The following is a 57,671-nucleotide window of genomic DNA, read 5'->3' on the forward strand; positions in this document are numbered from 1 at the left end:
AAGAGAACGAGGAAAGCGTGAAAACATTTCTGATTATAGGTGTTGATACCAGGGGAGAGGAAAAATCTCGATCAGATGCGATTATACTGGCAAAATACTTTCCTGAGCAGGAGAAACTGAAGCTGGCTTCCATCATGCGTGATAGTTATGTAAAAATCCCTGGGTATAAACCAGGATATAACAAAATAAATGCCGCTTATTATTATGGTGGAAGGGAACTGCTCAAGAAAACGATACAGGAAAACTTTGATGTCAAGGTCGATCATGTGGCAGTAATTGACTTTCAGGGATTTGTGAAGATGGTCGACTTGCTTGCCCCTGAAGGAGTAGCGGTGGATGTGGATCAAGAAATTATTGATGATATGAGCATTCAAGCAAGCACTGGCAAAAATGTTTTACATGGTGAGGAAATATTGAAATATGTCCGTTTTAGACATGATGATGAAAGTGATTTTGGAAGGGTTGAACGTCAACAAGAAGTAATGGTTCAATTAAAAACAGCGTTTATAAATCAAATCTCAACCTTCGAAGGGATGGCAGCCCTTCCTAGTATAATAGAACAAGGGCTCTCGTATTTGGATACAGATATTGGGCTGAAAATGATAATGGAAATGGGTCCAAAAGCCGTCTTCCATACACCGGAAATCGTCGAAACCTTAAGGATTCCAGTGGAAGGAAGCTTTAAGGATGAAATATATCCTCAGGCCGGAGCCGTTTTGGAAATGGACTACACTAAAAATAAGAAAGCACTTCAGGAGTTCTTTTCAAAATAATAAGAATGTCCAATATCTTTTGTTATCGAAAACATCGGGATTTAATTAGTAAATAGATTCGAATCACTTAGATTATTTCATAATAGACCTCTAAAGAATAATCATAATTGATCATCATTAAAAAACGAGACGGATACGAAATCCTTCTCGTTTTTTATCACCAATAAAACTTGGATTATTTAACGAAATCCGGAATGTTTTTGATGAAATCCGGTGTTATGATGCCGTTTTCTGTAATGATGCCTGTAATTAGATGATTCGGTGTAACATCAAAGGCTGGATTGAAAGTCTTCACGTTTTCCGGGGCGATCCTTACACTTTGAATGAAAGTGATTTCCGCTTCATGCCGTTCTTCGATCGGGATGGATGTGCCGGATTGGATTGAAAGGTCGAAGGTGCTTGATGGAGCCGCCACATAAAAAGGGATACCAAAGTGCTTGGCTAAAATGGCCAATCCCAATGTCCCGATTTTATTGGCTGTATCTCCATTAGCCGCAATTCTGTCGGCCCCGACTATAATTCCATTTATTCGTTTCTGGTGAATCGTATGGGCGGCCATATTATCAGAAATTAAGGTGACGTCAACCCCCGCTTGCATCAATTCCCAAGCCGTCAAACGCGCCCCTTGCAGGACAGGCCTGGTTTCACAAGCGTACACTTTTAGCGGAAAGTCCCTTTCTTTAGCCAGGTGGAAGGGAGCCAGGGCTGTTCCATAACGGGCTGTGGCAATCCCTCCAGCGTTGCAATGCGTTAGGATGGAATCTCCTTTAGCGAATAAGGATAAACCATGTTCCCCGATTTTCCTGCACATTTCTTCATCTTCAGCAAAGATGGCTTGGGCCTCCGATACAAGTGCTTCCTTGGCAGTTGAAATGCTTTGCGCTGCTTTCAACGTATTCTCCATCCTCCTTAACGCCCAAAAAAGGTTGACTGCAGTTGGCCGTGAAGAAGCGAGTTTTTCAATATGCCTCGTTACATTTTTCTTGAATTCCTCTAATTCAGCGGTTGTTTCCTGTTTGGCACCAAGTGCAACACCAAATGCTGCCGTCAGTCCAATTGCTGGGGCACCACGAACTTTTAATGTCAATATGCTGTCATATACATCATCAACAGAATGAAGTTCAATAAATTCAGTTATGGAAGGAAGGGCTTGTTGATTTAATAATGTAATATGGGTATCATCCCATTGTACCGAATATGGTAAGGGTGCTAGTGTAGTCATGTGCAGGTCTCCTTTTAAAGGGTTGAATAAGATGGCAGTGTACGTTGCTTCAACGCTTCAATGACAGCTGGAACATCCAATTCTTCCCGTTTTTTAATTAAAAATGCACCAATTTCCAATGTTGCCGTTTTGGCAGCGATCCTTGTATCTTTATTTTCAATGACGTTTAAATCGGCAACATGGGAAAGGCCAATGGTTCGCCGAATCAGTTCACAGCCGGCAAAACCGAATGCATCTTTTTTGAATTTTGTCAGTAAATAAGGCAGATAGCCTTTCACATGGCGGAATGGGCTTTTATTTTGGCCTTCCCATAATTCGGTATAAGTTTCTTCAAAGGCATTCCAAAATTCATGAAGGTGTGAGAAAATCTCTTCCTTTCCAGCGCCATTTCGTGTAATTGCCTGAAAGAGAAGGTTGGCGGTGTATTGACCAAGGTCAAAACCAACGGGCCCATAAAAAGCGAATTCCGGATCAATAACCTTTGTTTCAGTTTCACTTGCAAAAATACTTCCAGTATGTAAATCTCCATGAAGCAAGGCTTCCTGCTCGGTTTCAAAACTTTGTTTCAGCTTAGCGACCTCAAGTATCACTTCTTGATAATTCCAAATATTTTTGGCGGCATCAGTCAATTCCGGCTCGAAATCTCCCGGGAGTTCCTCAAAAAATGGATCCGTGAAAATAAAGACCTCAGTGATTTTGCAGAGTTCCGGATTCGTGAAATGTCGGGCCACTTCCTTTTTCGCGGATGGTTCTAAATGATAATCTGATGTATAAAATGCCGTCTTCGCTACATATTCACCAATATGCTGTGAAAGCAATGGATATTGATCGCCATCGATCAAGCCTTTTCTAACGATTTTCAAGTGCGATAAATCTTCCATGACTGTAATGGCAAGCTGTTCATCCGAATAATAGACTTGCGGTACGAATTCGGGGCAATAGCTTCTGAAATGAATCAGTGCATTCGCTTCAATGGCTGCCCTTTTCAATGTCAGCGGCCAGCTTTCACCAAGTACCTTGGCATAAGGGACCGCTTGTTTGATTATTATTCCTTTGTTTGTGACTGTGTCTGTAATATGAAAAACATAATTTAAATTTCCATCGCCGATTTCTTTACAGTTTAAACTTGCATCCGCATTGACCAACCCAAGTTTTTTTGCAAGGGTTATAGCTGTTTCGTTTGTCAATCTCTTAAAATTTGAATGGTTTTGAGTCATTCTTTTCCCCTCCAGATTCAAAATAAGAATAAAAAAGCCTCTTTCATATAGAAAGAGGCAGAAGTTTTGGCTTCGGACCTCTTATCTTCCAGAAAATGAATTCTGGTGGAATTAGCACCGTGCTCTGTGGATTTTATAATCCGGCGGTGAATCCGCCCCATTTCACAATGGTATTACAGTCGGTTGCTGGGCTTCATAGGGCCTTTATCCCTCAGCCTGCTCTTGATAAGAGTATATGTTTTCTGAAATTTTAATCTTCGGGAAAATAATATCAACTTTTTAAATAGTTTGTCAATGGGAAAATTAATAATAATCCGGCCGACGATATTCGAATACGGGTATTTTGTTCCGTGCTTCCGTAACTTTATTGAAGTCCAAGGTGCCTGTCAAGAGTTCGTTTGCTTCTCCGGCTTCACTTATGATATTCCCCAATGGATCAATAATCAAGGAATGACCCGCAAATATATTATTGACATCCGAACCTGAACGGTTAACGGCTACAACATATGCTTGGTTCTCGATGGCACGGCTAATCAATAAGGCTCTCCAGTGATCGAGTCTGGGCTTTGGCCATTCTGCCATTACGAATAGAACTTCGGCGCCTTGAACGGTATGGGCTCGCTGCCATTCAGGAAAACGGATGTCATAACAAATGAATCCAGCACATATTTTTTCATCAAGAGTAAATAAACCATCTTTTTCACCTGGCTGCAGGAAATGATGTTCATCCATTAACTGAAATAAGTGAAGCTTATCATATTCTTTTATGAGATTTTCATCCTTATTGATGATGATCATGGTGTTATAGATGCCCTTGCTTGCTTTTTGGCAACGGAACCCCCAATTATGTGAAACTGGTGTTTCTTTACCTGATCTTTTAAACATTCAATCGTTTTTTCTGCTTCTTCATCAGCAATCTCATTTAACCTGGTCAAGTCGTATCCTGTTGACCAAAGCTCTGGTAAAATAACGATATCGGGTTTGGACATTGCTGCTATTTCCATCCATTATTCTGCAACCTGAAAATTGATATCTGGTTGCCCGAAGGCAATATCCAATTGAATGCAGGCAATTTTCCACTTCATCGTTTAAAACCCACCTGTAAAAAATGCTTTACAAGACTATGATAAACATATATCATTTGTGACTAGAATTTCAAGAAATTTCAGAGAAGGTGTATAAATGTTGCAATTCGAAAAATCCAGACAACTTCAAAAACTGCCCAAGCAGTTTTTTGCCTCTCTAGTCGCAAAAGTCAATGCGATTACGGCGCAGGGTCATGATGTCATTAATTTAGGCCAGGGAAATCCTGATCAACCGACGCCTGAACATATCGTGAAAAGTTTACAGGTTGCCGCTGAAAAAACGATTAATCATAAATATTCGCCGTTTCGGGGACATCAATATTTAAAAGATGCTGCTGCCGTCTTTTATGAACGTGAATATGGTGTCAAGCTGGATCCGAATAGTGAAGTGGCGATTCTCTTCGGGGGAAAGGCAGGTCTTGTCGAACTGCCGCAATGTTTATTGAATCCAGGTGATACAATCCTTGTTCCAGATCCCGGCTATCCGGATTATCTTTCCGGTGTCGTTTTAGCCCAGGCAAAGACCGAACTGATGCCCTTGACAGAAGAAAATGATTTTCTTCCGAAATACAATGACATACATAAAGAAGTGCTTGATAAAGCCAAAATGATGTTCTTGAACTATCCGAATAATCCCACCGGTGCTTCTGCAACTGAAAGTTTCTTTGATGAAACCGTCTCCTTTGCAAAAGAGCATTCGATTTGCGTGGTCCACGATTTCGCTTATGGGGCAATAGGATTCGACGGAAAAAAACCGATAAGCTTTCTCCAGGCAGAGGGAGCGAAGGATGTAGGGATAGAAATTTACACACTATCGAAAACATACAATATGGCAGGGTGGAGAGTCGGTTTTGCAGTGGGGAATAAAAGTGTCATAGAAGCTCTTGAACTATTGCAAGACCATCTTTATGTTAGTCTCTTTCCAGCGATACAGGAAGCAGCGGCAAGCGCATTGCTGGACTCGCAGAGCTGTGTAGATGAGTTAGTGAAGATGTATGAGGGACGCAGGAATGTTTTCATTGAGGGATTGAGTGCAATCGGATGGGATGTCAAAGCTCCCGAGGCATCATTCTTTGCCTGGCTCAAGGTACCAAAAGGTTTTACGTCCGAGAGTTTTGCAGACTATCTATTAACGCATGCCCACGTAGCTGTTGCCGCAGGGAATGGATTCGGTGAATTTGGCGAAGGTTACGTCAGGGTAGGGCTTCTGACTTCGGAAGAACGGCTTGAAGAGGCTGTGGAACGGATACGTACATTAAAATTATTTTAACGGAGGATTCAATTTATCCACGGTTAAATAGACAAGAAATTATTGACAAAGTATGGATTACGTGTCAGAATACAAAATAAATTCTTAATCTTTCGATACTTGAATGTAACTATATATCAGCGTTTTCTTATTTTGAGCAGGTGGAGGGACTAGCCCTATGAAGCCCAGCAACCGACCGTAATTCCATTGTAAAATGGGGCGGAATTCTTCGCCGGATTTTCTTGAAATCCACAAGGCACGGTGCTAATTCTTGCAGCCAATGGCTGGGAGATAAGAAGATGGCTTTTTAAAGCCTCTTCTTTATGAAGGGGCTTTTGCCATTTTGAGACCATTTCAGGTTAATGACTTCGAGAGTTTACTAACGTGATATAGGAGTGATCAAATGAGCGAGATAGTCGCTACTTATTTAATTCATGACTTTAATGGAAATCATGAGAAAAAAGCAGAAAGCATTGCCTTAGGATTGACTGTGGGAACATGGACGGACCTGCCCCATTTGGTCCAGAAGCAACTGGAAAAACATAAGGGTCGTGTCGTATCGGTGACACCCCTATCTGAAGAAGAGAAGGCAAACAGATATTTTAATCGTAAAGTGTACCGTTCACTAATTAAAATTGCCTATCCGGCAGGGAATTTCTCCAATGATTTACCTGCAATCCTCACGACGGTCTTCGGCAAACTTTCATTGGACGGAGAAATAAAACTTATCGACTTGGATTTTGTCGGTGAGATTCAAAAAGCTTTCCCAGGGCCGCAATTTGGCATTGCAGGCATAAGGGAAAAGATTGACGTATATAACCGGCCCCTGGTGATGAGCATCTTTAAAGGTGTATTAGGAAGGGACCTAACCTTCCATAATGAGCAACTGAAGCGACAAGCATTAGGAGGTGTCGACCTAGTTAAAGATGATGAAATTCTCTTCGACCAGGAACAGACTCCATTTTTCGATAGAATAAAAACTGGAAAACGAATATTGAATGAAGTCTATGAAACCACTGGCCACCGAACTTTATACGCTGTCAATCTATCAGGGAAAACATTTGAATTATTGGATAAGGCGGAGCAAGCTGCTGAAGCAGGGGCGGATGCTTTATTGTTCAACGTTCATACATATGGTTTGGATGTATTGCAGGCCTTGAGTGAGCATGATCGAATCAGGCTACCGATCATGGCGCACCCCGCATTTAGCGGGGCATTGGCATCTTCATCATTTTATGGGATCGGCTATCCATTATTGCTTGGTAAATTAGTAAGGTTATCAGGTGCGGATTTATCCTTATTCCCATCCCCTTATGGAAATGTCGCCCTTGAAAAAAAGGAGACATTGGCGATTGCTGAAGCTCTTACAAAAGATGAACCTTCGTGGAAAAAAGCCTTCCCTGTTCCTTCTGCTGGCATTCATCCGGGCATGGTTCCCGACTTAATCAAGGACTTTGGGCTGGATAGTGTGATTAATGCCGGAGGCGGAATTCACGGACACCCTGACGGTGCAGAGGGCGGGGCCAAGGCTTTCCGTTCTGCTGTGGAAGCTGTTCTGGCAGGTAAGGACTTGTCTGAAGCGGCTGCTGAGGAAGAAACGCTAAAAAAAGCTCTTGATTTATGGGGAGGCTTGTAAGAAAAAATGAAACCGATCATCTTTTGTGATTTCGACGGAACGATCACCAACACAGATAATATCATTTCCATCATGAAAAAATTTGCTCCTCCGGAATGGGAAGAGTTGAAAGACGATGTCCTTCAGCAAAAAATCAGTATATCTTCTGGCGTAGGGGATATGTTTTCCCTGCTTGATAGTGGCTTGAAAGATGACATCATTCAATATGTATGTGAGTCGGCCGGCATTCGTCCAGGGTTTTATGAATTCGTTGAGTATACGAAACAAGCCAACATCCCTTTATATATTGTAAGCGGAGGCATGGATTTTTTCATAGCACCTCTTTTAAATGATATCTTGCCATCAGAGTCCGTGTATTGCAACCATGCATTTTTCAATAAGGAAAAAATTTATATTGAGTGGCCACATGCCTGTGATGACCAATGTAAAAATGATTGTGGTTGCTGTAAGCCATCAATTATGAGGGAAATTGCGAGTGCGGATGATTTTAAACTCGTTATTGGAGATTCAGTAACGGATTTTGAAGCGGCAAAACAGGCCGATTTTGTCATAGCTCGTGACATACTGCTTGAGAAATGCGATAGGGAAGGGATTCCTCATCAAGGATTTGAAACGTTTTATGATGTAATTGACATTTTAAAGCAGCGGGAGTTGGTAAATGCGTGAACACTCATACAGAAGAATGGCTGGAGTTAGCGGATATTAAAGCAGAACTGGCCGAAAGGGATTGGTTTATGGGTACTAGCGGGAATTTGTCCATCCGTAAGCCCGAAAGTCCTTTCTTTTATATTACGGCAAGCGGTAAGGATAAAAGGAAGCAATCGGATTCGGACTTTTTACTGGTTGATTTAAAAGGAAAACCAGTTGAAGAAACGGAGTTAAGACCATCGGCCGAAACATTGCTTCATACCGTTATTTACGGGAAAACCAATGCGAACTGTGTACTCCATGTCCATACAGTTGAAAATAATGTGATATCCGAATTGTACGGAGATGAAGGTCAAGTTACTTTTCGTAATCATGAAATCATTAAAGCGACCGGACGGTGGGATGAAGATTCAGAGCTAAGGATTCCTATCATCTATAATCACGCTGACATTCCGCTGTTATCCGATAAGTTCAAACCACATGTCGAAGAAGACTCTGGCGCTGTGCTGATCCGCAATCATGGTATTACGGTTTGGGGTAAAAGCGGATTCGAAGCTAAAAGAATACTTGAAGCTTGCGAATTTTTATTTCAATATCAACTGTTGCTTAATCAACAAAAGGCATTTGCAGGTTCCATAAGATAACAATCCATAGAGGAGGAATGAATGATGGCGACGATCAGATTCCATGAAACAAACGAGGTTATTGAAAATGGGGAAAAGGTAAAAGGTTTTTTAGAAACACAAGGGGTTATTTATGAGCAATGGGACATTTCGAAATTACCGGCCCATCTTGTGGAAAAATACGATCTGACAGATGCTGACAAGGAGGAAATCCTTTTAACATTCAAATCGGAGATAGCGGAAATTTCCGAAAGAAGAGGCTATAAAGCGCACGATATCATCACATTATCCGATGCAAATCCAAACTTGGATCAAATGCTTGAAAACTTTAAGCAGGAACACCACCATGAGGATGATGAAGTGCGTTTCATAGCAGGCGGAACGAGTATTTTTGCCATTGAAGGCGGCGATAAAAAGTGGTTTGATGTACGGCTTAATCCAGGAGATCTAATTAGTGTACCAGAATCCACACGACATTATTTCACGCTGGCAGAAGATAGAAAAACGGTCGCTGTCCGTATTTTCGTTACAGCGGCAGGATGGGTGCCGATTTACGAAAAGGACGAAGTTCAAGCATGAATCATTGTTGAAAAACCAGCTTACAGGCTGGTTTTTTTATGTGGTTCAGGCAAGTGCTTTAGGAAGATAAGTATGATAAAATTTAACGGAATCGAATTTAACCGGATCATAGGAGCAGATACGAATGAAAACAACCGAAGTGTACATATTGGGCGGCTTTCTCGGCAGCGGGAAAACGACTCTTCTTCGAAATATCTTAAAACAGGAAAGTGAAGCGGGTAGAAAAGTGGCCGTGCTTCTAAATGAACTCGGCAGTGTATCGGTGGACAGCGGCCTGATCGGTGATGAAGTGCCACTGAAGGAGTTGTTTGACGGGTGCATCTGCTGCACAATTCAGGATAAGCTGGAGGTTCAGCTTCATGAATTGCTAACTGAAAACGACCTGGATGCCGTTTATATTGAAACAACGGGAGCAGCGCATCCAGTTGAAGTATTGGATGGCATCATGTCACCGCTTTTCGCCAAAAGGCTGGAGTATAAAGGGATTATAACGGTCGTCGATTTATTAAGGTGGCGCGACCGGGAGGAACTGTCGCCGCAGCTTCGACAGTTGCTTGCTGAGCAAATCCACCATGCGGATTTCATATTATTGAATAAAGCTGATCTAGTTAGTGAGATGGAGGCCGCACAGCTGATTTATTCAATACAGGCGCTGAACACGGATGCTGTATGTTTATTGACGGAGTATGCAGCCATTTCCTTGATATCGTTGCAAAGGATGCAAAGAAAAGGGCGTAATGGCCATCAAAAGCTTGATGTACGCGATCATTTGCATTTAACTGCAGTCGTCCATACATTTGAAGGGGCCGTTGCACAAACTGACTTTGAAGATTGGCTTAGGGCCCTTCCGGAAACGGTCTATCGAATGAAAGGATACATTTCCTTTACACATTCACAATACCCACATTTATTCCAATACTCTTACGGAATGCCGATGTACATGAATGAAATGATGAAAATGCCATTGAATATCGTCATTATCGGGGAAAAGCTGAATAGGGAAATGATGATCGGTCAGTTGAAGGCTTTGGAAGCGAAAGCGGCTCAATAAACGTTTACCGCCCACTAAAGAAGGGAAACATAATAGGAAACTTTCTGATCAAGGGGGCGGTATTAGTGTCATGGAACAATAACGATCATCCGAATTCGATGAAGAATCTAGATAAAGATGTCAGGGAAAAGGCCATTGAAATCGCAAATGCATTATTGGATGAAGGATATGAGGATGGAAAAGCCATTCCAATTGCCATAGACCGGGCTAAAATGTCGGTGGGAAAAGATTGAAAAAATGGTCAGACCCATTTATGGGGTCTGACCATTTTTATTGTTGCAATCCAAAGGCGGCAAATGTCTTTTCGTCTTCAATTAATCCGCAAGCAGCACATTGGACCCGAACTTCAGGACCATTATATGCTAGATGGAATGGTTGAAGGGAATCGTTCGAATATTGTTCAACAATCTCACCGGATTGCGGATCCTTTTTAACTGGTGTTGATACTTGCTGAATGAGATTGAAGCGAGATTTATTTGTCCGGCAATTCGGACAGCGGTATACTTGAGACAATGTACTCACTCCTTTTTTGAATTTTTTAAGCGATATCGTATTATTCAAGTAGTCTTTACAAACTTGATCATTAATATGTATAAATTAGTAATGGATGGAAGGGATTATATGAAAGAAAATGTCAGGCAAGAAGCACTACTGGAGGCTTATTTAAGTATATGGAATAATCGTAAGGTGACGGATGGAGGTGGAAGGGAAGTGTTATCGGAACTTATCCGCCGTGAGCTTTTGGATGAAAATGCACATCCACGTGCCCGGAAACCGGTACTGGAGAAGTTTTACCTCTGTATTAAACGCGTGATGGAATCTTCGCTTTCAGAAGAAAAGAAAAACGCGATCGCCATGGCATATGTGACTGAATTGGAAAGATTATGATTCCGCTTGTGACACGGATGCTTGTTAAGCAAATATTCTTTTCCGCTTCATACTTTTTTCACAAATCATTGTTAAAATTTTAAAAAAATAGATATTTAATGAATAAGGAGCTTAAAATATGAAGTGGGGCATTGGGCTTTTTCTTGCCATCGTACTGCTTACTGGGTGTAATGGCGGTAATGCATTTACTAAAATAAACAGAAGTGAATCTTTTTTGGCGACAGTCAATATCAAGGATACCTCCCTGACTTTTTTAGATGAAAACTATCATACTTTTGCCAAGTGGGATATTTCAGAACCATTTACCGGAGCCCTGCTTCTGGCCGACAAAGATACTATCCTGCTTTATGGAAAAGAGATGGAGAAAGTCCAAGTGTTCTCTTTATCGGCAGGAAAACTGATAAACAGTTGGGAAATTGGGAAAGGGATCGTCAATATGCAGCTGTTACAGGATGGAAAAAGCATCGTGGCAGTCAATCAATCGAATCACTCCATTTCCTTTTTAAATGATGAAGGGGAGGAGCAGGATATAGTCAAGGTTGGTAAAAGCCCCTTGACCGTTCTTCAAGGTGAGCAAGCGAATCGTTTGTATGTAATTAATTTTGGTGATACCAAATGTTCAGTGATAAATCTTGAAACGAAAAAGGTCGATTTCGAATTTCCCATACATAGTTCCAGCACAGGCACATTATTAAGGGAGGAAAAGGATGAAATATGGATCGGGGGACACGGAGATGGGGACCAAGTGGAAGAAGATCTATATATTTATTCGGCAAAAACGGGAGAGTTGAAGAACAAGTTGAAGGCTCCCACCATGCCGATAAAGTTCCTGGAAAATGCTGAAGGCATTTTTGTCCTTAGTCATGGCACCAGCTCCTTATATAAATTGAATGATCAATATGAGGAAGTGAAAAGCAAAGTGGTCGGCGTCAACCCTTTTGAAATGGCGAACTTTAACGAAGATGTGGTCGTAGCGGGATATGATAGTGATGAATTGTATGTAATGGATGCTGAAACGGTCGATGTTAAAAAAACGGTCAAAGTCGGCGAGGGTCCATTCCAATTGATGTTGAGGGAGTAGTTGACATGCATGTTTACACCATATTAGTCGTGGATGATGAAGAGGATATGCGGAATCTAATTGAAATGTATTTGCTGAATTCAGGTTATCGATGCTTTCAAGCTGCGAATGGAAAAGAAGCCATTAGTATGGTTGAAACACAGGAAGTAGATTTAATCCTATTGGATATCATGATGCCAGGTATGGACGGTTTCTCCGTTTGTGAAAAAATCCGTGAAAATTGGGAGATTCCTGTGATATTTGTCAGTGCTAAAGGTGAAGAATGGGATAAGGTGAAAGGGCTGAAGCTCGGCGGGGATGATTATATCGTCAAACCGTTCAATCCTGGAGAATTGGTCGCAAGGGTCGAAGCGGTATTGCGAAGGACAGGAAAACTGTCATTGAATGAAGAGAATCAAAACCATGTCCGATTCGGTAACATTAGCTTAAACTTACAATCCAGAACGGTTTTGGTGGAAGGGAAGCCGATCAATTTAACTTTGAAAGAATTCGAATTGCTTTTATTCCTCATGCGTCATAAAAGTCAGGCACTCAGTCGTGAACAACTGCTTGAAAATGTATGGAGCGGGGAATATGGGGGATCTTTACGTACCGTGGATACCCATATCAAAACGTTACGAATGAAATTAAGCGCGGCCGATTACATTCAAACCGTCTGGGGAATCGGTTATAAGATAGAGGAAAAGAAATGATTAATAAATGGAGATCCCTCTCTTTTAAATTATGGCTCACCATCATCACTGCCATCATCTTGTCCGTGCTTTTCGCTTATTCCCTTTCTCAATATTATTATAAAAATCTATATGTGGAAAAGCTTAAAACAGATTTAGTCAATGAAGCGTCGTTGCTTGGAGCGGATTATTCCGGCGGTGAAATCAGCGAAGAATATAAGCAAAAAGTTGAATGGTTCAACAGTAAGAATGACAGCGAGGTCTTTGTCGTCAACAATCCCAGGGAATTGAGTGCCTGTCTGCCTTTTGAAATAAACTATGACACCCTTATTTCTGAAGAAGAAAGGCAAATGCTTTTAGCCGGAAAAGCCGTTGAAAAAGAGGGGTATGAGAAAAGGTTTGAAAAAAATATCGTTGCGGCCATCATACCCCTGATTGATGAAGATCGCCTAGAAGGTATCATCTATACATATATCCCAGTAGATTCAATTACTGTCTTGCTAAAGGAATTTGCAGCAAAATGGATGGCAGCGATTCTTTTATTCTTGATTGTCGCGATTTTTTTTACTACGAAATGGTTGAAAAAACTGGTCAGTCCGATTAAGGAAATCGAGACAGCTGCCCATCGTGTCTCAGAGGGGAATTATGACATACAGGTTCCGGTAAGGAGTCATGATGAAATAGGCAAATTGGCAATAGCCTTTAATGATATGGCCAATTCAATCCATTTGGAAGAGGAAAGAAAAAAAGAGTTTCTTGAAAATGTGGCACATGAGCTCAGGACCCCGCTTAGTTACGTAAAGGGGTACACACAGGCCATTTTGGATGGTGTCGTGAAAAATGATGAAGAGGAACGGAAATACCTTCAACTCATTTCAAGGGAAGCTCTTAGGCTGCAGCGCCTTGTAGGAGATTTGATGGACTTATCAAAAATGGATAGTGACCCATTCATGCTATATAAAACTCCGATTGCCTATGCGCAATTCATTGAAGAAGTGCTTGTTAAATATGAACCGATAATAAAAGAAAAGCAATTGGACTTGCAGATCGAGCTGGATCCAGATCCGATTATTATTGGAGATGAAGGCAGGATGGAACAGATCCTGCATAACATTCTTGACAATGCCATTCAGTACACGGATCCTGGAGGATCAATCGATATTAGCCTAATTCAGCATAAAGAAAATTGCGAACTGTTGGTTACTGATACGGGTAACGGGATTCCTGAAGCGGATCTGCCATATGTTATGAATCGTTTTTACCGGGTGAACAAAGCACGCAGCCGTTTTGATGGAGGGTCAGGGCTCGGACTGTCGATCGTCAAAAAATTGGTGGAATTGCAAAATGGCAAAATCGAAATAGAAAGCAAGGAAAAAAGGGGAACAAAAGTCAGGGTCGTCCTACCGATAATAAAAGAAGAATGGAATTCATAAAAAGGGGATACGTTCAAAAATGAAAAAAATCATGTTATTTTGCATGGCGTTAATTTTATTGGCTGGATGTGGCAAGGAAGAGGAAATACCGAAAATGTTAAATGTCGATTTAGCTGTCGATCCAATTCAGGGCAAAGTGAACGAGTCTGTGAAGTTTCAGGCAAAAGTGACCTACGGGGACGAAGAAGTGACAGATGCGGATGATGTCAGTTTTGAAATTTGGCTTGCAAATAGCGATGACCATGACAAGATCTCTGTAAAACATAAAGGAAACGGCATTTATGAAATGGAAAAGGCTTTTGAAGAAGAAGGAACCTATTATGTATATGCCCATGTAACGGCAAGGGATATGCACAACATGCCAAAGAAGGAATTCGTCATAGGCAAACCAAGCCCTCCTGAACAAAATGGTGATAAAAAGGAAATGGACGAGATGGATGATGGAGAAATGAAATGATGAATGAACCATCAAAAGCAAAACAATTCGGGTTTAAATCCGGATTGTTTTTTTATTTGGAAAAATGTTCAAGCAACAGGTTTTAATAGATAAGGAAAAAGGATGAAATGTCGAAGTCAATTCGAAAAATTTGTAACATAAAAGTAAAGAAAGTCACAATCATTAGGTTAGAAACGATATGTCAACTTAAAATTATTAGTATTCCATGGAAATAGTTCTATGTAACTACCATTGACAAGGAATATCTGGAAAAACATGAGTATTTATACTGTTGGCAGAAACATAGATAGTTAAAGCATTTTTGCTTGCTTTCTCTGAAACTATGATAATAATATATTCTCATTCGCATCCTGTGAATTTGTTGGAAATTGCTGGTGCATATATTACAAAAAGTGCATGATATGATAATTCCAGAAGCAAAGCACAACAAAAAAAGAACATCACAGGAGGAAATACGAATGAAAAAGAAAATGTTTATGTCAGCAGCAGCAGCTGCAGCTATTATATTCACAGGAGTAGGAGCTAACCAAGCAGAAGCAGCCAACTGTGATACTGTGAAACAAGTAACTTACCAATCTATGAATAAAGAGGATATGCAAAAAGTCCTTAACCAATATCTAACTAAATACAATGTCACTTTACCGGCAGCACAGGCACAACAAAAACCAGTTCAAAAACCAGTTCAAAAACCAGCTCAAAAACCAGCTCAAAAACCAGCTCAAGAAGCTGGAACAGTAAACCAACCAAAACCTGAAGCAAAACCTGAAGTAACACCTGATAAATCAACTGGTGAAAAACAAGAGACAAGCTCTGAATTAAGCGCTTTTGAACAAGAAGTTGTTAAATTAACTAATGCAGAACGTGAAAAACAAGGTTTGGCAGCTCTTAAAATCGACACTGAGTTGAGCAAAGTTGCACGCGCCAAGTCTCAAGACATGAAAGATAATAACTACTTTGACCACAATAGCCCAACTTACGGCTCACCATTCGATATGATGAAAAAATTCGGAATCAGCTATACAACAGCAGGCGAGAACATCGCACAAGGTCAACAAACACCTGAAGAAGTTGTACAAGCTTGGATGGATAGCCCAGGACACCGTGAAAACATCATGAATTCTAGCTTTACTCATATTGGAGTAGGTTATGTGGAATCTGGTAACTACTGGACTCAACAATTCATCGGAAAATAATAGATTAATAGAAGAGTGCATCCCAAAAACATGGGGTGCGCTTTTTTTTTGTGTGAAAATAACTAATTCCATTCAAGGGAATAGTATGAATTGTGACATCGATTGATTGCCGAAATCTAATAGAATGGCAGGAACCGCACTTTTTCATCAGTGTGGTCCCATTGAAGCACGTTAAATATCGGATACATCGATTTCTGAATACTGGGTATTGAAACTTTTCTGAAGACGTATTTCCAATGTTGATTCTTTATATTGGGCTGATGCCCCTTTTTTCTTTACAAGAGCGGGAAGTGTTATGACATGGCGATCTGACTCTTCTGGAATCCCCTCAATGATGGATTGGTTAGAGGTATGGTAAAGTTTCATTTTCTTCAGCCAAGATTCATCTTCTATGGGAATTCTTACAAAGACATATAAATGAGTTTCAAATACATCGGCATGTAAAGGATGTTCAGATTTGGCATTTACTTTTTGTGAGCTGCCATCATTTTGGTTCATCATACCTTGCATATTTTCAGGGATAACCTGTGAAAATACTTTTTCAATGAATGATTGTACATCACTTTGCTGCATATTTTTCATGAAGTCCTTTTGGTTCGGGTTATTTTTAAAAGAAAAAAGTGAATTCCAGGGAAACATTTTGAATTCCTCTCTCCTGCTTATGGGCTGACAGGTTTATTTCTTATATTTTATGCAGGCTAAAGCCTATAGGTTCGTTTTTATAATTACTAAATTATAGAAATCGGGTCAAACTTATGTATAATTAAGTAAAATCCATTTGATAAAGAGGGTATGCCTGTGGATGAAAAAGTAGCTTTTATTACTGGTGGAGCAACTGGAATCGGCAAAAGGATGGCATTTTCACTCGCGGATAATGGAATGTCCATTATCATTACTTATCGAAAAAGTAAAAAGGCAGCTTTAGCATTAGTGGATCAATTACGGGATAAGTATCATGTTAAGGCACTCGCGATTCAAGGTGATTCGTCAAGTGAGAGAGATTGCCGGAATATTTTGCAGTTGGCCTTGGAGGCCTTTGGCCATGTTGATATCTTCATTCATAACGCAGGGCCATATATGCATAATCGCAAGCTCATGACTGAATATGCCAGTGATGAATGGAAGTATATCATGGATGGGAATTTAAATGGTTTTTTCTATATTGCGAAGGAACTTATTCCACAAATGCGCAGTAGAAGCTGGGGAAGGGTTATTACATTAGGGTTTGAGAGGTGTGAAACTGCACCGGGTTGGATTTATCGTTCTGCTTTTTCCGCTGCAAAGAGCGGCTTGACCTCCTTGACTAGAACTTTAGCTGCCGAAGAAGCTACACATGGAATCACCGTTAATATGGTCTGTCCTGGCGATATCGTTGGTGATTGGAAAGAGGAAGAAATTAGGGTCGCAAGAGGAGTAAAGGATGATTCGGTACCAGTCGGCAGACCTGGTACAGGGGAGGATATAGCGAGGGTTATCACATTCTTATGTGATGAAAAATCAGATTTCATTACCGGCAGCATCATACCCGTTACAGGCGGTAAGGATGTACTTGGGAAAATTTATAAAGCTTAGTGGTTAAGGGCATGATCTTCAGAATGAAAAAGGGTGGGGCCGGTGTAATCCAGCCCCACTCTTTTATTACGCCATTTTTTTATATTTTACTTTCTGTATGAACCTTAGGCGGGCCGCCAATCCTATAGCTCCGAGAGCCAAGCCGGAAATTAAGCCTATCCAATACCCAAAGGCCCCCATATCCGTATACTTTGCAAAGAAATAGCCAATGGGAAGTCCGAGAATCCAATAGGAGACCAGTGACATCGCAAACGTGACATTTACATCTTTATATCCACGCAAAATACCCTGTATAGGTGCCTGCAGGGCATCTGATATCTGAAAGAAGATGGCATATATTAAAAAATGTGATGTCAGCATCATTACCTCATGATCTTTAGTGTATACAGAGGCGACAGGTTCACGGAAGAGGAATAGGATGGTCGATAAAACGAGTGACATCGTCAATGCCATCGAAATGCCAATCCAGCTGTACTCTCTGGCATCTTTATAGCGGGCTGCCCCAATTTCAAATCCAATGACGATCGTCAATGCCATGGATATACTTAGCGGCATCATATAAAGCAGTGACGCGAAATTCATGGCAATCTGATGCGAAGCAATTGTCACGGTATCATACTTACTCATCAATAGGGTAACGGCTGAGAAAATGCTTGTTTCAAAAAAGATAGCCAGCCCGATAGGCACCCCAATCAATAATAGGGCCCGCCATTCTTTCAAGGAAACCCGGAAAAATTCACTGAAAACCTTATATGTCGAAAAAGGGTTGATTTTGACCACTACAAGGATGGCAACCAGGGCAATTAACCAATAAGTAATGGCCGTAGCGTATCCTGAACCGACACCGCCAAGTTCGGGGAATCCAAACTTCCCGTATATCAACAGGTAATTAAATAGGACGTTAATCGGGAGTGCACACAGGGTAATGATCATGGAAATCCTCGTCTGCCCCAGTGCATCTATGAAGGCCCTTAACGTATTATAAACGAATAAAGGAATGATTCCGATTGAAAGGGAGATCAAATAATCATGCGCCACCCGGTGGACATTATCTTCAAGATTCATGGCATTCAATATGGGATTCAAAGAAAACGCCCCAATGATTAAAATGACCAAGGCTAAAGCGACAGCTAAATAAATGGCCTGCATCACGGAATATGAAACGGATTTAGACTGCTTGGACCCAACCAGCTGTGAAACCACCGGCGTTAGGGCAATCAATATCCCACTCAGCCCCGTGTACACGGGTGTCCAAAGCGAACTGCCGATCGAGACGCCTGCAACGTCCTGCGTACTGTATTGCCCCGACATCATAACATCGAAAAAAGTCATGGCATAAAGACCGATTTGAGTGATCAGGATAGGTATCAATATATAAAATAACAGGCGGATCTTTTGCGATTTAGTATAAGTCTGATTCATCAAAGTACCTCAATATCAATATTTGGAATTTTCAACACAATGAAAGAATTATATCACATAGCGTGTGAGGTTTTAAGCTTTATTTAAAGCTAAAAAAGACTTGCCTATTAGGGCAAGTCTTTTTGTCAGTCGCGCATGGATTCAAAATCATTCATGGCTTCCATATTTGAGTCTTTTTGAAGAATGAAAGCCTGGGAAGGGATGGCAATTTGTACATCTTCCTGTTCCAGTATCTCCATGATTTTAAAGTTCACATCTTCTTTGATTGATAAATATCCTCCAAAGTCCGTCGCATTCGTGAAGAAATAAAGGTAGAGATTGAAACCGGAATGACTAAACTCATCAAATTTAACCAGAATCGTTTCCGGATGTACTTCTGGATGGTCAATCAGCATTTTTTCTATGTCTTTAATGACATTTTCCAATTTTTCTTTTGGTGTTGTTACATTCACACCCAAATGGAAGGCAATCTGTCTTTTGCCCATCTTGGACCAGTTAATGATCGGTTCATTCGAAAGGGTCGCATTTGGAACCGTAACTAAAGCTTGGGCAAACGTCCGAACTTTGGTGCTTCGGAATGTGATGTCTTCAATTGTCCCCTCCACACTAGGAGTTTTGATCCAATCTCCTATGGTGAAAGGTTTTTCGGTAACGATGACGATTCCCCCAAAGAAATTGCTGACGGTATCTTTAGCGGCAAGAGCGAAAGCCAATCCACCCAAACCAAGCCCTGCAACAAATCCATCGACATTGAATCCCCATTCTTCCGCAATGATGGAGGCACCGAAAGCAATGATGATTAATTTTATGATTTTCGTAAAGAACGGCATGACGATTAGATCGACTTCAAGTCCGAATTTACTTACTAATTTCGGAAATAAAATAGTTAAGATCGAACTGATATTGGAAAATGTCCAAAAGAATAAAAAGACAAAAAATGATCTGTATATTTTCGATCTTAATTCAACCGAAGGTGTGTCAATCGGAAAATAGTGCAGTGAAATGATAACACCAATCAAAACGATAAGCCATCTTACAGGCTGTTCTATAGCGAGCATTAAGTTGGCCGCAAATTCAACTTTACGTTTTTCCGCTATTCTTAGAAAGAATTTGAATATATATGTAGTAAATACTTTCCGAAGCAAAAGGAAGATTAGAAAAATGCCTATGGAAATTCCTAATTTGGTCCAGGCTTCGATTCCATCAAATTGATGGAGAGATTCAGAAACTTCTTGCAATGTATTACTCCTCCAATGTATCTTGTAGTATTGTAGAATACTAAGATTATAATATATTCATGCTGAAAAAGGAAAAATAATCGATGATTACATTCATGTTGGTATTTTACGGTTCACTGAATACTTTTTCAAGTTATTAATGGCAAGGATATATGGTAATATGGATGCAAAGTGACTTTTTAAGTTTGGAAGGTGGAAATATTGACTAAGAAAATAGTATTTACCGGAGGCGGTTCTGCCGGTCATGTATCTGTTAATGCTGCAATCATCCCGGAATTTTTAAAGCATGATTGGGATGTTACTTATATTGGTTCAAAAAAAGGCATTGAAAAAAATATCATCGAAAAGGAATTTCCCGAGGTCCGTTATGAAACGATTTCCGTTGGGAAATTCCGACGTTACCTATCTGTTGAAAATATGAAAGATCCATTCCGGGTCATAAAAGGGATTTTTGATGCACGAAAAATTCTAAAAGAAACCAAGCCGGATTTCATTTTCTCCAAGGGTGGATTCGTTTCCGTTCCAGTCGTTTTGGCAGGTAGGATGCTGAGAATTCCGATTGCGATACATGAATCGGATTATACACCTGGTCTGGCCAATAAAATTGCCATGCCACTTGCATCGAAGATTTTCACTACCTTCCAGGAAACGGAAAAAAACCTTCCGAAAGAGAAGGCCATGTATCTTGGAGCTGTATTGCGCGATGGGATTTTTACGGGAAACCCTTCCTCCGGAAAGGCATTTTGCGGATTCACGAATAACAAACCGGTCCTACTCGTTATGGGCGGCAGCCTTGGAGCTGTAAAAATCAATAACTTGATTACAGATAACCTTGATGCGCTATTAAAGGATTACCAGATCATTCACATTTGTGGTAAGGGTAATGTTAAAACCGAATTGAAACAAAGGGGATATGCTCCCTTTGAATTCGTACATGAAGAATTATTTGATCTATTGGCTGCTGCTGATGTAGTTGTGTCAAGGGCAGGTTCAAATTCCATATTTGAATTCCTTGGTTTGCAAAAGCCTATGTTGCTTATACCGCTAAGTGCCAATGCATCGCGTGGAGATCAAATCTTGAATGCTTCAAGCTTTGAAAAACAGGGGTTTTGTAAAGTCATCCAAGAAGAAGATTTAAATGACCGGATTTTTAATGCTACATTAGTGGACTTGGTGAATCATTCGGATGAATATCAGGAGAAAATGCGTCAAAAACGCCCATTCAAAAAGGCAGCGGAAATGTATGATTTATTACTTGAAGTAATGGCTGCAAAAAAATAAGTATCAATCCCTTCTCTGAAGCATATCTTTTTCGAACAGAGGAGGGGGTAGAATGGCTTATGAATATTCCAAAGGATGGTTCATTCAGCAATTAAAAGCTGCAGGGATTAACTATCATCCAATTGAGAAAAAAAAGCTGGAGCTGTATAAAACCCATATTCTAAGACGTTTATACGAGGGCCTGAAAAAAGATGAATCATAAAAAGAACCGCAACGTCACTGACGTTGCGGTTCTTTTTATAGAAAATTATTTATAAAAGGAAAGAAACAGGAAATAAGGATACCTGCGATAGCCATTGCCGCACCTGCGACTGCCCCGGTAAACTCACTTTCCTGGGCAGCTTGAGCCGTTCCAAGGCCATGAGCGATCGTACCATAGGCAATACCACGTGCGAAGGGCATCGTAATGTTTAATTTATCCATCATTTTTGGAGCGATCATCGTACCCAGCACCCCAGTCAAAATGACGAAGGCTGCTGAAATATTAGAATTTCCACCATAAAGTTCCGTGATTTCTACAGCGATTGGCACTGTAATGGATTTAACTGCCAATCCTTGGAGTATGACTTGCGGTAGTGAAAATGCTTTAGCAATGGCGAAGGCAATGACCAATGTGGCCATAAGACCAAAGATCATGCCGCTAATTGCCGGAATTGCATATTTAACGATTATCTTTCTGTTTTTATAAAGTGGTACCGCCAAAGCAACGGTAGCTGGTCCCAGGAAATAGGTGATGAGGTCTTTTCCCGGTGAATAATCTTCGAAGTCCAAACCGCTGATCAGCAATACAAGAATGATTGTAACCGTACTGAAAAATACGGGCGTCGTAAAAGGTGATGGATGTTTAGCATATATTTTCCTTCCAATGGAATAGGCAAGGATGGTTATCAAGATGCTATAAGTTGTGATGAGCGCTGTCATGCTGCTTAACCTCTCCTCTATGGGATAACTTCTGAACAGTCCAAGCCGAAACGATGAATCCAAATATAAGGCTGACTCCCAATGTTAGTGCCAATGGCAAACCAAATTCTATGAAAAGCCACCCCATGGTCATTAAACTGATTGAAATTGGAATGAAGAAAAAGGCTAGGTGTTTAACCAAGAATCCTGAAGTAAGTTCGATCCACTCGACTTTTAAAACCTTCGTCTGTAGTAAACTGAATAATAGAATCATGCCGATGACGTTGCCCGGAATAGGTAAATGAAGTAAATGTGCTATAAAGTAGCCAAGCTTGCAAATGATGAGAAGTATGATAAGCTGCACGATAAAAGCAATTGTTTTTTTCATGATTAAGTCCTTTCAATGGCGCATTGAATATATTGTTGAATTGGTCAATTGTATTCATTATAAAAAAATATTCCTGAAAAGAATAGGGAATTGCAGCAAACTTTCCAAAACATCCTGTTAAAATGGAAAAAAGAGCTTTCCATTTTTGGAAGCTCCGGGCATTATATGAAAAGAAAAGCAAAGCCATCTTAAAATCAACGGATTCGTTTTTTTGTTTTATTTTATGCTTCAAGTAACTGCTGTTCATCATCATCATGCTGTCTAAGGATATGAAAGGTGTATAAATCTTTAGGGATTTCATACAAATCGAAGATATCTCCTTCATGATTGATCTGATCATAAAGGGACTTTCTTGTTTCGTTGGCATTGACGGCATAAGGAAGCTTTTCTGCGGCTTTTATAGAGCGGATATTTTTTTTGCGAATACGCATGAAGACCGTTTCCAAACCGAGCTCGAAAAAAAGCTCTTTAAAGAAAGCGTCTTTTGCAATGGCATTATACCCTTTTCCATGATAAGACTTGCCAAGCCATGTACCTAAGAAACCTGCACCATTTTCAATATCGTATAAAGAAATGCAACCGATGGGATTTTCCCATTCATCCAAGATTGTTCGTGAAATGAGTTCCCCAGCATCTTCGGCCTCGATCGTTTGCTTAGTAATGAAAACATATTCTTCATATGAATCTACTTTATGGCGCACGAAAGGGAAGACATCTGGATGCGTCATTTGTTCATAAAGAGAAAAACAATCTGTGAAATCTCTCTTTTTTAACATTTCCGTCCCTCCGTTTGAGGGCAGTTTTTATGCGTAGTCGCTGCCCACCCTCGAAATTTTTTAAGTCGTTCATCAAAAAATTTCGGGGTGGGAATCGAACCCACTAGAACCGGAAACCGGTGGCGCACCATTTGCCTTCCCTATTTTTATTGTCAGAAATTATACGGATTTAAAGAACCTTACGAAGGTATAATACTAAAAAAAAAACGGTTTGGGAATAGGTTTTTTGCCTTTTTTTTTCGTCAAATTTCAACTTTTTTATGAAGGGTGAAATTGGAAGGCAAACGGCTGCTTTTATCCATGGAAAACTGATTTCTTCGCCAGCTTTTTTTAGGGAAACTTGTTGCTATCTTTAAAATTTACCTGTGAATTGCATGAATAAAATGATTGCTCCGAGGGCCCATACATAAATGGAGAATATTTTCAGTGAACGCTTTTTTAAGAAATCGATCATCCATACCACGGCTATATAACCAAAGATTGCTGCGGCTAGGGTGCCAACGAAAAGAGCAGTGATTGGAAGCCGTTCAACTTCTCCTGTAAATATTGGTTTCATCTGAAATACAATGCCTCCCGTAATGGCAGGAATTGAAAGCAGAAAGGAAAAATAAGCTGCAGTGGCCCTATCCAGTCTGCAGAAGAGCCCAGCGGCTATCGTTAGGCCCGAACGCGAAAGAGCAGGCATGATGGCAGCAGCTTGGAAGGTACCGATGATCAGGGCATCTTTGATGGAAATTTCATTTAAGGATTTGCCACCTTTTCTTACGCCGTCCGCTACCCATAAAATCAGTCCGGTCGCTAAAAATTCCCAGCCTATGGTTACGCCTGTTTTTGAAAGTCCATCAAACCAATCCCCTAGTAAAATGCCGGCAATCACTGCGGGGATCGTCCCAGCAATCAGAAGCAGGGTCATTTTGGAGAAAGGATTTTTCAAAATGGAAATGATGTCACTCTTATAGACGACCAATAACGCCAGCAAGGTTCCGATATGGAGCATGGTATCAAGAAAAATGCCGGCCTCGTCAAGATGGAATATATGCCGTCCTAAATATAAATGTCCAGTACTTGAAATAGGTAAAAACTCAGTCAAGCCTTGAATGATTCCAAGGATGAAGGCTTGAAATTCGTTCAGCAAAAAAACATCACTCCAATCTAGAAGGAATAGGACAATCCATTATTTAATCTGTATGCACAAGACGGGTGAACATGTTCGTATTTTTCGTCATATGTATCGCCGATGGGGTTTTATGATAAAAGGCAGTCCAATTTTATTTTTTTCGAATATAATGAGAGGGAAAATGAAACTATTTTTCATTTGATTCGTAATTATTCATATGAGAAAGGAGGAGAAGACACTATGCCTACTAAAGATGAAAGAGTGTTTGCTGCCCTTATTTATGTGATCAGCTTTTTTACAGCATTTATCGGTCCTTTGGTGATTTGGTTATTGAAGAAGGACTCGTCACAATATGTGGATTATCACGGAAGGGAATACCTGAATTTTTTCATTTCCTACACCGTATATTCAATAGTTGCAGGGATACTCACTATAGTATTGGTTGGATTCTTGCTATTGCCGGTTATCGGGATAGCTTTAGTCGTATTCACCATCATTGCTGCTGTTAGGGCTTATGAAGGAACGGATTACAGGTTCCCATTAATTTTTAGGATATTATAGATCGATGTAAAAGGATTCCGTTCAATTCGGAGTCCTTTTTTATCTGAATGAACCATATTTTTAAAAGGGAATAGATCATATTGAAGCGAATAAAGTATTATGATATTTACTTCCTTCCATGAACTTTTAGGGAAGTGGATGCCGGGCGGCTTAGGGTACAGCTAATCAACGGTCGCCTTAAGGCGGGCAAACTTTCTTGTAAGGAGTGAGGAGCAGAGCGGAATATGAATATACGCGAATATTATCAAAAAACGAGCAATTCTAATTTTCATGCTTCTTGGATATCTCTTCTTTTGGCCGTTGTATTTTTCATTTGCCATATTTTTGCGATGATACCTGGCAATATTTTATTGATAACGTTTCCTTTTCTTTTCTTTAGCACTGCCCAATTTGTCAGTCATCGTATATATGAAAATAGAATGAAGGAATTGCCTGATGAACTCAAAGGGTCAAATGCCGCGTTATTAAAAAATGAACATGTTTTATTGACTTTTATGCCAGCACCGACATTGCGGCTGCTTCTCTTTGCCCCTGATGGATCTCTAATGGGCGAGATTCGGGATTTGAATATGAAGTGGTTCATGTGGATGATTCCCAATTTCTTGTCGATGCTCCTGGCCAAACGTTATGAACTGGTGGACCATGAGGGACGTTTGCTGGCTAAGTACCATATCAAAAGGGGGCTTTTCAATAAAATGACGATCATGGATGATCAGGGAGGTCTGCTGGGATCGTATCAAGAAAATCGGTCATTCGTGAAGATCAATGGAATGATATATAAGGAAGATGGTACGGAATGGATGCCCATCAAAACGCCGGGAAGTGTGAATTCTTTCGAGATTGCCACAAAAGACGGGGAAAAAATCGTTTCATACCAAGAAGGATGGATGCCTTTGGAGTGGGGGAAGCGATTCAAGACAAATACACCGATCCTTTCTTTTTCATCAAATGTTGATGAAATTCCTAAAATCATCGTCTTTGGGTTCTGTGCAGCCACTCTAAATCATCGTTCAAATTGACTAGGATAACCCTTTAGCAAATCTTTTAAATATTTGATATAATCATAGTGGGATACATAGATTAAATACTTATAAAAAGGTGGTAAATATGAGTTTACTTAATGAGATTCTTGATTATAATGAACAGTTTGTAGAAAAAGGTGAATATGTTAAGTATAGAACGGATAAGTTTCCTGAGAAACGTATGGTCATCATAAGCTGTATGGACACTCGGCTCGTTGAACTATTGCCAAAATCCTTGAATGTCAAAAATGGCGATGTCAAAATCCTGAAAACTGCCGGGGCAATCGTCTCCCACCCATTCGGAAGTGTCATGCGGAGTATCCTTGTTGCTATTTATGAGCTAAAGGCAGATGAAGTATTGGTCATACCTCACCATGACTGCGGGATGGCATCAGTCGATGCCGATTCTGTAGTAGACAAGATGATCGAACGTGATATACCTAAGAGCACCATCGATACACTGGGAGCTGCAGGAATCGATATCCGCAGTTGGCTTCGCGGATTTGATGATGTTTATGAAAGTTGTAAGAACAGTGTGGAAGTGATTAAAGGGCATCCTCTGATTCCTAAAAATATACCTGTGCATGGTCTCATCATTTCACCCGATACAGGGAAGCTGGAATTGGTAGTCGATGGATATGCGGGAGAACAAAAATAATATAAAAACATCAAGGCTGTCGAAATGATTTTCGGCAGTTTTCTTCAAATTTTGAGCTATCTATTTATTTTTATCCTTTTTTTTGATAAAATCACCAAGTGTAGTTTGTCACTAATACAAACGGGTGGGCGAGGGATAAATTTAATAAGGATACAACATGAAGAAATTAAACTTGGAAGCGTTTTTTCATTTTTCTGACTATGGAACGAATGGAAAACGTGAAATCCTTGCTGGAGTCGTCGGCTATTTTACGATAGTCTATATTCTCATCGTGAATTCCCTGATATTATCGGAAGCGGGCATACCGATTAATGGTGCAGTGATTGCCACGATTCTTTTATCTGCCATAAGCTGTATGATGATAGGGCTTTGGGCGAATGTCCCAATCCTTCTGGTTCCAGGAATGGGCGTAAATGCACTTTTTGCTTATACCATGGTTCAAGGAATGGGTCTATCTTGGCAATCGGCGCTTGGTGCTGTATTTATCTCAGGGGTTATTTTTGTAGTCATCGCTTTCACAAAATACTCTAAGATAATCAGTGATTCAATTCCAAGTTCGATAAAAGAAGCCATATCTGTTGGTCTTGGCTTATTCTTGATGCTAATCGGTCTCGAAAAGGGCGGGATAATCACGGGAGGTTCATCCTCTATCGTCGCACTGGGAGATTTAAGCGATCCTGCGGTGTGTGCGACAGTGTTGACCTTTTTACTGGCCATTACGCTATTCATCAAGAATGTCCCCGGTAACTTCATGATTACCATCCTGGCAGGGAGCCTCATTGCCTATTTGTTCGGGACTGTTCAACTATCGGAAATCCATTTTTCAGGCATAGACACAGCTTCCTACGGTAATCTCTTCTTTTCATTATCGTTCATGGAAGCGGACCGGATCGAATTCTGGATAAGTGTATTTGCGATGACGATGGTTCTTGTTTTTGAAAATATTGGTCTTGTACACGGGCATGTAGACAGTATCAACCGCCAGGATGCCTATAAAAAGTCGCTGCAGGCGACAAGTGTTTCCGTTCTGATTTCAGGCATATTCGGTTCGAGTCCTACGGTTGCAACCGTTGAAACGGCAGCTGGAATCGCATCAGGAGGCAGAACTGGTTTTACTTCAGTGGTGACGGGTTTTCTATTCATTCTATCACTGCTATTTATACCGGTGATTAAAGTGATCCCTGATAGCGCCATTGCCCCCATTTTAATTATTATTGGCATTTTGATGCTCGGAAACATAAAAAAGCTGGATTTCAGCGATTTAACCGAGAGCATACCGGCAATCATGATAATCACGATCATTCCATTCACTTACAGTATTGCTGATGGAATGGCATTCGGTTTCATCCTGTACCCGTTCTTGAAGCTTGTAACCGGAAAAGCGAGAGAAGTGTCAGCACCTATGTATGTGAGTGCCGGAATGTTTATCGTCTATTTCATCATCGGTATGATCGGTTAATATTTAGGAAGAGCGGTTGGAATGAGTCATTTCTTATTCCAACCGCTCTTTATTGTGTTTTTTTAGACGGGAAAATTGGATTTATTATGATTTACTCGATGACACATCCGTCCTGAAAATGCTATGATATAGAATATTAAAAAATGATAAATGACTAGCAGCATATTAGAGGATGTGACAGGATGATTATTGAAGGTTTAAAAAGCCATGGTTCAGGTAATGATTTCTTAATCATTGATGAATTGACTACGACCTTGACGTTTACTGAAGAAGAGCGAAAAAATTTCGCGAAGGCCCTATGCAATAGGGAAAAGCTTGGAGCGGACGGAATCTTGTTTGTAATGAAAAGTGAACATGCTGATGCAAGGATGCGTGTCTTTAATGCGGATGGATCGGAAGCCTCGATGTGTGGCAATGGACTTCGCTGTGTTGCACGTTACGCGAACGACGTTCTAGGGCTCAATAAAATGATCGTTGAAACCATGAAGGCAAATTTACTCGTGGAGAAAACGGAAGACATTTATGAGGGCATTCCGACTTTCAAGGTGGAAATTTCCCCTGTAAGTTTTAATGTGACGGATCTTCCTCTCGTTATAGCGAAAGAACAGTTGCAAAACGAACCATTGCCGGAACTTCATGATACCCTATTATTTTCGGCTTTGGCGGTTCCTAATCCACATTTAATCACGCTCGTCGATAGTGATATTTTACAAAGTGATTTGCAGGAAGACCTTTCAACAAAGGTCAATCAACCGAATGAGCTTTTCCCTGATGGCGTCAATGTCAGCTTTGTGAAAGAGTTGGAACCAGGGAGCATTTACGTGCGGACATTTGAACGGGGAGTGGGCTTCACGAATGCTTGTGGAACGGCGATGTCGGCTTCAAGCCTAGTAACATGCTCTGTTGGATTAAACGCGTTGGAAAGTGAAATATCTGTCTACAATAACGGCGGAAAAGTTAAATGCGTCGTGCATCATGATGAAGAAAGCCAAAAGTATTCAATTGATTTAATTGGGAACGCAACCTATGAATTCAAGGTATCGATTGAAATAGACTTAGATCAGCCTGAAAAATTTGTCATGCTTGAAAAGCAGGAATTTGAATCGGAAACAAGCCTGTATGCCAAGCTGCAGGATGAAGTTCAAAGTTATTTGAAAACGACATTATAAAGAAAAGGACCAACCAGGAGTTGGTTACAGACTGTAGACAAACTCGAAGAAAAGCGAGTGTGCCTACAGTTTTTTTATTTAAAAAACGTTCCAGTCATTTTCAGAAATCCGCTCCCTTTCCGCATACTGTATCAGGGTTGGGAATGAGACCATTCCCAACCCCTTTTCCCGACAAAAGGGTTTCTATCTGAATTTTTTAAACAAAGCTGATTGGAATGGAAGGTAGGAGACTCCTGCGGGGAAAGCGGGTCCAAGGGAGACCCTAGAGGCGCACCCTACGTTCCAATCAACGTTCCATTTTACACTCCCTCAAAAAAAGACCAACTAGTTGTTGGTCTTTTTTTGTTTTAGGAATGACAATACTTCCAAAAAGGCCGGGCCATTATCGACAAGCCTGTAATCCATAAATGCACATCCGTTCCTTTTGATTCTGTTTGGTATGGTTTCAATCGTATAGTCCTTTAACTGGAGACTTTCGTCAACTTCCTCCCAAAACAAAGGTGTAGCCACACCCGCGAAAGAATTTCCTCGTGGGGAATAAGGCTGAATGATGGTTTTTCCTTCACTATGCTGCACAAAGTCCAAGTAAAGTCGGTCATGCCGATTTATTTTCATTCTTTCCGTTGTAAAATCATTTGGGTTGGAACTTGTTAAGTAGTCACCGAGAAAATCGGTGAATATGCGTGTCTCCTGATAAGTAAATCTGTCTTCAGGCAGAGGGATGTGAATTTGCAGTCCTTTGTTACCTGAAGTTTTTACAAAAGCTTTTATCCTTAATGAGTCCATCACCTTTTTTATTTCCTGTGCGGCCTTTATAGCCAAGGAGAAAAATTCGATGGAAGGGGGATCTAAGTCCAGGACGATTTCATCGGGTCTTGTTTTTCCAGCTTTCTGAAATGGGGCATGGAATTCCAATGCCAGTTGATTGCCAAACCAAAGTAGCGTTTCAATATCGTTACACAGCATATACTCGATATCATCATCCATGAACGTTTTAATAAAGGTCGGCGCATAATCAGGCTTGTTTTTCTGGAAAAATCTTTCTTTATCCATAGTGCCATGAGGATAGCGGATAGTCGTAAGCAGTTTATCCTTCAAGAAGGGTAAGAAGAAAGCTGAAACCTCCCGTAAATAATGAAGGTATTCAACTTTTACCACCTGTTTTCCACCGGTTATCCAAAGTGGTTTATCCTTAGAGGTTATTTGTACAGTATCTGGAAATGTGTATTGGCCTATGACGAATTTCTCCCAGGTACATTCATCGGGGGCCGTTTGTAAAAGCCATTGCGAAAACTGAGGTTCACGCAATTCATTTTCCTCATAAACGTGTAAGAATTGAACTTCGATGCAAATGGATGGATGTATATAAAAAAATTGTGCGTCTTCGTCTGATGCATTTTGCTTGATCAGTTCATGCAATATCCCTTTATCTTGAGCGCTCAGTCCATTTTTAACACTTCCGATTTTCGTTACGGCACCTTCTTTGAAAACTGCGAGGGAAACGTAACCATTTTCTTTGTGCAATGCTGTAATGAAACAAGAAACGGTCTTCCAATTTTTCACCTTAATCCAAGATGTAGAACGTTTTCCTTCTTGCCAAGTTCCCCGAATTTCCTTGGCGACAGCTCCTTCACCATCGAATAGGGTGACCTTTTTCAAGGCATCATCCAAAACGTCAAAACTTTCTATTAATTGGATTAAAGCCTTATCGTTGGGGTCAGGAGGCGTAGGAAAGCCAAGTTCTTCACCAATACTCAACATGAATCTCCTTCGTTCTTCCATAGGTTTAGCTGCTATGTCCTTTCCGCTGATGCGAAGCAGGTCAAACGCTATAAACCGGCATGGGGAAAAATGAGCTTTTTCTGAAATTAAGGATTGTTTCCCAAGGCGTCCACGCCACTGTATTTGAAAAAAGTCCGCTTTTGCTTGATTGGTAAGCCAGACCAATTCACCGTCCAACTGCAGTGGGAGGTAATCTTCCAGGTCCAGATCTTTGATGTAAGTAATGATTTCTGGGAATAAGGGTGATAACTCCTTCTCATTTCGACTCGAGATGCTTATCGTATCGGAGTCTATCGTTAAAATTGCCCTAAAGCCGTCATATTTGATTTCATAACGCCAATCCTTGGAGTTAGGGGCTTCAGGGTAATAGGTTGGCAGCATCGGTTTCATTCTGTAATTACCTCCGCAAATAATTGATAACATTATTTTGCCAAAAAAACGAAGTGTTAGAGTTGGCAATTGTTTTTTCGGTTTTTTTTTAACAAAGGGGAATAATAAAATTGATTTTCTCTTTAAAAATAAGTTATGAGGTGACGAATATGCATACGATGTGGAAGGGGAGCATATCATTCGGTTTGGTGAACATTCCGATCAAACTTCATGCTGCAACGGAAGATAAGGATATATCTTTAAGGACGTTGCATAAGGAGTGTCATTCACCGATTAAATACGAAAAGATGTGTCCGGTTTGCCAGAAAGAAGTGGGAAAGGACGATATAGTTCGCGCTTTTGAATATACAAAGGGAAAGTTTGTTGTATTGGAAGACAGTGAACTAGAACAGCTAAAAAAACAAAATGAAGAAAAAGCAGTGGAAATCGTGGATTTCGTTAAAATTGAAGAAATAGATCCCATTTATTTCAACCGGAGTTATTATATGTCCCCTAATGACGGTGGGATAAAAGCTTATTCCCTTTTGAGGCAGGCCCTAAAGGAATCGAATAAGGTTGGGTTAGCGAAAATCATTATTCGCTCAAAAGAACAAATGGCGGTAATCCGAGTTGTTGATAATACCTTGGTGATGGAAACGATTCATTACCCGGATGAAGTACGCTCCACAGCGGATGTGCCGAATATCCCTGCCAACGATACCATTGTAAAAAAAGAAATCGATACGGCCGTGTTATTGATAGATCAATTAACGACTACTTTCGATCCGACAAAATATACCGATGACTATCGAACCGCTTTACTTGATTTGATTGAATCGAAGAAAACGGGACAAACGACGATTACAGCCAAAACAAAAGAGCCAGTTTCCAACAATGTAACCGATTTAATGGAGGCTTTACAGGCATCCATTGACCGAACGAAACATGATGAACCGGAAAAGAAAAAGACTACCCGAAAGAAAGCGGCACCGAAAAAAAAGAAACAAGCATAAACAGGAAGCTGAGCGGAAGACGCATGATGTCGCTCGGCTTTCTGCTTGTTTTAGCAAGGGATCTTGCCTTTTAATAAGGTAATGAAAGTGACTTAACAGGGAGAGAATTACATAGGGAAGGGATTACAAATAGGTAAGTGGATCACGATGTAAGGAACTGAATGGAATTAAAAGAAAATGATGGATGGAAATGAAGGCAAAAAAATTCGCTCCCTAAAGAGCGACAATGAGGAATTCAATCGTGAAAATCAACATATAGGCGAACGGTTGTAGTTTTCGACTATATATTGTGTTCATATTCTACCATATTTAATTCTGAAATAGCAACAAAATTACTGAAACTAACCTATGAATTTTTCTGGAAATCAATGATATTTCGCCAACTTGGGGCTTTTGCCCTTCTAATCTGCTATATTCCCATAAAAAACTACAGAACAAAATGGATTTTTAGTATAATTTATACATATATGATGATATAAATTAAATAAGAATGGAAGATGTAAAATGGAAAATGGAAAAATCGAATCGCTTCATGCCGGAAAGCCCAAACAGGAAAATTTTTCGAATATCGATATCTTTTCAGCGATGGATAAACAAGCAGTGGATGACGTGATAGTAACTAAATCAGGCATAATGGGTGATGGGGTAGGTAATGTAAAGTTTCATGGAGGTCCTGATCGGGCTTTGTGTTTTTACCCCTTTGAGCATTACTCATTATGGAATGAAAGATTCGCTAAAAAGCTAGATATCCCTGCATTCGGTGAAAATTTAACTGTAGCGGGGATGAGGGAAGAAACAACGTATATCGGTGATATTTATCAAATAGGCGAAGTGATTGTTCAAATTAATCAGGGGAGGATCCCTTGTTCGACCATTTCCCACTTCAATCAGGAACCTAAGTTTTTGGAATTCGTGCTGAAAACGAGTTACACTGGTTATTTTGCAAAAGTCATTCAAGAAGGAACGATAAAGAAACAAAACGAAATCGTGCTAATAGATCGTTTGCAAGAAAAAATTTCGGTTCATTATGCAACAGAGGTGATCCTACATAACCGAGATGGGCTGGAAGGCTCAAACGCGTTACTTACACTAGACTCGTTAGCGGAAGACTGGAAACAAAGGATAGTGAAGAGAGTTCAAGCTGCAAAAGAGTGAATGAATTTTGCAAAAGTGAAAAAAATGACGATCAGGTATTGAAATTGACAGATTATTAATGTAAATTAAATATAATCAAATTTTGAAATCTTGTGAAAATTATATAATTGGATCTTATCGAGAGAGGTGGAGGGACTGGCCCGAAGAAACCTCAGCAACCAGCTTAGGCAAAGGTGCTAAATCCAGCAAGCAGAGCTTGATAGATGAGGAGAATGTTTCAAAAGACCTTCTTCTTTGAGAAGGTTTTTTTTCTTTTCTCTCATACTCATATAAAACGACAAAAACAGGATTGTTTTTGAGAGAGGGTGTAATTATGAATTTTCGTAAAGAATTGAAAGAAAGAATGCTGGTTGGAGAAGGGGCAATGGGGACTTTACTGTACTCTTATGGCATCGATCAATGTTATGAGGAATTAAACTGCACGAACCCAGATCAAATAGAGTCCATCCACCGTGCCTATTTGGAAGCTGGTGCAGATATCCTTCAATCGAATACATATGGAGCCAATTTCAATAAATTGAAACGGCATGGACTTGAAGACGAAGTAAGCAGAATCAATCGCCAGGGAGTCATCCTTGCTAAAAAAGCGGCAAAAGGAAAGGCATATGTCTTCGGTACCATAGGGGCACAGCGGAGTATCAGGAAATCGGATTTAAGTATGGAAGAGATAAAGCGAGGTTTTCGTGAACAGCTATACAGTCTGTTGATGGAAAACCCGGATGGGATTCTCTTGGAAACATTTTATGACCTGGAAGAGCTGGAAACCGTTTTGCAAATCGTTAAAAATGAAACTGGACTTCCGATCATCGCAAATGTTTCGATGCATGAACTGGGAAATCTTCAAAATGGAATCCATTTAAATGAAGCCTTTCAAAAACTCGAGCAATTGGGTGCCGATGTTGTTGGGGTGAATTGCCGACTCGGTCCACATCATATGATTCGGGCCTTGGAAGAGGTGAGTTTGCCAAAGCAAGCGTCGATTGCCATTTACCCTAATGCCAGCCTTCCGGATTATGTGGATGGAAGGCTTGTCTATAAAGCTGTGCCGGAATATTTCGGCTCAAGTGCCCTAGACCTTCGTGAGCAAGGTGCCGCGATCATAGGAGGGTGCTGTGGAACGACTCCCCTGCATATTCAAGCTGTAAAGAATGCGATTGGAAGTTTGGCTCCAGTAAAAGAGAAATATACGAAAGCCCGTGAAATAGAAATAATTGAAGTGAACGATAGAGAATTGGAACTCCCTCTGTACGAAAAGGCCAAAACAGAAAGGACGATTCTTGTTGAACTTGATCCTCCGAAAAAGTTGGGAATAGAGAGTTTCATGACTGGTGCCGAGGTTTTGAAAAAAGCAGGGGTCGATTCCATTACATTGGCGGATAATTCACTTGCTTCACCAAGGATATCGAATGATGCACTGGCTAATTTGCTGAAGAACCAATTGAATGTAAAGCCGATGGTGCATATAACATGCCGGGATCGAAATTTAATTGGCCTGCAGTCACATTTAATGGGCCTGCAGACGGTTGGGCTGGACGAATTATTGATCATCACCGGAGATCCCTCTAAAATTGGGGACTTCCCGGGAGCCACTTCGGTTTATGATTTATCGTCGTTTGACCTAATAAGCATGGTCAAACAATTTAATGAAGGTCTATCCTATTCCGGTCAGAGTTTGGGCCAGCGGGCTAATTTTAAAATTGCCGCCGCTTTTAATCCCAATGTGAAATATTTGGATAAAGCCGTACAGAGAATGGAAAAGAAGATTGACTGCGGTGCCCAATCCTTTTTGACACAGCCAATTTATTCAGTTGAGCAAATTGAAGAAGTTCATGAAGCTACAAAACATTTAGAAACCCCGGTTTTCGTCGGTATCATGCCATTGACAAGCACACGGAATGCCGAATTCATCCATAATGAGATCCCGGGCATCAAATTGCCGGATAATGTCAGGAGGGCCATGGCTTTAGCGGGGGATGACCCTGTAAAGTCAAGAATTGAAGGGGTGAATATCGCGCGCGAGCTAGTCGACGCGGCAAGGGAAAAATTCAAGGGCATATATTTAATCACTCCGTTCCTTCGCTATGAAATGACGGCGGAACTTACGAAATATATTAGAAAAGTCGATAGTAAACATACATCAGAGGTGGCAGTACATGAATAAAAAAGCGATTCAAGATCAGTTGGATACTAAGATTCTCCTGCTCGATGGAGCGATGGGAACCATGCTTCAAGCGGAGAATTTAACAGCAGAGGACTTTGGCGGGGAACAATTCGAGGGTTGCAACGAGTATTTATCACTGACACAACCAGAAATCATCCAATCCATCCATGAAAAATATTTAGCAGCAGGTGCTGATATCATTGAAACAAATACCTTCGGAGCGACTAGCATCGTTCTTGAGGAATACCAAATAAGCACGATTGCCTACAAGCTTAATAAAATTTCAGCTGAGCTTGCCGTTAAAGCATGTGAAAAATATTCAAATGATGATTGGCCAAGATATGTAGCTGGCTCGATGGGGCCCACCACAAAAACGCTATCCGTAACAGGTGGAACGACTTTTGATATTTTAACCGATTCTTATGAAGAACAGGCACTCGGTCTTTTGGATGGCGGGGTAGACTTGTTATTGGTGGAAACCTGTCAGGATATGCTTAATGTCAAGGCAGCCTTTTCTGGAATAAAAGCAGCCTTCGCTAAATCAGGAAAAGATGTGCCTGTCATCATTTCAGGTACGATCGAACCGATGGGGACGACACTTGCTGGCCAGTCGATAGAAGCTTTCTATTTATCGGTTGAACATATGAAGCCCGTGGCTGTCGGCCTGAATTGTGCAACAGGACCGGAATTCATGATAGACCATATCAGGACACTTGCAGATATAGCCAATAGCGCAATCAGTTGTTACCCGAATGCCGGGCTCCCGGATGAAGAGGGGCATTATCATGAGTCACCGACTTCCCTTGCAGAGAAAATGAAGCAATTTGCCGAAAAGGGATGGGTCAATATCATTGGGGGTTGTTGTGGTACTACGCCAGAGCATATTAAAGAACTTGTCAGGGTCCTTGAAGGCATTCAGCCCCGTACAATTACCGAATCAGCCCATGGGCATGCCGTATCAGGCATAGAGCCACTCATTTATGATGATTCAATGCGTCCTTTATTCGTAGGTGAGAGAACGAATGTTATCGGATCTCGAAAATTCAAGGAGTTGATTCGTGGAAAGCATTACGAGCCAGCTGCCGAAATTGCACGTGCCCAGGTAAAAAAAGGCGCCCATGTCATTGATATCTGTCTTGCTGATCCTGATGGGGATGAGCTTGGTGATATGAAGGAGTTCGTAGAAGAGGTCGTAAAAAAAGTGAAAGTCCCATTGGTCATCGATACTACAGATGAAGCCGTACTTGAACAAGCATTAAAACATTCACAAGGAAAATCCATCATTAATTCCATTAACCTTGAAGATGGTGAAGAGCGCTTTGAAAAAATAGTGCCATTCGTCCATCAATACGGGGCTGCCGTTGTCGTAGGAACCATTGATGAAATTGGGATGGCCGTCGATGCTGAGCGCAAATTGGAAGTGGCTACACGTTCTGTGGATTTGCTCGTAAATAAGTATGGACTAAACAAAAGTGACCTCATTTTTGATCCGCTAGTATTTCCTGTAGGTACGGGTGATGAACAATATATCGGTTCTGCTTTAGAAACGGTGAAGGGAATTAAGGCAATCAAAGAAAAGTTTCCGGAATGCTTAACGATACTTGGCATATCGAATGTTTCATTCGGTCTGCCAGCGCGTGGAAGGGAAATTCTAAATGCCGTTTTCCTCTACCATTGTACAAAAGCCGGTCTCGATTATGCTATCGTGAATACGGAAAAGCTTGAACGTTTCGCTCTGATACCGGAAGACGAAGTGAAATTGGCTGAGGCACTCCTGTTTGAAACATCTACAGAAACTTTAGCGATCTTTACCGAGTTTTATCGTGGGAAAAAAGCGGAGAAGAAGGATAATGGTGTGATCCTGCCATTGGACGAACGATTAGGTAACTATATTATCGAAGGTACGAAAGAAGGATTGATTGATGATTTAAATAAAGCAATTGAACGCGGTGACAGCCCATTGGAAATCATCAATGGACCATTGATGGATGGAATGAGTGAAGTGGGTCGGTTATTTAATGACAACCAACTTATTGTCGCAGAAGTGCTTCAGAGTGCTGAAGCAATGAAGGCGGCAGTATCTCACCTTGAACCACTAATGGAAAACTCTGAAGATAGCGCCAAGAAAGGAAAGATCCTTTTAGCGACTGTCAAGGGAGATGTGCATGATATCGGGAAAAACCTAGTGGATATCATACTGTCCAATAATGGCTATGAAGTCATTGATTTGGGTATCAAGGTCGCACCGCAACAAATCATTGAAGAGGTTCGAAAACATGAGCCAACCATCATTGGACTATCTGGATTACTTGTTAAATCAGCACAGCAAATGGTGTTAACTGCACAGGATTTAAGACAAGCGGGAATAGATACCCCCATTTTAGTGGGAGGGGCTGCTCTATCCCGTAAATTCACCGATTTTAAAATATCACCTGAATATGGAGGTCCGGTTTTATATTCCAAAGACGCGATGGATGGGTTGGCTGTAACGAATATTTTACATGACACTGACAAAAAAGTGGTCTACTTAGAAGAGTTAGTCCAGAAACGGGAAAAATCGAAAGCCAATGCCGCCATTGCTGCCACGATGGAAAAACCTGTTCGGAAGCAGTCCACAGCTGCTCCTTTGAGTGATGTACCTGTTAAAGAACCGCGTGATATCATGCGTCACGTTCTGAAAAACTATCCATTGGATGTCATCCAGCCGTACATTAATAGGCAAATGCTGATTGGACATCATTTGGGGCTAAAAGGTAAAGTTGCCGAATTGCTTAAGGAAGGCAATGAAAAAGCGGTGCAGCTGAATGCCCTCGTTGATGAATTGATCGAATTCTTAAAGACGGAACCGGACTACGGCTTGAATGCGATTTATCAATTTTTCCCTGCTCAAAGTGAAGGGGACAAGCTATTGGTTTACAACCCGGATAATCATAACGAGGTTTTGGAAACTTTTGAATTTCCTCGGCAAGATACGAATCCGCATCTTTGTTTAGCGGACTTCGCGAAACCGGTCTCCTCCGGGAAAATGGATTATGTTGGTTTCTTCCTTGTTACAGCCGGAAAAGGGATCAGGAAATGGGCAGAAAAACTAAAGCTTGAAGGTGATTTCTTGAAAAATCACGCCCTTCAATCGCTTGCTCTAGAAACAGCTGAAGGGTTTGCGGAAAGAATTCATCAATTAATGCGTGATGATTTAGGAATAAGCGATCCGATTGAAATGTCTATGAAAGAGCGGTTTGCCGCTAAGTACACCGGGCAAAGATTTTCATTTGGTTATCCAGCTTGTCCAAATCTGGAAGATCAGGAGAAACTATTCCGCTTGTTACAACCTCAAGATATTGGCGTTGAATTGACTGAAGGATGCATGATGGAACCAGAGGCTTCCGTATCAGCGATCGTTTTTGCACATCCTGAAGCTCGTTACTTTAATGTAGATCGATAACATATGGATAAGGCAGCGGTATTTTTTACCGCTGCCTTATTGCGCATGAAACCCCTTAATTGGTATATCTTAATGGTCAAAAGGAAGGGGATGCAACACCTATGAAGAATCTGCTTAAATTATTTCTTTCCATGACGATTTCTCTCATTATTATTTTGTTCGTGATGGATGTACAGTCCATTCAAGTACATGCAATGGTTCCCGAAGAGATGACACCGCTCCTAAAAAGTAAGGAAAATCAGAAAATCGCTTATTTGACTTTCGATGACGGACCATCTTTGAATACCATGGATATATTGGATATTTTGGACCGCTATCATATTAAAGCCACATTTTTCGTTAAAGGCAACGAAGAGCCATATGCAAAGGAATGTTATCAGGAAATGATTTCCCGCGGTCATGCGATTGCCCTTCATTCTTATACACATGATTATTCCATCGTTTATCGGTCGACCGAGAGTTTCTTTCAAGACTTAAATAGGCTTGAAACCATGCTTCAAAAGGAGTTTGGGATAAAAAGCCGAATTGTACGACTTCCTGGCGGCTCGAATAATCGTCTGCGGCATCAGGCTGCAACTAAACCCATCATTAATGGAATCCTTCAACAACTAAATGAAAAAGGATATATATACTTTGATTGGACCATTGATTCTACTGATGGCATCAGTCCATCAATAAGTGAACAACAAATCATTTCTTCCGTACAAAAAGGGACGAAAGATCAAAAGCATGTTAATATCTTATTGCATGATATCAATAGTATGAAAAATACAGTGAAAGCATTGCCTGATATAATCGAATTCCTTAAAAAAGAAGGGTATACTTTTGATACTATTGATGAGACAACCCCAAAAATGCAATTTAATTGATGAACACAATGTTTATCTATAGTAAATTAAGGTATAGGGATAAGATATTACATTGCGAAAGGATTTATCGTTTCTATGATGCCATCATTGTTTTTATCACATGGAACGCCACTATTAGCTTTGGAAAAGAATAGCTACACTTCTTTTTTGAAGGATTATATTAAAGCTATGGAAAAACCTGCTGCCATCGTTATTTTGTCAGCACATTGGGAAAGTGAAGATCAGATGATTTCCGCAGTAGGTAAGCATGAAGTCATTTATGATTTTGCAGGGTATCCTGAAGATATATTTCAGATAACATATCCTGCTCCGGGATGCCTTGAGCTGTCCGATCGAATTTTAACCCTATTGTCCAAGATAGGTGTATTGGGGGAACTTGATGAAAGGCGCCCCCTAGACCATGGGGCATGGGGGCTTTTGCACATCATGTATCCCGAAGCGGACATCCCGATCGTATCCATGTCCATTAGTCCTGACCTGCCATTGGACAAGCAGTATGAAATCGGGAGAACATTGAGGGAATTAAAGGAAAGTAATGTACTGATAATCGGGAGCGGTGGAATTGTCCATAACTTCACCTATATTCAGAAGGATATGCATGTTGCAGAAGGATGGGCAATCAACTTTGAGAACTGGGTCGAAGAGAAAATCATCAAATGGGATTTGGAATCTTTGTTTAATTATGAAAAAATCGCTCCCTATAGTAGAGATGCTGTGCCTTCCAAAGAGCATTTCATTCCATTGGTCATCGCAATGGGGTCAGGAGATGACAAAAAAAAAGCAGCTCTCCTGCACAGGAGCTTTCAATATGGCAATCTGAGTTTAACAGCTTGGAAGTTTGATTGAGCTGAAAGGGTTTTCAAACTAGTTAAATTTACCTGAAAAATAATCATTATACAAAAATACAAAAATCTTTTTTTAGCAAAAAAAGGACTTAAATGAGCAAAAAAGTCAATTAAAAGCGTATTTTGACGAATTAAACAGAAATATAGTTTAAAAAAGGTTGCATAAAGTGGTTTAACCTTTGGATATTTCGACAAAAACATGTTAATATAACATCTGAAAACGTTTTATCCTTTAAAATTTTATTATTCGATAACCAAAGTTATTTATTATATATCTTATATAAATCATATATTTGGGGAAAATTTAGAAGAAAGAAATTTGGGGATGGATAAAACGAAATGAAAAAAATTATGAGAAAAATTTGGGGGTTTACAAAATGACCATCAATGATTCTAAGGTATACGACCAATGGAAAGCTTTTTCAGGTCCAAACCTTGGGTATGTCATGGAGCAATACGATTTATTTCTAGCCAACCCGGAAGAAGTGGATCCGGAACTGAAAAACTTTTTTGAAGTAGCAGGTCCTCCTTCATTCGATGTATCGGCAGAAACAACGATTGAAAGTGCACCAACTGTACAAACTGGAGAAGTTCTTCCAATGAAGAAAATTATGTCTGCAGTAAAGTTAGCTGAAAATATCCGTGCATACGGACATCTTGCTGCAAATATTTATCCTTTAAAAGAAGAAGCTCTAGACACGGAACAAATTCACTTTGAAAAATATGGATTGACTGCAGATGATTTAAGGAAAATACCGGCTGACTTTATTTGTCCAGAATCACCTGAAGACGTGAAAGACGGATACGAAGCCGTTCAATACCTAAAACAACTCTATACAAAAACGATAGCCTTTGAATTTCACCATGTTAATGACTTGGAAGAAAAGCAATGGCTTACTGATATGGTCGAATCCGGAAACATGTTCCCGGAAGTGGCTAAAGAGAAAAAAGAACTATTACTTAAACGATTGAATGAAGTTGAAGGTTTCGAGAAATTCCTTCACCGCACATATGTAGGTCAAAAGCGTTTCTCAATTGAAGGACTGGATGCTTTGGTTCCGATATTAGATGAAATGATTTCACAAACTGTTCAAAATGGAACGGGGAATGTGAATATTGCAATGGCTCACCGAGGACGTTTGAATGTGCTTGCACATGTATTAGGTAAGCCTTATGAGGTAATTTTCTCTGAATTCCAACATTCACCAAATAAAGATTTGGTTCCTTCCGAAGGTTCAACAGGCATTAACAATGGATGGACTGGCGATGTTAAATACCATTTAGGTCTGGATAAACAGATTACTAAAGCTAACATACAAAAAGCAAGGATTACACTTGCCAATAACCCAAGTCACTTGGAAGTAGTCGGTCCAATCGTGGAAGGGTATTCTCGTGCGGCGCAAGAAGACCGTACAGAAAAAGGATTCCCGGTTCAAGACATTTCCAAATCTCTTGCAATCCTGATTCATGGTGATGCAGCATTCCCAGGTGAAGGCATTGTGCCGGAAACGTTTAACTTAAGCCGTTTACGCGGTTATCAAGTTGGCGGCGCTATCCATATCATCGCCAATAACATGATCGGTTTTACAACGGAAAGTGAAGATTCACGTTCAACCTTATATGCTAGTGATTTAGCAAAAGGCTTTGAAGTGCCGATCGTGCATGTGAATGCAGATGATCCAGAGGCATGTATGGCTGCTGTTAACCTTGCTAACCTATATCGTGAAAAATACAACAAGGATTTCTTGATCGACCTGATCGGTTACAGACGTTTCGGCCATAACGAAATGGATGAGCCATTGGTGACTCAACCTGAAATGTATGCATTAATCCATAAGCACCCAACCGTTAAAGAGCTTTATGGAAAAAAATTGATTCAATCTGGCGAGTTCACTGAAGCTGAAGTTAAAGCAATTGCTGAACAAGTGGATACAAGGCTTGCAGATGCATATGCGAAAATTTCCGGAAATAAACCGGAAGCTTCTAAAGAATGTAATCCCCCTGGGATTATTGAAAAAGGACTTCCAGCCATTGAAACGGCAGTTCCGAAACAAGAACTGGTTTCAATTAACGAAGAACTTGTTAAGTGGCCGGAAGGATTCACTCCTAATAAAAAATTAGGAAAGATTTTATCACGTCGCTTGGATTCCTTTGGTGCAGACGGAAAAATTGATTGGGCTCATGCTGAGACACTTGCATTTGCATCCATATTGAGTGACGGTACTCCAATCCGTTTGACAGGACAAGATTCAGAGCGTGGAACATTCGCACAACGTAATATCATGTTACATGACAGTGTTAACGGAAAAACATATTCACCACTTCACACACTTGATACTGCTAAAGCTTCTTTCGCTGTTCATAACAGCCCGCTTACTGAAACGGCAGTTCTTGCTTATGAATATGGTTATAATGTATTTGCACCTGAGACACTTGTATTATGGGAAGGCCAATTCGGTGACTTCGCTAATACAGCACAAGTTATCTTTGACCAATTCATCGCTGCTGGCCGTGCGAAGTGGGGTCAAAAATCAGGTCTTGTCATGCTGCTTCCACACGGTTATGAAGGACAAGGACCAGAGCACTCAAGTGCACGTCTGGAACGTTTCCTTCAATTGGCGGCTGAAAACAACTGGACAGTTGCTAACTTAAGTTCGGCGGCTCAATACTTCCATATCCTTAGAAGACAAGCTAAGATTTTGGATCAAGAGCAAGTACGTCCGCTTGTCATCATGACACCGAAGAGTATGCTTCGAAATCAAGTGATGGCTTCAACAGCTGAAGAATTCAGTGAAGGCACTTTTGAACCATTTGTAGAAACCAAAGCTTTGGGCAAAAAACCTAAATCGGTTGAACGCATTGTTTTTGCTTCAGGTAAATTGGCGGTTGAACTTCGTGAAAAAGCGGCAACTGAAAAAAATACGGATTGGTTGCAAATCATCAGTGTCGAAGAAATTTATCCATTCCCGTTCACTGGTGTTCAAGAAGCTTTGAAAAAATATACAAATCTAAAAGAAATCTTCTGGGCTCAAGAAGAACCTAAGAACATGGGGGCTTGGACATTCGTTGAACCTCGCCTTAATGCAGCGGCTCCTGGTAATCTTTCAGTAACATATATAGGAAGGAAACGCAGATCAAGCCCGGCTGAGGGAGATCCACTTGTCCATAAAAATGAACAACAACGGATTATGACTCAAGCAATTACACGCAATAATGAGGGGGAGAAATAAAATGGCTGAAGTAAAAGTACCTGAATTAGCAGAATCAATTTCTGAAGGATCTATTGCGCAATGGTTAAAACAACCCGGTGATCACGTTGAAAAAGGAGAATATGTCCTTGAACTTGAAACGGATAAAGTAAACGTGGAAATCATTTCAGATTATACGGGTACACTTTCGGAACATTTAGCAGAAGAAGGCGATACTGTCCAAGTTGGACAGGCTATCGCTATCGTTGATGAAAATGGATCAGCTGCAGCAGCTCCAAAAGCGGAAGCTCCTAAGGCTGAAGAAGCTAAAGCAGAACCAGCTAAAGCAGAACCAGCATCTCCTGCTAAAGAGGCTCCTAAAGCTGAAACGAAAGAAGCATCATCCACTCAACAAGTTATTGCTTCACCAGCTGCAAGAAAATTGGCTCGTGAAAAAGGAATTGACTTGACTCAAGTGCCTGTAGCCGACCCACTAGGTCGTGTACGTGTACAAGACGTAGAAGCGGCAAGCAATGCACCTGTGGTACCTGCGGCAGCTCCAAAACAAGCTCCTGCAGCTAAACAAGCAGCAGCTCCTGTTGAAGTAAATGATGATCGCATTGAAGTGGTTAAGATGACGCGCCGTCGTCAAACCATTGCCAAACGTCTAGTTCAAGTACAATCCGAAGCAGCCATGCTTACTACTTTTAACGAAGTCGATCTTTCAGCAGTCATGGAATTGCGTAGCCGCCATAAAGATTCTTTCGTGAAAACAAATGATGTAAAACTTGGTTTCATGTCATTCTTCACTAAAGCGGTCATTGGCGCATTGAAAAAATATCCGTTATTGAATGCAGAAATAAAAGGCGACCATATCCTGAAAAAGAACTTTTATGATATCGGTGTTGCCGTATCCACTGATGAAGGTTTAGTCGTTCCGGTGGTAAGGGATGCTGACCGCAAAAGCTTTGCTGAAATCGAAAAGAACATTTCGGATTTAGCTGTTAAAGCGCGGAACAACAAACTAGGACTTTCCGATTTATCTGGTGGTACTTTCACCATCACAAACGGAGGGACTTTCGGTTCCCTATTATCTACGCCAATCTTGAATGCCCCTCAAGTTGGTATCTTGGGCATGCATACAATTAAGACGCGTCCAATCGCTGTTGGAGATCAAATCGAAAACAGACCAATGATGTACCTTGCATTATCTTATGATCACCGTATCGTTGACGGAAAAGAAGCGGTTGGTTTCTTAGTAGCTATCAAAGATATGCTGGAAGATCCAGAACAACTTTTACTTCAAGGATAATAATAATAAAAACCCCATGTCAAATGACATGGGGTTTTTTTGTATGTAGAGGTTTAATTGAAAGGCATATTTTCATAGAACAAAAGATTGGGAGAAATGAAAAGTTTTCAACTCATATATGAATGTTTTTGAAGGTATTTTTGAATGAATTTGAATATTTTTAAACGTTTGTGATTGATTATTACTTCATTTTCATATATGATGATGATATTAAAGTGAGGTGGGCGGATTGTTGACAACAGAAAGACATCAGATCATCTTATCGATCCTTAAAGAACAAGGAACGATAAAGCTGCAGGAGCTGGTAGATCAGTTACAAGCCTCGGAGTCGACCATTCGGAGAGATTTAGTGCAACTCGAAGAAATGAAGCTCTTGAAACGCGTGCATGGCGGGGCCTCTTTACTTCAAAGAAAAGGCCTTGAACCAACAACTATGGAAAAGCAAAACAAAGCGAAAGCCGAAAAACACCTTATAGCAAAGCTGGCGTCTTCATTCATAGAGAAAAATGATTGTATATATCTTGATGCAGGCACGACTACTGCCGAAATGATTCCTTTTTTAAAGGATAAAAATATAACGGTCCTGACAAATGGTCTAATGCATATTCCAAAACTTATCGAATTGGAAATCAAAACAGTGTTAGTGGGCGGAACGATAAAATTCTCGACAAATGCGGTTATAGGAAGCAATGCTGTGCAATTTTTGAATGAATACCGTTTTGATAAATGTTTCTTGGGAATGAACGGCATCCACCAAGAACTGGGTTTCACAACACCCGATCCGGAAGAAGCACTACTGAAAAAGATGGCATTACGCCTGTCCAACGAAACCTACGTACTTGCTGATAGTTCAAAATTGAATGAAGCCACTTTCGCAAAGGTTGCAGATGTAAGCGATGCCATAATCCTGACTGACAGCAATGATGAAGAGGCTGTTGCTCAACTCCATAAAAATCCAAAGGTAAAGGTCGTGACCATTTAATGATTTATACAGTGACACTCAACCCATCCATCGATTATCTGGTCGAGGTGGAGAGTTTTCAAATTGGCAAGGTGAATAGAACCAGTTATGATGCGAAATTCCCTGGAGGGAAAGGGATCAATGTTTCCCGAGTGCTTAAAAGGCTTGGAAATAGTACGACAGCTTTAGGATTCATCGGTGGACAAACAGGTGAATTTGTAAAAAGGTTTTTAAGACAGGAAGAGATTTTCACGGACTTTACAGAGATAGCTGGAGATACAAGAATAAACATTAAATTGAAAACAGGGATGGAGACCGAAATAAATAGCCAAGGGCCAGTCATTTCAAAAGGGAATTATCAACAATTATTTAGTCAGATTGAACAGTTGAATAATAATGATATCCTTATTTTGTCAGGAAGCATCCCTTCAAGCGTTCCTTCGGATGTATACGAAGCCATGGCAAGGTCTTGTTCCCATAACGGCATTAAAGTGGTGGTGGATACGAGTGGCAAGGGATTAATGAATGTCCTTCCACACCAGCCATTTTTAATAAAGCCTAATCACCATGAACTGGGTGAGCTTTTTTCTACCGAAATCAGAACGGTTGATGATGCTAGAGAATATGGCGCTAAATTGATTGAAGCAGGAGCACAAAACGTTATTGTTTCAATGGCAGGACAAGGTGCCGTGCTTTGCTCCGGAAGAGAGTCATATTCCGCAAATGTACCAAAAGGAAATGTCATCAACTCAGTTGGTGCCGGTGATTCCATGGTCGCAGGTTTCATCGGGACATATGAAAAGACAGGGGATATTCTATCAGCTTTCCGCTTCAGTCTTGCAGCAGGAAGTGCTACAGCCTTTTCATCCGATCTCGGTACATTGGATAAAATTGAAGAGTTATTACCGGAAATTGCTATCAATCAACTAACAGGAGGCTGACTCTATGAAAATTACAGACTTGTTAAAATTGGATACAATCATAATCAATCTGCAAAGTGCTACAAAGCAAGCGGTCATTGATGAACTATCAGGGAAGTTAGCCGAGGCAGACAGGTTAAACGATTTGGAGGGTTTCAAAGCGGCCATCTTAAAACGTGAAGAGCAAAGCACAACAGGGATTGGTGAAGGGATAGCCATTCCACACGCAAAAACAAATGCAGTAAGGATACCTGCCATCTGTTTCGGGAAATCGGTCAGTGGTGTGGATTATGAATCGCTGGATGGGCAGCCAGCTCATTTGTTCTTTATGATTGCAGCAAGTGAAGGAGCGAATGCAGATCACTTGGAAACCCTTTCCCGGCTTTCTTCATTACTGATGGATGATAAATTCAGGGCCCGATTGATTTCTGCTTCTTCAGGTGAAGAAGTGTTAGAGATAATCAATCAAAAAGAAATGGAAGCCGATGAAGAAGTAAGAGAAGAGGAGCAAACAAGTAACTCTTCCAGTGACAGTGGTAACAGTAAAGGTAAAATCCTTGCCGTTACAGCCTGCCCAACAGGAATAGCCCATACTTATATGGCTGCTGATGCGTTAAAGGCCAAAGCGAAGGAAATGGGTATCGATTTCAAAGTGGAAACAAATGGTTCCACAGGAATCAAAAATGGTTTAACCGCCGCAGAAATTGATGAGGCGGATGCGATTATCGTTGCAGCTGATAAGCAGGTGGAAATGGATCGTTTTAATGGAAAACATGTCATTATTGTCCCTGTTGCCCATGGGATCCGGAAGACAGAGGAGCTGTTAACAAGAGCCTTGAATCAGGATGCCCCTGTTTACAAAGGAACAGGAAATGATAAAAGTGATGAAGGTGATTCAGCAAAAGGAGGATTGGGGATTTACAAGCACTTAATGAATGGCGTAAGTAATATGCTTCCATTTGTCGTCGGGGGCGGTATCTTGATTGCGCTTTCTTTCTTTTTTGGAATCGAGGCAGCCGATCCGGCAAATCCTGATTATAATCCCATTGCCAAAGCATTAAGTGATATTGGCGGGGGAAATGGTGCCTTCTTCTTGCTTGTCCCTGTACTCGCAGGATTCATTGCTTCAAGTATAGCCGACCGTCCAGGTTTTGCCCCTGGTATGGTAGGGGGATTATTGGCAGCACAGGCTAATGCCGGTTTTCTTGGCGGACTGATAGCCGGTTTCCTTGCAGGTTATGTAGTCTTACTTTTAAGAAAGTTGTTTTCCAAGTTACCGCACACACTCGATGGCATTAAACCAGTTTTACTATATCCTGTATTCGGTATGTTAATTACAGGATTGATCATGATATTTCTAGTAAATGAACCAGTAACCGCAATAAACATGGGACTGACCAATTGGCTGCAGGGGTTATCAGGCACGAACGCAATATTCCTTGGGTTGATCCTTGGGGGTATGATGGCTGTGGATATGGGCGGACCTCTAAATAAGGCAGCATTCACCTTCGGGATTGCAGCCATTGAGGCATCAAGTTTCGGACCGCATGCTGCAGTAATGGCTGGTGGAATGGTTCCTCCTTTAGGAATCGCATTTGCAACTACATTCTTTAAAAGTAAATTCAGTGAAATGGAAAGAAAATCAGGGTTCACTAATTACTTCATGGGTGCTTCATTCATTACAGAGGGAGCCATTCCTTTTGCGGCGGCGGATCCATTACGCGTTATCGTCAGCAGTGTTGTAGGGGCAGCGACAGCAGGAGCCCTGTCAATGGCTTTTAGTGTAACTCTGCCAGCACCGCATGGAGGGATTTTTGTCATCCCCCTTGTCAACCATCCTTTTCGCTATTTGCTGGCCATTTTAATAGGGTCCCTCATTACCGCATTAATATTGGGGTTCTGGAAAAAGAAGCAAAAATAATACTCCTATCTAAAGGCGGGTCCGATTACTGGACCCGCTTTTATTATAACCACTCCAAAATTTCTTTCAGGTTAAAATACGGCTCGCACCAGGTAACCTTTCCACTTCTGTAAATGAAATATGATGTTGTTTAAAGTCTATAAGATTTTTAACTTCAAGCGTTGGATGGGCTTTTCTCGCGTAAATGAACTGATCTCCCGTTCCGACATGAGTTTTTCTGATTTGACTTTAAGGCAGCATGCTTTTCCACTTTCCCGACCATTAGAAACTCAGTGAAAAACTTCCTTGAACGGTCTTCGTTATTTTTGGGAGATGCTAAAATGATCGATTTAAAAATTAAGTCCATCTTTCTTTTCCCCTTTGGTTCCTTCCTTTTATATCCAATATTAAAATGGTAGAATCAATTGCCATCGATGGTTTTGTTTATCATTGATTCTTGAATCGTTTATTAAAGCATGAAAGTAATGTTTATGGGTAAAGGATACTAAAATGAACAAAGGAGTGAATATGCATGCTGAAGAAAAACACCTTAAAAACGACAAAAAGGGATGATATGATTGATGTTACGACTGAAGTACAGGCATTCATCATGGAGAATGGGATTCAAGAGGGCATAGCTCTTATTTATTGTCCACACACGACTGCAGGAATCACGATTAATGAAAATGCAGATCCCGATGTAAAAAAAGATATGCTTAGAAGATTGGATGAGCAATACCCATGGAATCATACATTGGATTTACATATGGAAGGAAATACTGCTGCCCATTTAAAATCAAGTACGGTTGGTTCTTCACAACAGGTGATTATCCACAAAGGGAGCTTAATCCTTGGTACCTGGCAGGGAGTGTATTTTTGTGAATTCGATGGTCCTAGAGAAAGGCAATATTTTATTAAATTATGTGTCGATAGGTAAAATGGCAGGTATAGCAACGATAAAGTGGGAGGAAGCGGATTGGAAGATGTTTGGATTGAAGGAAGCAGAGTAATATTGAGGAATGTTAAACAAGCAGACTTAAAACGTTTATGGAGCCTGAAATATGGAGAAGTCAATCCAGAATGGAAAAAGTGGGATGCACCCTATTTTCCCCTTGAACTCATTGATTTCCAAACGTATATCGATAAAGAAACGAAGCACCGAACCTATGATGAAAAGATGGGGGCTTATTCCGAGCTATTAATGGAAAAAAACGATCAAATAATAGGTTCTGTTGTATATTACTGGGAACATGAACCATCACGTTGGCTGGAAATAGGGATTACGATTTTTGATCCCAAGTATTGGAATGGCGGTTATGGAACAGAAGCGATAATGATGTTCATAGGCTATTTATTCGAAAATCTGGAGATTGAACGGGTCGGACTGACGACTTGGTCAGGTAATGAACGTATGATGGCAGTTGGAGAAAAGGTAGGCATGCAAGTTGAAGGTAGGATGAGAAAATGCCGTTATTATGATGGTCATTATTATGATTCAATCAGAATGGGAATACTACGTGAAGAATGGGAATCTTTAAAATTTCGAAGTTAATTGACCCGTGAAAATTTTTCCTTTATTTCCTTGGAAAAAATTTAGCACTGTTTTCTCCTATATGGTCTGTTATCCTTGGAAGATGCTTAACGAGGAGGTTACAGGATGAAATTATCAGTATTAATAACCGTGATAATGACTCTAAGTGTCATCGTACTTGGGATAGCTTTTCCTAAGGGAACGACCAGTATAGCTTCTGATGGAGCAACCAAACATGTCATTAAACAAGGTGAATCGATATGGGATGTTGCGAAGCAGTATGGTGTCCCAATCAAAAAGTTAAAAGAAGTCAATAATAATGTAAATAATGTTGCCGAGCCTGGTAAAACATTGATTATTCCACATGTAATGAATGAAAAAGATAAAGAATTATTAGCAAGACTTGTGCATGCAGAAGCTAAAGGGGAGCCCTACAGAGGGAAGGTCGAGGTTGCAGGAGTAGTTTTGAATCGCCTTGATAGCAATGAATTCCCTGATACGGTCCGGGAAGTGATATATCAAAAAAATCAATTTTCGCCCGTTGGTGATGGCAGTATAAACAAAGCAGCCGGAAAAGATGCCAAAAAAGCTGTCAATGAAGCCTTGGCGATACATGGCTACACAAATGATGCCTTGTATTTTTGGAATCCTAGCATTTCGGACAGCGAATGGATGAAACAATTGGACGTAATCAAAATCATCGGCGGCCACCATTTTGCCATATAAACGACATGAAAAGAACCGGCTCACCAACTAAGGGAGGCCGGTTTTTTATGTATAAACTTTCCCTTAAACGATATCAGCCCACATCTCACGGGGATTCAGTTCATAAATGCTGTTTTCTCGGTACATGATGCTTCCGATAATCAGTTCACGTCTAATCGTTGCATAATCATCATGGAATGACTGGATGAATTCATTCAGTTCTTTTTCTGGATATTTTCGCCCTTTTTCCAAAAGTCCGGCAATATGATGAAGAACGATCAGTTTCTTTTTTCTCTGTGCTGGTATGGTTTTCAATCGGCCATCTGGTGTCAAGAAGTTTGCAAGGATTTTTTTGTGCTCCATAATCATTTTTTGATTTTCCATTTTATTGGATTCCCCCTTATTTGAAACCATTTTAGGTAATGCTGAAGAATAATGCTCCAGGACATCTTCATTCAAAAAATAATATACCGTATTTTTCTCCCTTCGATCCTTCACTAAATTAATGTCCTTCAATTTCGTTAAATGGTGTGAAATGGTCGGTGCTGTCAATTTTAATATTCCTGCAAGTGCCTGTCCGTGTTTTGGACCGTTTGCCAGAATGGATATAATCCTGATCCTGGTCACATCACCAATCGTTTTGTGGAAAGCGACCAATTTTTCTAATTGCATTATTATCCCTCCTAGTTAGACCACTATCTAATTAGATGATAATCTAATTGGTGGATGATAATCAAGTTTATATTCACTTTTCTATATTGCTTTGAATATTTGATGTATAATTTAGGTTAATGCTAAAAGTTTTTTATCTTAAGGAGCTGTAACATGGCTAATACACATGTTTATACAAAAAAAGAAGAAGTGGTCAATGCGATAACCCACGGTGTCGGTGTTTTGTTGAGTATCGCCGCTCTTGTGTTTTTAATAATCTTCTCAGTCCAAAAAGGTTCGCCTTGGCATGTAGTCATTTCAGTCATTTATGGCGTTTCCATGCTTCTTTTATATGTTTCATCCACTTTAGTGCATAGTTTTCCAGAAGGGAAAACGAAGGATATATTTGAAATCTTTGATCATTCAGCCATATATATATTCATTGCAGGAACATACACGCCCATCATGCTTCTGGTGATTCAAGGATCACTAGGCTGGACACTGCTAGGAATTATTTGGGGAGTTGCAATCATTGGCGTCGTCTTCAAAGCTTTCTATGTGAAAAAGTTCCTTTTCCTTTCGACGATTCTCTATATTGCGATGGGGTGGATGATCGTTATCGTATGGGGCCCGCTCTCGGCAACCTTGCCAACAGCTGGTATCCATTTACTGATTGCAGGGGGCTTGCTTTATACGTTTGGAGCTATCTTTTATGTTTGGCGCGCTTTTCCGTTTCATCACGCCGTTTGGCATGTATTCGTGCTTGGGGGTTCTGTCACTCACTTTTTTGCTGTATTGTTTTATATCCTTCCACTATGATCAATTTTAACGATTCTTTAATTTGGTCGATCTTATGATATCTGAATGTTTGTTGAAGTTTTAAATGACCCCTTTTAGTAAATAAATAAGGTATACAAACTACGAAGGAGGAAAGATCAATGAAAAAATCAATCAAATTTTTATCAGTGCCGTTTGCCACTATGCTTGTTTTGGCTGGCTGCGGGGAAGAAAACGATGAAGTGAAAAACCCGCCGGTTCAGGAAAATGAAAATCAAGCGGAAACAAATCCTGAAACAGGAACTGAAAATAATGAAAAACTGCCTTTCACTTATAAGGATTTTCAATTAGAAGTGGATTATAAGGGCAATGATAACGAATTCGAAGCCGAATATGATACCATGGGAGCTCAAACAGAAGCTTCGATCGAGGACAAGCTAAACAAACATGAAGTTTATGGTGATGAAGCAATGAAAGAATTAACACCGATTTTAGAAAAATTGACATTCACCAAAGATTCAACAGAGGAAGAAGTCATTCAAGAAGTGACAAAAGCTTTTGATTTGAAGGATGACTATCAAGAGTTCGATTTAGAGGTCGTTTTCGATGACGGTACGAAAAAAGAATATAAAGTGAATAATAAGTAACTGAATCATGTTACTATATTCTTTATGGCATATTCATGAGTCTCCTCAATAGTTGTCAAATTACTGTTACTATAGTAAAATGATTACGGTTAGCAAAGGGGATAATATACATTTGCTATTCATATTCGGACTTATGGGGATAGGACCGCAATAAATACTTGCAAAAAAGATTCTTTTTTAAGAGTCTTTTTTTTGTGTGTGCAAGTGTTCGGGAAATTGAATTATGAGGAAAAAGTGAATAGACGAAAGAGAGGGTACCACAAGCGGTACCCTCTCTTTCATTTACCCATCATTGGGAAAGTGTTGCATTTTTCTTTGGCAGCATATTAGCCGATGCTAACCTTGAACGGATAGTAATGCCAAGCCAAGATGCAAGGAATGCCTTTAAAACGCCTACGATTATAAATGGAGCAAAACCGCTGGCAAATGCCACTGTCCATGATAATGAGCTCATATATTTTAACCAAACTGTACCGATAATCAAAGTAAGTATCATCCCAATAATATTTGCAATGAAAGCCATTGCAACTGAGAACCGCGTTTTTTCCAATATCAGACCGGTTATATATACTGTCGGGATATAGGATAATAAATAACCGCCAGTCGGACCGAATATCTTAGCAAGTCCTCCAGACATTTCAGCGAATACTGGTACTCCGGCAGCTCCTATGAACAAGTATAATAAAACGGAAGAGGTTCCATAACGTGAACCCAGTATCGTAGCTGCCAATCCAACAGCTAGAGTCTGTCCTGTAATCGGTACCATGGGCAATGGAATTGTAATTTGGGCAAGTATTCCTATAAGTGCTGCAAATAAGGCTGTAACCATCATCATTCTTAACTTCTCATGACTTTCCTTCATCGTGTTTCCTCCTAATGTAAACCTGGTTATCAAACGAGTTAACATATAAAGAATTCTAATATGTTAAGTAAACACTGTCAATAAATATTATGAATTTTATTTTAATATAGGTCTTAATATGACCAGATTTGTAATAAAAGAAAGAAAAATGGATGAAAGTTTCAAAAGTTGGTAAAAAGATGAAACTTTTTGAATGCGTCATTCGTATGAATGGTAAGTAAAGTAAACGGAGGCGATTATACCCATATAATATCAATATTGTAAAATGCTTATCCTAGGTCCTTAAAGTAGTAAGCGGCTTGGAAAAATCGAATTTAAAGGATGAAAGAGATGGAGTTATTTGGGGTTCCATTAGAAACAGTCTATTTATATGGATTAATTATATTCGGAGGGCTAACATTCTTATTTATCTTGTTTAATGATATTTTTTCTGGCCTTGAATTACCGGATATATTTAATCCAACTCTCATTTTTAGTTTCTTGACCGTGTTTTTTGCGAGTGGTTTTTTGCTTGAATCGCTTTCAGGACTTAATGCTGGATTGAGTGCCGGCATTTCCCTGCTCATTTCATTTACCATCGTCACTTTACTGAATGTATTTGTTTTGATTCCCATCTCATCAGCGGAAGAAAGTTTAACATTCCATGAGAATGACCTGAGAGGGAGGGTTGGTAGGGTTCTGACATCAATCCCGGTTGACGGGTTTGGTGAAGTCCTTATTGAAAGCATCAGTGGCAGCATTGCGAAAACTGCGGCGAGTTATAAGAATGAAGGAATTGTTTCGGATACAAAGGTCTTGATCATTGAAGTTAAAAACGGGGTTGTCTATGTTTTGCCCCATCAGGATTAAAAAAGGGTAGGAGGAAGATTATGTTTAATTTGATTTGGGTTGTTGTCGCCATTGTTGCATTTTTACTTATCGCACTTATCGCTGTCTTTGTTACGAAATACCGAACGGCTGGTCCTGATGAAGCATTGATTGTGACCGGAAGCTACTTAGGCAGCAAAAATGTTCACATCGATGAATCAGGAAATAAAATTAAAATCGTCCGCGGCGGAGGTGCTTTCGTACTGCCGGTGTTCCAGCAAGCGGAACCATTGAGCTTGCTGTCAAGCAAACTAGAGGTCTCGACTCCTGAAGTATATACAGAACAGGGTGTTCCTGTCATGGCCGATGGTGTGTCGATAATCAAGATTGGCAGTTCGATCACCGATATCGCCACAGCGGCAGAACAATTCCTTGGTAAATCCAAAGATGACCGTGAGCAGGAAGCACGGGAAGTCTTAGAGGGACATCTTCGTTCCATCCTTGGTTCGATGACAGTCGAGGAAATTTATAAAAATCGTGAAAAGTTTTCCCAGGAAGTACAGAGGGTAGCTTCACAGGATTTAGCTAAGATGGGACTCATAATCGTATCATTCACCATTAAAGATGTCCGGGATAAGAACGGATATCTTGAATCGCTTGGTAAGCCGAGGATTGCGCAAGTGAAAAGGGATGCCGATATAGCAACCGCCGATGCAGAGAAAGAAACGCGAATCAAGCGAGCCGAAGCTTCGAAGGAAGCCCAGCGTGCCGAACTTGAAAGGGCGACTGAAATAGCCGAGGCCGAAAAAATCAACAAGCTAAAGGTTGCGGAGTTCCGGCGTGAGCAGGATATTGCCAAGGCACGAGCCGACCAAGCTTACGATCTTGAAACGGCCAGATCTAAACAGGATGTAACGGAACAGGAAATGCAAATCAGGATCATCGAACGGCAGAAGCAAATTGAGCTGGAGGAAAAAGAAATCCTTCGCCGTGAAAAGCAATACGATTCAGAAGTGAAGAAAAAGGCGGATGCCGACCGTTATGCGGTGGAGCAAGCAGCCTCAGCTAACAAGATGAAACAGATTACAGAAGCGGATGCCGATAAATATAAAATAGAAGCAATGGCGAAAGCGGAAGCGGAACGTGTTCGCATGGACGGTCTTGCTAAAGCGGACGCACAAAGGGCACAAGGTACGACAGAAGCGGAGATTATCCGGTTAAAAGGGGTAGCAGAGGCAGAAGCGAAGCAAAAGATCGCTGAAGCTTTTGAACAGTTCGGTCAAGCAGCTGTAATGGACATGATTTTGAAAATGCTACCGGAGTATGCTAAACAAGTGGCAAGCCCGCTTAGTAATATCGACAAAATTACTGTAGTGGATACCGGTGGAAGCGGTGTGAGTGGAGGGGCTAATAAAGTAACTGGATATGCAACGGATTTAATGGCAACATTGCAGGAGTCATTAAAGGCGTCTTCAGGCATTGATGTCAAAGACTTACTTGAAAATTTCTCGGGAAAGAGAAATTTACCATTTTCAACCATAAGTCAGGAGAATGTCGAAGCGAACATGAATATGGCAGCAGGCAAGGAAGAGTAAAAGGTAATTCATACTGTTCATCACATAAAATAAAAGCTGGTGCAAAAGACAAATAAATATTTAAATAACATAAATAATATTGAAGATTTGACCATTAAGAGCAATAGGGCCAAATCATACAAGAAGAAGCAACAGATATACAATCTGTTGCTTCTTCTTGTTGAAGCGCTTTGACATTTATTCTGTGAACTCTATTGAATATTCATAGTTGTTGCCGTTTGGTATTGTAGCGAAAACAGAAAGCCGACTGCCGTTTACAATGGGGCCTTTCCCATCTTCAAAGTCGATTCTCATACTCATTGAGGATGACGGGTCAATGCTAGCTAAAACTCCCAACTCAGCTAAGTCCTCTGGAGAGTAGGTTTGGAGAACAGAACTATCAGAATCATAAACTTTCACACTATCTATAGCGACTGTTTCTTTGGCATAATTGACGAGTTCGAAAGGATCCGGCGTACTTTATATCTAGAAAGACAAATTTTAAATGTGGTCGGTGGTGACCCCCAAAAATATTACCATTTCCTAGCCTATTCTGATTTTCCTAAAATATTCTAATGTTCAAACTTTCACAAATTGTTCACATCAATAATGAAAACGCTTACGATTTTCATTGTATAATATACATATCTTAACTGATTTCATAGTATTGCACCAAGTATCATACAATTTTAATAAATTATTGAATAGACAGAAAGGAGATAATCAGATGATCTTGAAATCGTTGAAAAAAAAGGGCATAACGACCATCATTTATTATAAAGAAGGAGTATTAAAAACATGTAAGGGTCAATTGCATAAACTTAACCTTAA

At 40.4% G+C, this 57,671-nt stretch carries 55 protein-coding genes, 2 pseudogenes and 3 riboswitches (2 of these 60 running past the window's edge); of the genes and pseudogenes, 41 read left to right on the top strand and 16 right to left on the bottom strand.

Going from position 1 to position 57,671, the window contains the following annotated elements:
* Window positions 1-773 carry the 3' portion of an LCP family protein gene (locus tag QUF94_RS12015; protein WP_289316058.1) on the top strand. The gene continues 115 nt to the left of window position 1, outside the view, so the window shows 773 of its 888 coding nt (coding positions 116-888); its start codon lies off the left edge, out of view; its stop codon occupies window positions 771-773.
* 175 nt (window positions 774-948) lie between these two features.
* Here QUF94_RS12015 and mtnA read toward each other — a convergent pair whose 3' ends face one another.
* The 3 genes and pseudogenes from mtnA to QUF94_RS12030 form a co-directional block, all read right to left on the bottom strand.
* The gene (gene mtnA, locus QUF94_RS12020; RefSeq protein ID WP_289316059.1) at window positions 949-1,995 is read right to left on the bottom strand and encodes an S-methyl-5-thioribose-1-phosphate isomerase; all 1,047 of its coding nucleotides are present in this window, start codon (window positions 1,993-1,995) and stop codon (window positions 949-951) included.
* Window positions 1,996-2,009: 14 nt separating this feature from the next.
* Window positions 2,010-3,212 carry an S-methyl-5-thioribose kinase gene (gene mtnK / locus QUF94_RS12025; RefSeq protein ID WP_289316060.1) on the bottom strand — a complete coding sequence of 401 codons (1,203 nt, stop codon included), beginning with the start codon at window positions 3,210-3,212 and terminating at the stop codon, window positions 2,010-2,012.
* A 78-nt stretch (window positions 3,213-3,290) separates the two neighbouring features.
* A riboswitch (SAM riboswitch) is annotated at window positions 3,291-3,444 on the bottom strand.
* A gap of 71 nt (window positions 3,445-3,515) precedes the next feature.
* A pseudogene (locus QUF94_RS12030) lies at window positions 3,516-4,216 on the bottom strand (carbon-nitrogen family hydrolase).
* A gap of 178 nt (window positions 4,217-4,394) precedes the next feature.
* On the opposite strand from QUF94_RS12030, the gene QUF94_RS12035 reads away from it, so the two are divergent.
* The 7 genes and pseudogenes from QUF94_RS12035 to QUF94_RS12065 form a co-directional block, all read left to right on the top strand.
* Window positions 4,395-5,567, top strand: a complete 1,173-nt coding sequence (locus QUF94_RS12035) for a pyridoxal phosphate-dependent aminotransferase (RefSeq protein ID WP_289316061.1) — start codon at window positions 4,395-4,397, stop codon at window positions 5,565-5,567.
* Window positions 5,568-5,691: 124 nt separating this feature from the next.
* Window positions 5,692-5,844: riboswitch (SAM riboswitch) on the top strand.
* Between the two features lie 105 nt (window positions 5,845-5,949).
* Window positions 5,950-7,182 carry a 2,3-diketo-5-methylthiopentyl-1-phosphate enolase gene (mtnW, locus tag QUF94_RS12040; protein ID WP_289316062.1) on the top strand — a complete coding sequence of 411 codons (1,233 nt, stop codon included), beginning with the start codon at window positions 5,950-5,952 and terminating at the stop codon, window positions 7,180-7,182.
* Between the two features lie 6 nt (window positions 7,183-7,188).
* Window positions 7,189-7,848: a 2-hydroxy-3-keto-5-methylthiopentenyl-1-phosphate phosphatase gene (locus tag QUF94_RS12045; protein WP_289316063.1), complete on the top strand. Its 660-nt coding sequence runs from the start codon at window positions 7,189-7,191 to the stop codon at window positions 7,846-7,848.
* Window positions 7,845-8,474 (top strand): methylthioribulose 1-phosphate dehydratase, encoded by a 630-nt coding sequence (locus QUF94_RS12050; protein WP_289316064.1) that lies wholly within the window; start codon window positions 7,845-7,847, stop codon window positions 8,472-8,474. The genes QUF94_RS12045 and QUF94_RS12050 overlap by 4 nt, the downstream gene beginning before the upstream one ends.
* Before the next feature lie 24 nt (window positions 8,475-8,498).
* A complete protein-coding gene (locus QUF94_RS12055) occupies window positions 8,499-9,032 on the top strand; it encodes a cupin domain-containing protein (protein WP_289316065.1) in 534 nt (177 codons plus the stop codon).
* Window positions 9,033-9,156: 124 nt separating this feature from the next.
* Window positions 9,157-10,083 (top strand): CobW family GTP-binding protein, encoded by a 927-nt coding sequence (locus QUF94_RS12060; protein WP_289316066.1) that lies wholly within the window; start codon window positions 9,157-9,159, stop codon window positions 10,081-10,083.
* 98 nt (window positions 10,084-10,181) lie between these two features.
* A pseudogene (locus QUF94_RS12065) lies at window positions 10,182-10,295 on the top strand (DUF2188 domain-containing protein); the annotation flags it as partial.
* Window positions 10,296-10,353: 58 nt separating this feature from the next.
* On the opposite strand, the gene QUF94_RS12070 reads toward QUF94_RS12065, so the two are convergent.
* The gene (locus tag QUF94_RS12070) at window positions 10,354-10,596 is read right to left on the bottom strand and encodes a DNA alkylation repair protein (RefSeq protein ID WP_251428523.1); all 243 of its coding nucleotides are present in this window, start codon (window positions 10,594-10,596) and stop codon (window positions 10,354-10,356) included.
* 75 nt (window positions 10,597-10,671) lie between these two features.
* On the opposite strand from QUF94_RS12070, the gene QUF94_RS12075 reads away from it, so the two are divergent.
* From QUF94_RS12075 to QUF94_RS12100, 6 genes are all read left to right on the top strand, one after another.
* On the top strand, window positions 10,672-10,971 hold the full coding sequence (locus QUF94_RS12075; protein ID WP_289316067.1) for a hypothetical protein: 300 nt from the start codon (window positions 10,672-10,674) through the stop codon (window positions 10,969-10,971).
* 118 nt (window positions 10,972-11,089) lie between these two features.
* A complete protein-coding gene (locus QUF94_RS12080; protein WP_289316068.1) occupies window positions 11,090-12,052 on the top strand; it encodes a YncE family protein in 963 nt (320 codons plus the stop codon).
* A gap of 5 nt (window positions 12,053-12,057) precedes the next feature.
* Entirely contained in the window at window positions 12,058-12,744 is a 687-nt protein-coding gene (locus QUF94_RS12085; RefSeq protein WP_289316069.1) for a response regulator transcription factor, read from the top strand.
* On the top strand, window positions 12,741-14,156 hold the full coding sequence (locus QUF94_RS12090) for a sensor histidine kinase (RefSeq protein ID WP_289316070.1): 1,416 nt from the start codon (window positions 12,741-12,743) through the stop codon (window positions 14,154-14,156). The genes QUF94_RS12085 and QUF94_RS12090 overlap by 4 nt, the downstream gene beginning before the upstream one ends.
* A 19-nt stretch (window positions 14,157-14,175) precedes the next feature.
* Window positions 14,176-14,613 carry a FixH family protein gene (locus QUF94_RS12095; protein ID WP_289316071.1) on the top strand — a complete coding sequence of 146 codons (438 nt, stop codon included), beginning with the start codon at window positions 14,176-14,178 and terminating at the stop codon, window positions 14,611-14,613.
* A gap of 458 nt (window positions 14,614-15,071) precedes the next feature.
* Window positions 15,072-15,806 carry a CAP domain-containing protein gene (locus tag QUF94_RS12100; protein WP_289316072.1) on the top strand — a complete coding sequence of 245 codons (735 nt, stop codon included), beginning with the start codon at window positions 15,072-15,074 and terminating at the stop codon, window positions 15,804-15,806.
* A 171-nt stretch (window positions 15,807-15,977) separates the two neighbouring features.
* Here QUF94_RS12100 and QUF94_RS12105 read toward each other — a convergent pair whose 3' ends face one another.
* The gene (locus QUF94_RS12105; protein ID WP_289316073.1) at window positions 15,978-16,445 is read right to left on the bottom strand and encodes an Hsp20/alpha crystallin family protein; all 468 of its coding nucleotides are present in this window, start codon (window positions 16,443-16,445) and stop codon (window positions 15,978-15,980) included.
* A gap of 159 nt (window positions 16,446-16,604) precedes the next feature.
* Here QUF94_RS12105 and QUF94_RS12110 point away from each other — a divergent pair, with 159 nt between their 5' ends.
* Complete coding sequence (locus QUF94_RS12110) at window positions 16,605-17,378, top strand: SDR family oxidoreductase (protein WP_289316074.1); 774 nt, start codon at window positions 16,605-16,607, stop codon at window positions 17,376-17,378.
* A gap of 66 nt (window positions 17,379-17,444) precedes the next feature.
* Here the strand turns inward: QUF94_RS12110 and QUF94_RS12115 are convergent, their stop codons facing one another.
* Together QUF94_RS12115 and QUF94_RS12120 are read right to left on the bottom strand one after the other, a co-directional pair.
* On the bottom strand, window positions 17,445-18,800 hold the full coding sequence (locus tag QUF94_RS12115) for an MATE family efflux transporter (RefSeq protein ID WP_289316075.1): 1,356 nt from the start codon (window positions 18,798-18,800) through the stop codon (window positions 17,445-17,447).
* A 125-nt stretch (window positions 18,801-18,925) separates the two neighbouring features.
* On the bottom strand, window positions 18,926-20,038 hold the full coding sequence (locus tag QUF94_RS12120) for a mechanosensitive ion channel family protein (RefSeq protein ID WP_289316076.1): 1,113 nt from the start codon (window positions 20,036-20,038) through the stop codon (window positions 18,926-18,928).
* Between the two features lie 201 nt (window positions 20,039-20,239).
* Here QUF94_RS12120 and QUF94_RS12125 point away from each other — a divergent pair, with 201 nt between their 5' ends.
* A complete protein-coding gene (locus QUF94_RS12125) occupies window positions 20,240-21,319 on the top strand; it encodes an undecaprenyldiphospho-muramoylpentapeptide beta-N-acetylglucosaminyltransferase (RefSeq protein WP_289316077.1) in 1,080 nt (359 codons plus the stop codon).
* A gap of 52 nt (window positions 21,320-21,371) precedes the next feature.
* The gene (locus QUF94_RS12130; protein ID WP_289316078.1) at window positions 21,372-21,521 is read left to right on the top strand and encodes a DUF2639 domain-containing protein; all 150 of its coding nucleotides are present in this window, start codon (window positions 21,372-21,374) and stop codon (window positions 21,519-21,521) included.
* Window positions 21,522-21,556: 35 nt separating this feature from the next.
* On the opposite strand, the gene QUF94_RS12135 is transcribed toward QUF94_RS12130, so the two are convergent.
* The 4 genes from QUF94_RS12135 to QUF94_RS12150 all read right to left on the bottom strand — a co-directional run bounded on the left by QUF94_RS12135 (window position 21,557) and on the right by QUF94_RS12150 (window position 24,515).
* Complete coding sequence (locus tag QUF94_RS12135; protein WP_289316079.1) at window positions 21,557-22,240, bottom strand: LrgB family protein; 684 nt, start codon at window positions 22,238-22,240, stop codon at window positions 21,557-21,559.
* Window positions 22,215-22,607: a CidA/LrgA family protein gene (locus tag QUF94_RS12140; protein WP_289316080.1), complete on the bottom strand. Its 393-nt coding sequence runs from the start codon at window positions 22,605-22,607 to the stop codon at window positions 22,215-22,217. The genes QUF94_RS12135 and QUF94_RS12140 overlap by 26 nt, the downstream gene beginning before the upstream one ends.
* A 221-nt stretch (window positions 22,608-22,828) precedes the next feature.
* The gene (locus QUF94_RS12145; RefSeq protein ID WP_289316081.1) at window positions 22,829-23,383 is read right to left on the bottom strand and encodes a GNAT family N-acetyltransferase; all 555 of its coding nucleotides are present in this window, start codon (window positions 23,381-23,383) and stop codon (window positions 22,829-22,831) included.
* A 352-nt stretch (window positions 23,384-23,735) separates the two neighbouring features.
* Window positions 23,736-24,515, bottom strand: a complete 780-nt coding sequence (locus tag QUF94_RS12150) for an undecaprenyl-diphosphate phosphatase (RefSeq protein WP_289318357.1) — start codon at window positions 24,513-24,515, stop codon at window positions 23,736-23,738.
* A gap of 225 nt (window positions 24,516-24,740) precedes the next feature.
* Between QUF94_RS12150 and QUF94_RS12155 the strand changes: the two genes are divergently transcribed.
* The 5 genes from QUF94_RS12155 to dapF all read left to right on the top strand — a co-directional run bounded on the left by QUF94_RS12155 (window position 24,741) and on the right by dapF (window position 29,369).
* Window positions 24,741-25,061, top strand: a complete 321-nt coding sequence (locus tag QUF94_RS12155; RefSeq protein ID WP_148358193.1) for a DUF4870 domain-containing protein — start codon at window positions 24,741-24,743, stop codon at window positions 25,059-25,061.
* A gap of 224 nt (window positions 25,062-25,285) precedes the next feature.
* Complete coding sequence (locus QUF94_RS12160) at window positions 25,286-26,080, top strand: hypothetical protein (RefSeq protein ID WP_289316082.1); 795 nt, start codon at window positions 25,286-25,288, stop codon at window positions 26,078-26,080.
* An 88-nt stretch (window positions 26,081-26,168) separates the two neighbouring features.
* Complete coding sequence (locus QUF94_RS12165; RefSeq protein WP_289316083.1) at window positions 26,169-26,741, top strand: beta-class carbonic anhydrase; 573 nt, start codon at window positions 26,169-26,171, stop codon at window positions 26,739-26,741.
* A 157-nt stretch (window positions 26,742-26,898) separates the two neighbouring features.
* Entirely contained in the window at window positions 26,899-28,200 is a 1,302-nt protein-coding gene (locus QUF94_RS12170) for an NCS2 family permease (protein WP_289316084.1), read from the top strand.
* A 182-nt stretch (window positions 28,201-28,382) separates the two neighbouring features.
* Window positions 28,383-29,369, top strand: a complete 987-nt coding sequence (dapF, locus tag QUF94_RS12175) for a diaminopimelate epimerase (RefSeq protein WP_289316085.1) — start codon at window positions 28,383-28,385, stop codon at window positions 29,367-29,369.
* Window positions 29,370-29,693: 324 nt separating this feature from the next.
* On the opposite strand, the gene ligD is transcribed toward dapF, so the two are convergent.
* Complete coding sequence (gene ligD / locus QUF94_RS12180; RefSeq protein WP_289316086.1) at window positions 29,694-31,541, bottom strand: DNA ligase D; 1,848 nt, start codon at window positions 31,539-31,541, stop codon at window positions 29,694-29,696.
* 149 nt (window positions 31,542-31,690) lie between these two features.
* On the opposite strand from ligD, the gene ku reads away from it, so the two are divergent.
* The 11 genes from ku to QUF94_RS12235 all read left to right on the top strand — a co-directional run bounded on the left by ku (window position 31,691) and on the right by QUF94_RS12235 (window position 49,307).
* Window positions 31,691-32,533 carry a non-homologous end joining protein Ku gene (gene ku, locus QUF94_RS12185; protein ID WP_289316087.1) on the top strand — a complete coding sequence of 281 codons (843 nt, stop codon included), beginning with the start codon at window positions 31,691-31,693 and terminating at the stop codon, window positions 32,531-32,533.
* A gap of 504 nt (window positions 32,534-33,037) precedes the next feature.
* Complete coding sequence (locus tag QUF94_RS12190) at window positions 33,038-33,688, top strand: MOSC domain-containing protein (protein ID WP_289316088.1); 651 nt, start codon at window positions 33,038-33,040, stop codon at window positions 33,686-33,688.
* Between the two features lie 111 nt (window positions 33,689-33,799).
* Window positions 33,800-33,898: riboswitch (SAM riboswitch) on the top strand.
* A gap of 103 nt (window positions 33,899-34,001) precedes the next feature.
* Window positions 34,002-35,849, top strand: coding sequence for a bifunctional homocysteine S-methyltransferase/methylenetetrahydrofolate reductase (locus QUF94_RS12195; RefSeq protein ID WP_289316089.1), 1,848 nt, complete (start codon window positions 34,002-34,004; stop codon window positions 35,847-35,849).
* Window positions 35,842-39,291, top strand: coding sequence for a methionine synthase (gene metH / locus QUF94_RS12200; RefSeq protein ID WP_289316090.1), 3,450 nt, complete (start codon window positions 35,842-35,844; stop codon window positions 39,289-39,291). The genes QUF94_RS12195 and metH overlap by 8 nt, the downstream gene beginning before the upstream one ends.
* 101 nt (window positions 39,292-39,392) lie before the next feature.
* A complete protein-coding gene (locus QUF94_RS12205; protein ID WP_289316091.1) occupies window positions 39,393-40,160 on the top strand; it encodes a polysaccharide deacetylase family protein in 768 nt (255 codons plus the stop codon).
* A 75-nt stretch (window positions 40,161-40,235) separates the two neighbouring features.
* Window positions 40,236-41,006, top strand: a complete 771-nt coding sequence (locus tag QUF94_RS12210) for a dioxygenase family protein (RefSeq protein ID WP_289316092.1) — start codon at window positions 40,236-40,238, stop codon at window positions 41,004-41,006.
* A 376-nt stretch (window positions 41,007-41,382) separates the two neighbouring features.
* Window positions 41,383-44,235 carry a 2-oxoglutarate dehydrogenase E1 component gene (locus QUF94_RS12215; RefSeq protein ID WP_289316093.1) on the top strand — a complete coding sequence of 951 codons (2,853 nt, stop codon included), beginning with the start codon at window positions 41,383-41,385 and terminating at the stop codon, window positions 44,233-44,235.
* A gap of 1 nt (window position 44,236) precedes the next feature.
* On the top strand, window positions 44,237-45,505 hold the full coding sequence (gene odhB / locus QUF94_RS12220) for a 2-oxoglutarate dehydrogenase complex dihydrolipoyllysine-residue succinyltransferase (RefSeq protein ID WP_289316094.1): 1,269 nt from the start codon (window positions 44,237-44,239) through the stop codon (window positions 45,503-45,505).
* 229 nt (window positions 45,506-45,734) lie between these two features.
* The gene (locus QUF94_RS12225) at window positions 45,735-46,487 is read left to right on the top strand and encodes a DeoR/GlpR family DNA-binding transcription regulator (protein ID WP_289316095.1); all 753 of its coding nucleotides are present in this window, start codon (window positions 45,735-45,737) and stop codon (window positions 46,485-46,487) included.
* Window positions 46,487-47,407 (top strand): 1-phosphofructokinase, encoded by a 921-nt coding sequence (gene pfkB, locus QUF94_RS12230; RefSeq protein ID WP_289316096.1) that lies wholly within the window; start codon window positions 46,487-46,489, stop codon window positions 47,405-47,407. Before QUF94_RS12225 ends, pfkB begins: the two co-directional genes overlap by 1 nt.
* Before the next feature lie 4 nt (window positions 47,408-47,411).
* Window positions 47,412-49,307 (top strand): PTS fructose transporter subunit IIABC, encoded by a 1,896-nt coding sequence (locus QUF94_RS12235; protein WP_289316097.1) that lies wholly within the window; start codon window positions 47,412-47,414, stop codon window positions 49,305-49,307.
* Window positions 49,308-49,461: 154 nt separating this feature from the next.
* On the opposite strand, the gene QUF94_RS12240 is transcribed toward QUF94_RS12235, so the two are convergent.
* The gene (locus tag QUF94_RS12240) at window positions 49,462-49,653 is read right to left on the bottom strand and encodes a hypothetical protein (protein ID WP_289316098.1); all 192 of its coding nucleotides are present in this window, start codon (window positions 49,651-49,653) and stop codon (window positions 49,462-49,464) included.
* A gap of 165 nt (window positions 49,654-49,818) precedes the next feature.
* Between QUF94_RS12240 and QUF94_RS12245 the strand changes: the two genes are divergently transcribed.
* The 3 genes from QUF94_RS12245 to QUF94_RS12255 all read left to right on the top strand — a co-directional run bounded on the left by QUF94_RS12245 (window position 49,819) and on the right by QUF94_RS12255 (window position 51,543).
* Window positions 49,819-50,223, top strand: a complete 405-nt coding sequence (locus tag QUF94_RS12245) for a secondary thiamine-phosphate synthase enzyme YjbQ (protein ID WP_289316099.1) — start codon at window positions 49,819-49,821, stop codon at window positions 50,221-50,223.
* 39 nt (window positions 50,224-50,262) lie between these two features.
* Entirely contained in the window at window positions 50,263-50,838 is a 576-nt protein-coding gene (locus QUF94_RS12250) for a GNAT family N-acetyltransferase (RefSeq protein ID WP_289316100.1), read from the top strand.
* 105 nt (window positions 50,839-50,943) lie between these two features.
* Complete coding sequence (locus QUF94_RS12255) at window positions 50,944-51,543, top strand: cell wall hydrolase (protein ID WP_289316101.1); 600 nt, start codon at window positions 50,944-50,946, stop codon at window positions 51,541-51,543.
* Between the two features lie 63 nt (window positions 51,544-51,606).
* Here QUF94_RS12255 and QUF94_RS12260 read toward each other — a convergent pair whose 3' ends face one another.
* A complete protein-coding gene (locus QUF94_RS12260; RefSeq protein ID WP_289316102.1) occupies window positions 51,607-52,194 on the bottom strand; it encodes a DUF2087 domain-containing protein in 588 nt (195 codons plus the stop codon).
* A gap of 153 nt (window positions 52,195-52,347) precedes the next feature.
* Between QUF94_RS12260 and trhA the strand changes: the two genes are divergently transcribed.
* Both trhA and QUF94_RS12270 read left to right on the top strand, forming a co-directional pair.
* Entirely contained in the window at window positions 52,348-52,992 is a 645-nt protein-coding gene (gene trhA, locus QUF94_RS12265) for a PAQR family membrane homeostasis protein TrhA (RefSeq protein ID WP_289316103.1), read from the top strand.
* 119 nt (window positions 52,993-53,111) lie between these two features.
* Window positions 53,112-53,597, top strand: a complete 486-nt coding sequence (locus QUF94_RS12270; RefSeq protein ID WP_289316104.1) for a YusW family protein — start codon at window positions 53,112-53,114, stop codon at window positions 53,595-53,597.
* Window positions 53,598-53,886: 289 nt separating this feature from the next.
* On the opposite strand, the gene QUF94_RS12275 is transcribed toward QUF94_RS12270, so the two are convergent.
* Complete coding sequence (locus QUF94_RS12275) at window positions 53,887-54,459, bottom strand: biotin transporter BioY (protein WP_289316105.1); 573 nt, start codon at window positions 54,457-54,459, stop codon at window positions 53,887-53,889.
* A 330-nt stretch (window positions 54,460-54,789) separates the two neighbouring features.
* Here QUF94_RS12275 and QUF94_RS12280 point away from each other — a divergent pair, with 330 nt between their 5' ends.
* Both QUF94_RS12280 and QUF94_RS12285 read left to right on the top strand, forming a co-directional pair.
* Window positions 54,790-55,308 carry an NfeD family membrane protein gene (locus QUF94_RS12280; protein ID WP_289316106.1) on the top strand — a complete coding sequence of 173 codons (519 nt, stop codon included), beginning with the start codon at window positions 54,790-54,792 and terminating at the stop codon, window positions 55,306-55,308.
* A gap of 20 nt (window positions 55,309-55,328) precedes the next feature.
* Window positions 55,329-56,861, top strand: a complete 1,533-nt coding sequence (locus QUF94_RS12285) for a flotillin lipid rafts scaffold protein FloT (protein WP_289316107.1) — start codon at window positions 55,329-55,331, stop codon at window positions 56,859-56,861.
* Between the two features lie 177 nt (window positions 56,862-57,038).
* On the opposite strand, the gene QUF94_RS12290 is transcribed toward QUF94_RS12285, so the two are convergent.
* Complete coding sequence (locus tag QUF94_RS12290; protein WP_289316108.1) at window positions 57,039-57,161, bottom strand: hypothetical protein; 123 nt, start codon at window positions 57,159-57,161, stop codon at window positions 57,039-57,041.
* A 406-nt stretch (window positions 57,162-57,567) separates the two neighbouring features.
* Between QUF94_RS12290 and QUF94_RS12295 the strand changes: the two genes are divergently transcribed.
* Window positions 57,568-57,671, top strand: partial view of a YolD-like family protein gene (locus QUF94_RS12295; RefSeq protein ID WP_137020992.1) — the 5' portion only. 79 nt of this gene lie beyond the right edge of the window; the window shows 104 of its 183 coding nt (coding positions 1-104); it begins with the start codon at window positions 57,568-57,570; its stop codon lies off the right edge, out of view.

It is taken from the genome of Peribacillus sp. NJ4 (assembly GCF_030348345.1).
In the GTDB taxonomy this organism is placed as follows: Bacteria; Bacillota; Bacilli; order Bacillales; family DSM-1321; genus Peribacillus.

Bases quoted from the DNA above. Each gene is read 5' to 3' on its own strand.
- metH (WP_289316090.1), top strand. From the start codon at position 35,842: ATGAATAAAAAAGCGATTCAAGATCAGTTGGATACTAAGATTCTCCTG.
- QUF94_RS12190 (WP_289316088.1), top strand. From the start codon at position 33,038: ATGGAAAATGGAAAAATCGAATCGCTTCATGCCGGAAAGCCCAAACAG.
- mtnK (WP_289316060.1), bottom strand. From the start codon at position 3,212: ATGACTCAAAACCATTCAAATTTTAAGAGATTGACAAACGAAACAGCT.
- QUF94_RS12085 (WP_289316069.1), top strand. From the start codon at position 12,058: ATGCATGTTTACACCATATTAGTCGTGGATGATGAAGAGGATATGCGG.
- QUF94_RS12195 (WP_289316089.1), top strand. From the start codon at position 34,002: ATGAATTTTCGTAAAGAATTGAAAGAAAGAATGCTGGTTGGAGAAGGG.
- QUF94_RS12210 (WP_289316092.1), top strand. From the start codon at position 40,236: ATGATGCCATCATTGTTTTTATCACATGGAACGCCACTATTAGCTTTG.
- QUF94_RS12170 (WP_289316084.1), top strand. From the start codon at position 26,899: ATGAAGAAATTAAACTTGGAAGCGTTTTTTCATTTTTCTGACTATGGA.
- QUF94_RS12240 (WP_289316098.1), bottom strand. From the start codon at position 49,653: ATGGACTTAATTTTTAAATCGATCATTTTAGCATCTCCCAAAAATAAC.
- QUF94_RS12140 (WP_289316080.1), bottom strand. From the start codon at position 22,607: ATGAAAAAAACAATTGCTTTTATCGTGCAGCTTATCATACTTCTCATC.
- pfkB (WP_289316096.1), top strand. From the start codon at position 46,487: ATGATTTATACAGTGACACTCAACCCATCCATCGATTATCTGGTCGAG.
- QUF94_RS12160 (WP_289316082.1), top strand. From the start codon at position 25,286: ATGAATATACGCGAATATTATCAAAAAACGAGCAATTCTAATTTTCAT.
- QUF94_RS12290 (WP_289316108.1), bottom strand. From the start codon at position 57,161: ATGAGTATGAGAATCGACTTTGAAGATGGGAAAGGCCCCATTGTAAAC.
- QUF94_RS12275 (WP_289316105.1), bottom strand. From the start codon at position 54,459: ATGAAGGAAAGTCATGAGAAGTTAAGAATGATGATGGTTACAGCCTTA.
- QUF94_RS12090 (WP_289316070.1), top strand. From the start codon at position 12,741: ATGATTAATAAATGGAGATCCCTCTCTTTTAAATTATGGCTCACCATC.
- QUF94_RS12155 (WP_148358193.1), top strand. From the start codon at position 24,741: ATGCCTACTAAAGATGAAAGAGTGTTTGCTGCCCTTATTTATGTGATC.
- QUF94_RS12105 (WP_289316073.1), bottom strand. From the start codon at position 16,445: ATGTTTCCCTGGAATTCACTTTTTTCTTTTAAAAATAACCCGAACCAA.
- mtnA (WP_289316059.1), bottom strand. From the start codon at position 1,995: ATGACTACACTAGCACCCTTACCATATTCGGTACAATGGGATGATACC.
- QUF94_RS12135 (WP_289316079.1), bottom strand. From the start codon at position 22,240: ATGACAGCGCTCATCACAACTTATAGCATCTTGATAACCATCCTTGCC.
- QUF94_RS12165 (WP_289316083.1), top strand. From the start codon at position 26,169: ATGAGTTTACTTAATGAGATTCTTGATTATAATGAACAGTTTGTAGAA.
- QUF94_RS12270 (WP_289316104.1), top strand. From the start codon at position 53,112: ATGAAAAAATCAATCAAATTTTTATCAGTGCCGTTTGCCACTATGCTT.
- QUF94_RS12115 (WP_289316075.1), bottom strand. From the start codon at position 18,800: ATGAATCAGACTTATACTAAATCGCAAAAGATCCGCCTGTTATTTTAT.
- ligD (WP_289316086.1), bottom strand. From the start codon at position 31,541: ATGAAACCGATGCTGCCAACCTATTACCCTGAAGCCCCTAACTCCAAG.
- QUF94_RS12260 (WP_289316102.1), bottom strand. From the start codon at position 52,194: ATGCAATTAGAAAAATTGGTCGCTTTCCACAAAACGATTGGTGATGTG.
- QUF94_RS12055 (WP_289316065.1), top strand. From the start codon at position 8,499: ATGGCGACGATCAGATTCCATGAAACAAACGAGGTTATTGAAAATGGG.
- QUF94_RS12035 (WP_289316061.1), top strand. From the start codon at position 4,395: ATGTTGCAATTCGAAAAATCCAGACAACTTCAAAAACTGCCCAAGCAG.
- QUF94_RS12205 (WP_289316091.1), top strand. From the start codon at position 39,393: ATGAAGAATCTGCTTAAATTATTTCTTTCCATGACGATTTCTCTCATT.
- QUF94_RS12045 (WP_289316063.1), top strand. From the start codon at position 7,189: ATGAAACCGATCATCTTTTGTGATTTCGACGGAACGATCACCAACACA.
- QUF94_RS12280 (WP_289316106.1), top strand. From the start codon at position 54,790: ATGGAGTTATTTGGGGTTCCATTAGAAACAGTCTATTTATATGGATTA.
- QUF94_RS12075 (WP_289316067.1), top strand. From the start codon at position 10,672: ATGTATAAATTAGTAATGGATGGAAGGGATTATATGAAAGAAAATGTC.
- QUF94_RS12060 (WP_289316066.1), top strand. From the start codon at position 9,157: ATGAAAACAACCGAAGTGTACATATTGGGCGGCTTTCTCGGCAGCGGG.
- QUF94_RS12215 (WP_289316093.1), top strand. From the start codon at position 41,383: ATGACCATCAATGATTCTAAGGTATACGACCAATGGAAAGCTTTTTCA.
- QUF94_RS12285 (WP_289316107.1), top strand. From the start codon at position 55,329: ATGTTTAATTTGATTTGGGTTGTTGTCGCCATTGTTGCATTTTTACTT.
- QUF94_RS12145 (WP_289316081.1), bottom strand. From the start codon at position 23,383: ATGTTAAAAAAGAGAGATTTCACAGATTGTTTTTCTCTTTATGAACAA.
- QUF94_RS12235 (WP_289316097.1), top strand. From the start codon at position 47,412: ATGAAAATTACAGACTTGTTAAAATTGGATACAATCATAATCAATCTG.
- ku (WP_289316087.1), top strand. From the start codon at position 31,691: ATGCATACGATGTGGAAGGGGAGCATATCATTCGGTTTGGTGAACATT.
- odhB (WP_289316094.1), top strand. From the start codon at position 44,237: ATGGCTGAAGTAAAAGTACCTGAATTAGCAGAATCAATTTCTGAAGGA.
- QUF94_RS12255 (WP_289316101.1), top strand. From the start codon at position 50,944: ATGAAATTATCAGTATTAATAACCGTGATAATGACTCTAAGTGTCATC.
- QUF94_RS12095 (WP_289316071.1), top strand. From the start codon at position 14,176: ATGAAAAAAATCATGTTATTTTGCATGGCGTTAATTTTATTGGCTGGA.
- QUF94_RS12245 (WP_289316099.1), top strand. From the start codon at position 49,819: ATGCTGAAGAAAAACACCTTAAAAACGACAAAAAGGGATGATATGATT.
- mtnW (WP_289316062.1), top strand. From the start codon at position 5,950: ATGAGCGAGATAGTCGCTACTTATTTAATTCATGACTTTAATGGAAAT.
- trhA (WP_289316103.1), top strand. From the start codon at position 52,348: ATGGCTAATACACATGTTTATACAAAAAAAGAAGAAGTGGTCAATGCG.
- QUF94_RS12100 (WP_289316072.1), top strand. From the start codon at position 15,072: ATGAAAAAGAAAATGTTTATGTCAGCAGCAGCAGCTGCAGCTATTATA.
- dapF (WP_289316085.1), top strand. From the start codon at position 28,383: ATGATTATTGAAGGTTTAAAAAGCCATGGTTCAGGTAATGATTTCTTA.
- QUF94_RS12080 (WP_289316068.1), top strand. From the start codon at position 11,090: ATGAAGTGGGGCATTGGGCTTTTTCTTGCCATCGTACTGCTTACTGGG.
- QUF94_RS12130 (WP_289316078.1), top strand. From the start codon at position 21,372: ATGGCTTATGAATATTCCAAAGGATGGTTCATTCAGCAATTAAAAGCT.